Origin of the sequence: Paracraurococcus ruber (assembly GCF_004353985.1) — a bacterium.
Classification (GTDB): Bacteria; Pseudomonadota; Alphaproteobacteria; order Acetobacterales; family Acetobacteraceae; genus Paracraurococcus; species Paracraurococcus ruber.
This window is the reverse complement of the sequence record NZ_SMOA01000027.1, coordinates 1-44,346: the sequence shown is the minus strand read 5'-3', so window position 1 is coordinate 44,346 and position 44,346 is coordinate 1. Positions and strand designations below refer to the sequence as shown.

Genomic DNA, 44,346 nt, shown 5'->3' with positions numbered 1-44,346 from the left:
TCAGCGCCTGGACGAACTCGGTCGGGTAGGCGCGGTCGCGGTCCACCCGGCGCCAGTACTCCCCGGGAAAGCGGGCGCAGAGCTTCGCAACCTCCTCCCGGATCTCGGCATGCGGGTCGGCAACGAGCAGCGGCTGGTCCATGGCGTCCTCCGTCGCCCCGGCATGTGGACCGGCCTTTCCGGGCTGGCAAGCGGCGCGGCGACCCTCCGGCGGCTGGAACTGCACCGGCTGCGCGCCCATCTGGCGGGCCAGCGACGGCCCCGTAACGGTGGCGTCGCTGGCCCTTGCCGGAAGGAACCAGCCCGTGAATCGCCGCCCCCTCCTCGCCGCCCTGGCGGGAATGCCGCTTGCCATCCCCGCCCTGGCCCAGCCGCGCTGGGCGCCCAACCGGCAGATGCGGCTGGTGGTGCCCTTCCCGGCGGGCGGCAGCCCGGATGTGCTGACCCGGCTGATGGCACCCCATGCCCAGGCCGCGCTGGGCCAGCCGGTGGTGGTGGAGAACCGCACCGGCGCCGGCGCCACGGTGGGCGGCGCCTTCGTGCTGCAGCAGCCGGCGGATGGCCACACGGTGCTGACGGCGACCATCTCCTCCGTCACTGCGCCCTTCATGCTGGCGCCGCCGCCCTATGACCCGCAGCGGGACTTCCGGGCGCTGAGCCTGCTTGCCATCACGCCCACGGTGCTGGTCACGCGCCCCGGCTTTCCGGCGCGGACGGTGCAGGAATGGCACCAGGTGGTGCGGGCCAATCCCGGGCGTTTCACCTTCGGCTCCGGCGGCGTCGGCAACCCGGCGCATCTGGCCGGGGAGCTGTACCGGGCGATGACCGGCGCCGACATCACCCATATCGCCTTCCGCGGCAGCGCCCCGGCGCTGGTGGAGCTGCGGGCGGGACGGCTGGACTTCATCATCGTCGACCTGCCGGCGGCGCAGCAGATGATTGCCGAGGGGACCATCCCCGCCCTGGCGGTGGGCACGGCGGAGCGGGTGCCGGCGCTGCCCGACCTGCCGACGATCGGGGAGGCGGTGGCGCCGGGCTTCGAGGCCTATTCCTACGTCATGTGGTGGGTGCCGGCGGCGACGCCGGACGCCGCCGGCGACCGGCTGGCGGAGGTGGCGCAGGAAGCGCTGCGCCAGCCGGAGGTGCAGGCGCGCGCCAGCACGGCCGGCTTCCTGCTGCGCGGCACGGACCAGGCGGGCGCCCGCGCGCATGTCCAGGCCGAGGCCGCCAAGTGGGGACGCATCATCCGCGAGCGGAACATCCAGTTCGACGGCTGAGACAGGGGGTCTGTCGGGCCCGGCCGCCACGCGGCGGCCGGGCGCCGGCCCGGCGCCTCCCGGCGTCGGTCCTGCCGCGGCCGGGCCCGGCTATTCCGCCGCCAACCGCCGCGGCAGGACCGCCTGCAGCGAGGTGCGCACCACCACCGCCGCGGCGCCCGGCGCCCGCAGCGCCGCCGCCAGCTTCGGCAGGTCGTCCCTGTTCTCCACCACCGTCACCGGCACGCGGAAGGCGGCGCACCACTGGGCGAAATCCGGGTTCTCCAGGCTTGTGCCGGAGACACGGCCGGGATGCGCCTTCTCCTGGTGGATGCGGATGGAGGCGTAGGAGCCGTTGTCCGACAGGATGAGCTTGAGCGGCGCGCCGCGTGCCACCGCCACGGCATATTCGCCCCCCGTCATCAGCGCGCCGCCATCGCCGACCAGGGCGACCACCGTCCGGTCCGGGCAGCGCAGCGCGGCCGCGACGCCGGCCGGCACGCCGAAGCCCATGGCGCCGGACACAGGCGCCAGCAGCCGCCGCGGCGGCGTCCAGGCGACCTTGCGGTAGAAAGGCGCGCCGAAGGTGCCGGCATCCAGGGTGACGATGGCGTCGGGCGGCGCCGCCGCTTCGATCAGCTTGGCGGCCTCGGCGAAGGCGACGCCATCGGCGTAGCGGCCGGGTGCCACCTGGCAGTCCGAGACATGCAGGTCCCGCAGCCTGGCATTCCAGGCGGCACGGCCGGCCGGCGCCGCCGGCGCCTCCCCGGCCAGCGCGGCGATGGTCGCGCGGGCATCGGCGGCCAGCGCCATCTCCGCGGGGAAGAGCCAGCCGAGGAAGCGCGGATCGGCGCAGACATGCACGAGGCGCTGGCCGGGCGCCGGCCAGGTCCAGCCCTGGGTGGTGATGTCGGTCAGCCGCGTGCCCAGCGCCAGCACCAGATCGGCCTCGGCGAAGGCGGCGCGCTGGTCATCCGGGTTCCGCAGGCCGAGATCGCCGGCATAGAGCGGATGCGCATTGTCGAAGAGGTCCTGCCGGCGGAAGGAGACGGCGACGGGGATCTGCCAGGCCTCGGCGAAGGCGCGCAGCGCTTCCCGCCCGCCGGGCGCATCCAGCGCATGGCCGGCCAGCAGGATCGGGCGTTCCGCCGCGCGCAACAGGGCGGCGAGGCGTGCCGCGTCCGCCGGCGCGGGCGGCGCGGGGGCGGGCAGGGTCGCCGGCGGCAGCGGCGCGGCGCAGGGCAGGGCCAGCACATCCTCGGGCAGGGAGAGCACCACCGGCCCCGGTACGCCGCCCATCGCCATGGCGTAGGCGCGGGCGATCAGTTCCGGCACCTGCTCGGGGTCCGTCGCCTCGCCGATCCATTTGGCGATGCCACGGAACATGGTCGCGTAGTCGATCTCCTGGAAGGCGTTGCGGCGGAGGTCGCGCTTCTCCACCTGGCCCACCAGCAGGATCAGCGGCACGGCATCCTGCTCGGCCGTGTGGACGGCGATGCTGGCATTGCAGGCACCCGGCCCGCGGGAGACGAGAACGACGCCCGGCCGGCCCGTCAGCTTGGCATCGGCCACCGCCATGAACCCTGCCCCGCCTTCCGACCGGCAGGTGACCAGGTCGAGGCGGGGATGCGCGTGCAGCGCGTCGAGCAGGGCGATGTAGCTCTCGCCGGGCACGCAGAAGGCGCGGTCCACCCCCTGCGCGGCGAGAAATTCCACGAGTCGTTCGGCGGCGGAGGGCATGCGCTGGTCCGGTCGTTTCCTTGCCAACCGGACTACCGCAGGGGGAGGGGATTGCAAGCCCGCCCGGCGCGCCGCGCGGACAGGCCGCGGCAGGTTGCGCCGCCCTGCCCGCTTGGGCCGGGCGATCAGTCCCGGTTGCGACGGATCAGCCGGCCGGGCGCCTCGCCGGTCAGGCCGGCGCCGGCGCGGAACACCGGCACGCCATTGGTCCAGACCTCCTCGATCCCGTCGCTCTCCTGCTTCGGGTCCTCGAAGGTCGCGCGGTCCATGACCTTGTGCGGGTCGAACAGCACCAGGTCGGCATAGGCGCCCGGGCGCAGCACGCCGCGATCGACCATGCCGAAGAGCTGCGCGGTGCGGCCGGTCATCTTGTGCACCGCCTCCTCCATGCTCAGCAGCCCGAGCTGGCGCGAATAGAGGCCGAGGACGCGCGGGAAGGTGCCCCAGAGCCGCGGATGCGGGTGCGCGTCATGCGGAATGCCGTCCGAGCCGATGACGGAGAGCGGATGCGCCATGATCCGCCGCACATCCTCCTCGTCCATCTGGAAGGTGATGGCGCCGGCCGGCAGCAGCTTCTCGGCCGCCGTGCGGATATCGGTGTTCCAGCCGCGCGCCACCTCCGTCAGGTCCTTGCCCGCCATCTCGGGGAAGGGAATGGACCAGGTGACGATGACCCGTACATCGTCCCGCAGCCGGTCCGGCATGAGCACGGTGCTGCCGGCCGGGTAGGGGTACATGTCGTAGGCCACTTCCTGCATGGCGGAAGCGGCCTCGATCAGCGCCAGGGTCTGGGTGCTGCGGCCGTAATTCTCGGGCATCGAACATTTGTGGTGGCTGATCCAGACCGGCACGCCGACGCGCTTGCCGATCTTCAGCGTCTCCTCGATCGAGGCGCAGACCCGGTCCGCCTCGTCCCGCATATGGGTGAAGTACATCCCGCCGGCGGCGCGCAGCGGCTCGGCCACCGCGATCACCTCCTCGGTCGTCGCATGCATGTTGGGCTTGTACCAGAGCCCGGTGGAGAAGCCCGAGGCGCCCTCGGCCAGCGCCTCCGCGACCAGGCGGCGCATCTCCGCGATCTCCCGGTCATTGGCCGGGCGATAGAGGTCGTCGCCCATGACGCGGTAGCGCAGGGTCTGGTGGCCGATGATGGCGTAGGTATTGACCGCGGCGGGGGTCTTCCGCACCGCCTCGGCATAGTCGCCGAAGCTGGCGAAGGAGAAGCCGCTGTCGCCGACGAGGTCGAGCGGCGGCGGCGGCCGCTTGCCCGCCTGCTGGGTCAGCGGCGCGAGGCTGACGCCGCAATTGCCGACGACGACGGTGGTGACGCCCTGCGACGACTTGCAGCGCAGGCATTCGCAGCCCGACAGCACGGCGCGGTCGTCATGCGTGTGCGCATCGATGAAGCCGGGGGCGAGGGCGCGGCCGGTGGCGATCACCTCCCGGTCCGCGCTGGCCCCGCCCAGGTCCCCCACGCCCACGATCCGGTCGCCGGTGACGCCGACATCCCCGACCCGGCGCGGCGCGCCGGTGCCGTCGAACAGGGTGGCGTCGCGGATGATGAGGTCGCAGCGCAAGGCCATGGCGGGTCCTTCGGGAAGCCGGGTCGGCCGATGATGGCCCGCCGGCCAGGCCGGCGCCAGACCGCCCCGCCGCGCCGCGGCCCGATCTATTCCGCCTGCCGCAGCCCGCCTTCCTCGATCACCGAGGCCATCGTCCGCGCATCCGCCGCGACCGTCGCGCCGAAGTCCCGGGCGTTCTGGAAGACGATGGGCGTGGTGATGCGCTCATGCCCCACGCGCATCGCCTCGGACCGCACCGCCGTCTCGCAGGCCGCCTCGTAGCGGGCGATGACCGCGGGCGGCGTGGCGGCCGGGGCGAACAGCCCGTGCCAGATGGCGAAATTCACGTCGAAGCCCTGTTCGCGCATCGTCGGCAGGTCGGGGAAGTCCGGTACCCGCTCGGGGTTCAGCACCGCGATCGGGTGCAGGTTGTTGGCGCGGACGGAGGAGGGGTGGTCGTTGAAGATTTCCACCGCGCCCTGCTGGAACGCCACCATCACATCGCTCGGGCCGCGATAGACGATGTGGTCCATCTTCAGGCTGGCCGCGCGGGCGAAGGTGACCATGGAGAGGTGCGGCGTCGTGCCCATGCCGGTTGAGGCATAGGGCATCGGCGCCGCCGCCTGCTTCGCCCGCTTCACCACGTCGGCGACCGTGCGCAGGCCGCTGCCCTGCGGCGTCATCATGATCAGCGGGGCGCGGTTCACCATGCAGATCGGCGCCAGGTCGCTGGCCTTGTAGCCGGCATTGCGCAGGAAGCTGGGCTGGATGGCGATGGGGCCGATGGGGGTGAACAGCAGCGTCTCGCCGTCCGGCCGGGCCCGCACCACCTCATTCACCGCGATGGTACCGGCGGCACCGGTGACGTTCTTCACCGCGAAGGGCCGGCCGAGCAGCGGCTGGAATTCGGCGGCCAGCAGCCGGGCCACGATATCGGCGGCGGAGGCCGGGCCGAAGCTGGTGACGATGACCGCGGCGGATTGCGCCCGCGCCGGCCCGGCGGAGGCCAGGCCGGCGACGAGCGCGAGCAGCGCGAGGATGCGGGGCATTGGGCGTTGTCCTCCCGATGTTTGCCCCAGCATCCCCCGGCGCCAGCGCCCGCCGCAAGCGCCGGCTTCAGCGCGGCCGCACGCCCTCCACCGTGTCCAGGATGAAGGCGCGGATCTGCAGCACCTGCGCCTCGTTCAGCCGCTCATGGAAGCGCGGCATCCCCTGGTCGGCGAAGGCGCCGCCGAGGACGAGTTGCGGCAGCGCCTCCAGCGTCTCCCGCCGCGCATAGCCGAGGTTGGGGACATTGCCGCCGCTGTTCACGCCGGGCACGCCATGGCAGCCCGCGCAGTGGGAAACATAGAGGCCGGTGCCTGCCTCCACATCCGCCTTCGCATACGCGATACCGGAAACCAGCGGCCGGCGTTCCGCCGTCACCGCCGCCGGCATGGCCGCCTGGCCGCCGACCCGGAAGGTGTAGACCCGGCCGGGCGAGACCCGCTCGCTGGCCCGCTGGACGATGCCATAGACGCCGCCCCAGCCGACCGCCACCGAGACATATTGCTGCCCGTCGATCTCGTAGGTAGCCGGCGCGGCGACCACGCCGGACCCGACCGGCACCTCCCACAGCTTCTTCCCGTCGCGCGCGTCATAGGCGACGAAGCGCGCATCGGCGGTGCCCTGGAAGACCAGGTTGCCGGCGGTGGTCAGCGTGCCGCCATTCCAGGGCCCGCCGAGGTCCTGCGCCCAGGCCGCTTCCTGCCTGATGGGATCCCAGGCCACCAGCCGGCCGAAGGGCTTCGCCTTGGGCGGCTCGGCATTCAACAGGTAGCCGAGATTCCAGCCGGAGGCGCTCTGGAAGGCGCCCGGGCGGGTGGCATTGCGCTGCCAGTTCACGTCCGGCGTCAGGGAAAGCGGCACGCCATGCACCGGCATGTAGACCAGGCCGGTCTGCGGGTTGAAGGACATCGGGTGCCAGTTGCGCGCGCCATAGGCGGTCGGGATCGCCTCGAAGGTCTTCGTCGGGTCGCGCGCCGCCGGGTTCTCGATCGGCCGGCCTTCGTTGTCGTAGCCGGTCGCCCAGTTCACCTCGGTATGCGCCTTGGCCGAGATCAGCCGGCCATCGGTGCGGTCGATGACGTAGAAGAAGCCGTTCTTCGGCGCGTGCAGGATGACCTTGCGCGGCTGGCCGTCGATGGTGAGGTCGGCCAGGATCATCGGCTGGACCGCGGTGTAGTCCCAGGTCTCGCCCGGCGCGTGCTGGTAGTGCCAGACATACTGGCCGGTGTCGGGCTTCAGCGCGACGATGGAATGCAGGTACAGGTTGTCGCCGCCTGCCGGGCTGCGCAGGTTGCGGTTCCAGGGCGACCCGTTGCCGGTGCCGACATAGATCAGATCGAGCTCGGCATCATAGGTCAGCGTGTCCCACATGGTGCCGCCGCCGCCGGCTTCCCACCATTTCCCGGCCGGGTCCCAGGTCTTCATGGCGCGGGCCATGGACTCGTCCTCGGGCGGGTTGGCCGGGTTGCCCGGCACGCTGAACCAGCGCCAGGCCTGCGCCCCCGTCTCGGCGTCATAGGCCGTCAGGTAGCCGCGCACGCCGTATTCGGCGCCGCCATTGCCGATGACGACCTTGTTCTTGAAGACCCGCACCGCGCCGCTGATGGTGTAGGGGCGGCTGCGGTCGATGATCGTGTCCTTCTCCCACACCTTGGCGCCGGTCGCCGCATCCAGCGCGAAGAGGCGGCCGTCGTAGGACGCGACATAGACCTTGCCGCGATGCACCGCGACGCCGCGGTTCACCACGTCGCAGCAGCCCTTCTCGCCGTATTCGCGCGGCACCTCGGGATCGAAGGTCCAGATGCGCTCGCCGGTGCGGGCATTGAGGGCATGCACCACGGACCATGACGCCGTGACATACATGACGCCGCCGACCACCACCGGCGTCGCCTGCACGCCGCGCTTGGAGCCGAGGTCGTAGGACCAGGCGAGGCCGAGTTGCGACACGGTGTCGACATTCACGGCCCGCAGCGGGCTGAAGCGGTTCTCCGCGTGGTTCAGGCCATAGGACGGCCAGTCGCGTCCCGTCGCGGTGTTCTGCCGGATGTAGTCGCCATCCACGCGGCCGACCGCGGCGCGGATCTGCTCGGGTGTCAGGGATTGCGCGAGGGCGGTGCCGGCGGCGCAGGCCAGCACCGCGCCAATGACGGCGCGGGTCAATTTCATTGATTTCGTCCTCCCCAAACTCGGACGGCGTCTCGGACCCGGGAAGGCTACGACATCACCATGACGCTACACAACCACGGCGTGTGCGTCCAAGACCCACGCCTGCGTGAGTGGCGGGAACCTACTCGGCCGCGCGCAACCCGCCTTCCTCGATCATGGTCCGCATCCGTTCGGCGTCGCGGACAACGATGGCGGCGAAGTCGGCGCGACCGCGATGCACCAGCGGCACCTGGATCCGCTCCAGCCCCTGCCGCAGGGCCTCGCTGCGGGCGGCGCGGGCGCAGGCGGCTTCGTAGCGCGCCAGGATGGGCTCCGGCGTCGCGGCCGGGGCGAACAGGCCCTGCCAGATGGAGAAGGCGAGGTCGTGCCCGGTTTCCCCCAGCGTCGGCACGTCGGGGAATTCCGGCAGCCTCTCGGGGGAGAAGGCGGCCAGCACCTGCAGGTCATGCGCACGGACCATGGCCGGCTGGTCCGCCAGCACGGCCAGGGTGCCCTGCTGGAAGGCCAGGATGACCTCGGACGGGCCGCGGAAGGGCACATGCGTCATCGGCACGCCGGCGGCGCGCGTCCAGGCCACCATGGCGAGATGGGTGATGGTGCCGGGACCGGAGGAGCCATAGGGCATGTTGCCGCCCTGCGACTTCGCCCGCGCGATCAGGTCGTCGATCGTGCGCAGGCCGCTGGTCTTCGGCGTCTGGATCACCAGGGCGGCGTCGGTCAGCATGCAGACCGGCGCCAAGTCCGATGTGCGGTAGCCGGCATTGCGCATGTAGCTGGGCTGCACGGCGATCGGCCCGATGGGGCTGAGCAGCAGGGTCAGCCCATCCGGCCGGGCCCGCACCACTTCCTGCGCGCCGAGGGTGCCGGCGGCGCCGGCGGTGTTCTTGACGACGAAGGGGCTGCCGAATTCCGCCTGGAATTCCTGGGCGACCAGCCGGGCCGCGATGTCATTGGCGGCGCCCGGGCCGAAATTCACCACGATGACGGTGGGCGCCTGCGCCCGCGCGGCCAGCGGCGCGAGCAGCAGGGCGAACAGGGCAGCGATGGCGCGGCGCATTCCCGTGTCTCCTCCTCGTTCCGGGGAGGATGCAGGGGGCGCGCCGGCCACGCAATCAATCCTCGAGGCCGTAGAGCTCCCGCGCCGCCTGCTGCGTGATCAGCCCATCGGCGACGTCGCGCCGCACCAGGTCCGGGTCGCGCTGCTTCGGGTCGCCCATGCCGCCGCCGCCCGGCAGCTTCAGCAGCAGCCGCCGGCCCTTCGGGATCACCTGGAAGCCCTTGGTGCGCAGCGGCGTGCCATTGGCGTCGTTCAGCCCGACCCAGCCGGACGCGCCCTCGCCACCACCCTCCCGCCCCTTGGGCGGGTTGGCGACGCGGTCGAAGATGGCGTTCACCGCGAACTCGGCATCGCCCTTGGCGCCGATCTCCATCACCTGGCCGAAGCCGCCCCGGGTGCGGCCGGCGCCGGCCGAGTCCGGCCGCAACTCCTTCCGCCAAAAGATCACCGGCGCGACGTTTTCCGTCGCCTCCACCGGCATGGTCCTCACGCCGGACGGGAAGGCGATGCCGTCCAGCCCGTCCTTGCCCGGGCGCGCGCCGGTCCCACCGGAGTTGAAGGTGATGATCTCGAAATCCTCGACCTCCGCCGCCTGGCCCGACACCTGGCTGCCGCCGCGCAGCGGCGGGTTCCACAGGGCGGAGGACCCTTCGGCATTCACGCGCCCCGGCACCGCCTGGTGCAGGCAGCCCATCATCAGGTCCGGCAGCAACTGCCCGACCACATGCCGGACGGAGACGGGGTAGGGCCGCGGCGCATTCAGGATGCAGCCTTCCGGGATCACCATCTGGAAGGGCGCAAGCGAGGCCCAGTTGTTCGGGATCTCCGGCGCCACGACGCATTTGATCCCGAAGCAGGAATAGGCCCGGCAATAGGCCGGGGGCACGTTGATGCCGCGGGTCGAGAGGCCGGAGGTGCCGGCATAGTCCACCACGATGCGATCATTCTCGATGGTCATGGCGGCGTTCAGCGTCACCGGCGCCTCATAGCCGTCCGACTTGATCTGCGCGCGGAAGGTGCCCTGGGGAAGCTTGCGGATCTCCTCCAGCGTCGCGTGCAGCGAACTCTCGAAGATGAACTCGGCCAGCGGGTCGATGCTGTCCATGGCGAACTCGTCCAGCATCTCGACGAGCCGCCTGGCGCCGGCGTCGTTGCAGGCGCAGAGGGAATAGACGTCGCCCTCCAGCTCCACCGGCGTGCGGCTGCCGGCGCGGAGGAAGTCGAAGAAGGTCTCGTTCGGCTGGCCGCGGTCGAAGCATTTCACGATGGGGATGTAGAGGCCTTCCTCGAAGACGCTCCGCCCCTCCGGCCCCATGCCCAGGCCGCCAATGTCGATGATATGCGCGGTGTTGGCGAAGAGCCCGACGATCTTCCCCTTGCGGAAGGCTGGCGTGACGACGGTGAGGTCGTGCAGGTGGCCGGTGCCGAGCCAGGGGTCGTTGGTGATGTAGTGGTCGCCCGGCTGCATGGTGTGGGCAGGGAATTTCGCCAGGAAATGCCCGACGCTCTCGGCCATGGAATTCACATGGCCCGGCGTCCCGGTGACGGCCTGGGCCAGCATGCGGCCCTTCAGGTCGAAGATGCCGGCGGAGAGGTCGCCCGCCTCCCGCACCGTGGTGCTGAAGGCGGTGCGGATCATGGTCTGCGCCTGCTCCTCCACCACCGCGATCAGGCGGTTCCACTGGATCTGGCGCTGGATGGTGGCGAGGGCCCCGGTGGACTGGGTCATGTTCTTTTCCTCAGCGCGGCAGCGGCAGGGTGTAGAGGCGGGCGCCGCCCGCCTGCGGGTCCTCGAACAGCACCAGCGCGGTCAGCTTGCCGTCGGCGATGCCCAGCACCGCCACGCCTTCCGCCTTCTCGCCCGGCTTCGCCTGCAGATCGGGCAGCAGCGGCAGCGGCACCCAGCGCGGCGCCGGCCCCGGGTGGACCAGATGCAGGCCAAAGGGCAGGTCCTGGTCCTGCGCCGGGCCGGAGAGTACAAGCAGCCGCCCATCCGGCAGCGCCGCCAGGTCGCGGATGCCGGTGCCGGGGCCGAGCGGGATGCGCGCCACGGCCGCCGTCAGCGACCGATCCGCCGGCGGCGCGGGGTCGAACAGCGCAGCGGCGGCGGCGGTGACGATGAAGGCCTCGCCGTCCAGCACCGGGGCGCGCAGGCCGAAGACCAGCGTCTCGCCGATCGCGGCCATGCCCTCGATATCCAGGCCCTGCGCCGCCGCGGTCAGCGGCTGGCCGACATGCCCGCCGAGCACAGGCAGCGCCCGCAGCATGGGTGTCAGCCGCCAGGACAGCGCCGGCGCGCCGTAGCGCCCCGCCGCATCCACGCCGATGCGCGCCAGCAGATGTGTGGACGCCCGCAGCCGTGCCGGCAGCGATCGCGAGCAGGAGTGCGACCCGGCGACGAAGACACTGCCGGCGCCGCCGGCTTCCGCGCGAAAGGCCACGGCCTCGCCGTCGAACTCGCCCCAGCCGGCGGTGCCGCCCGGGCAGGTGCCGAGGGCCGTGGCGCTGCCGGCGGCCTCGGCGGGTGGGCGATCGCCGATCAGCGGCATGATCGCGCCGGCTTCCAGCGTATGGCGATGCAGGGTGGCGCGCTGGGCGAAGCCGCTCTCGTCATTCTCCAGCAGGCAGTCCAGCGGAAAGCTGCCGGGCCGGCAGGCGATGCCGCTGAGGTCGCGCGCACGCTTGCCCTCCTTGCCCTCGAAGCGACCGGTCATGTCCAGCGCCTCGCCCTCGCGCGCTGCAGCGGGCAGGGCCAGCAGGCAGAGCAGGAGCAGTGCGCGGATCATGCCTGCACCATGTCGAGATAGCCGACCGAGTCCATGCTGCACCGCCAGCCGCGGCCCACCAGCGTGCTCGTCTCCGCCTCCGCCACGATGCAGGGGCCGGCGACACTGGCGCCCGGCGCCATGGCGGCGCGGTCGAAGACCGGCCAGTCCGCCACCTCGCCGGTCACCGTGTCCCGTACCGCCTGGGTCCGGATCGGCGCCGGGGCAGGGGCCGCATGCGCCTCCGCCGCCGGTTCGACCGGCTCGACGATGGTGGCGACGGTCACGGCGAAGCTCAGCACCTCCACGTCGCTGCCGGGCACCGGGCGGTCGTAGAAGCGGGTGTATTCCTGATCGTACAGGGCGCGCACCGTGCGCACATCCTCCTCGGTCATGTCCCGCGGCGGCAGCGGCACCGCGATCTCATGCCCCTGGCCGACATAGCGCATATAGGCGATGCGGCTCTCCGTCGTCTCCGCCCCGAAGGCGCCCTGCGCCACCACCGAAGCCGCCTCCGCCGACATGCCGGCCAGCAGCGCGTTCACCGCCGCCACGTCGAATGTTGCGAAGCGCTGGTACAGGCTACGCACCACCTCATAGGCCACCGGCGCGCGCAGGAAGCCGATGGCGCTGCCGACGCCGGCGCCGCTCGGCACCAGAAGGCGCTTCACGCCGATCTTCTCCGCGACGCGGTAGCCATGCACCGGCCCGCCGCCGCCGAAGGCGATGATGGCGCGGCCCTCATAGCCCTTGCCGCTCTCGATCGCATGGACGCGGGCGGCATTGGCCATGTTCTCGTCCACCATCTCGACCACGCCGAGCGCCGCCATCTCGGCCGACAATCCCAGCCGCCCGCCGACTTCCGCCGCCAGCGCATCGCGCGCCGGGCCGGGATGCAGGCGGAGACTCCCACCCGCGAAGGCCTCCGGGTCGTAGCGGCCGAGGGCGAGGTTGGCGTCGGTGACGGCCGGCTTCGCCCCGCCGCGGCCGTAGCAGGCCGGGCCCGGATCGGCGCCGGCGCTTTCCGGCCCGACGGTGATGCGGCCCATGCTGTCCACGGCGGCGATGGACCCGCCGCCGGCGCCGATCTCCACCATCTCGATCACCGGGATGCGCAGCGGCAGGCCGGAGCCCTTCTTGAACCGCCCGACCCGCGCCACCTCGAAGGTGCGGCTGGCCTGCGGCTGGAATTCGTCGATCAGGCAGACCTTCGCCGTGGTGCCGCCCATGTCGAAGGAGAGGACCTTCGTCAGGCCGCGTTCGCGGGCAACATGCGCGGAGAAGATGGCGCCGCCGGCCGGGCCGCTCTCGACCAGGCGGATCGGGAAGCGCGACGCCGTCTCCAGCGTCGTCAGGCCGCCACCGGACAGCATGAGGAAAAGCGGGCAGCCAAGCCCCGCCTGCCGCAGACCCACTTCCAGCCGTGCCAGGTAGGACGCCATCCTCGGCTGCACATAGGCATTGGCGACGGTGGTGGAGAAGCGCTCCCACTCCCGCATCTCCGGCGAGACGTCGGAGGAAAGCGACACGGGCACCTCCGGCCACAGCCGCTTCACGACGGCAGCGGCCTGGCGCTCATGCGCCGGATTGACGAAGCTGTGCAGGAAGCCGATGGCGACGGCCTCCACCCCTTCGTCGCGCAGGAAGGCGACGTGGCGTTCCACGGCCGCCTCGTCCAGCGGCTGCAGGACCTGGCCGGCATTGTCCAGCCGCTCCGGCACCGGCAGGCGCCAGCGACGCGGCACCAGGGGCTGCGGCAATTCGATGTTCAGGTCGTACTGGTCGTAGCGGCTCTCATTGCCCAGGGCGAGGACGTCGCGGAAGCCCTCCGTCGTCAGCAGCGCGGTGCGCGCGCCCTTGCGCTCGATCACGGCATTCGTTGCCAGCGTGGTGCCGTGGATCACCAGCACGATATCGGCGGGCGACAGGCCGGCCTTGCCGAGCACGGCCTGCACGCCGTCCAGCACGCCGAGTTCGGGCGCCGCGGGGGTGGTCAGCACCTTGGCGGTCCAGCGTTGCGCGCCGCGCTCCACGGCGAGGTCGGTGAAGGTGCCGCCGATGTCTACAGCGAGGCGCGCCGTGGGCGCGACGGCGAGGCGTTCGGTCATGCGGAAGTCCTGGATCGGTCGTTGCCGCGATGGAAGCGCGGAAGCTGCGTCACCGCAACCGCTCAGCCGGCATGGTCCGCCGCGAAGCGCTGCGCCACCGCGCAGGCCTTGGCGAAATCCTCCATGCGCATGGCCTCATGCGGGTTGTGGCTGCCATTCTGGTTGCGCACGAAGAGCATGCCCGCCGGCACGCCCGCCTGCGCGAAGGCCGCCGCGTCATGCCCGCCGCCGGACGGCATCACGAGGTACTTCACCCCCAGCGCCTCCGCCGCACGCGTCAGCCCGGCCTGCACGCCGGCATCCATCAGGCTGGCGCGGCTGCCCGCCTCCGGCCCCAGGTCGAACCTGACGCCGCGCCGCGCCTCGATCGCCGCGACCTTGTCGTAGAGAACCTCGAACAGCGCGTCGCAGGAATGCAGGTTGATGCTGCGGACATCGAGCTGGAACTGCGCCTCCCCGGCGATCTTGGTGAAGCCGGCTTCCGGCGCGGTCGCCAGCACGCAGAAGGTGCAGACCATGCGATGGCCGCGCGCCTCCAGCCGGCACCAGGCCTCGTCCAGCGCCACCGCCAGGTCGGCCAGCGCGATGGCGGCGTCCTTGCGGTACCGGCGCGGCGTGCCGCCGGAGTGGTTCCATTCGCCCGTCACCTTGCCCGCGCGCAGCCGCCGGCTGCCCGGAATGCCGGTGACGATGCCGACCGGGATCTCCTCGGCATCCAGCACCGGCCCCTGTTCGATATGCACCTCCAGGAAGGCGGCGACGCTGTCGGGGCCGATCGCGCGCTCGCCGCGCTCGACGAAGCCGGGATCGAAGCCTTCGTCCCGCATGTGCTCGGCCAGCGTCCGCTGGCTGTCGAGGCGCTTCACGCCGAGCTCTTCCGGCTTCATGGTGCCCAGCGCGCCGCGGCTGCCCGGATAGCTGGTGGGGAACCAGGCGCCGGCTTCCTCGGCGCGGATCGCCATCACGGTCACGTCGCGCGCCGGGACATAGCCGGCCTGCCGCATGCCGGCGACGGCGGCCAGGCCCGCCAGCACGCCCGCCGCGCCGTCGTAATTGCCGCCGGACCGCACGCTGTCCAGGTGGCTGCCCAGGATCACCCGCTTCGCTGCCCGGTCGGCGCCCGGCAGGGTCAGGTAGAGGTTGCCGACCGGGTCCACGCGGCTTTCCAGCCCCAGCGCCTCCCCGGCGTCCTTCACCAGGGCATGCGCCATGCGTTCGCCGGGGCCGAAGGCTTCGCGCGTGATGCCGGTGCCGTCGAAGCTGCGGCTGCGCAGCGCGTCGAACAGCCGCTGGGCCAGCGCGACATCGGGGGTCAGGTTGGGCAGCATGGGTGTGTCCTTCGCAGCACCATGCGGCAGCCTAGCGATTCCCGTGCCGCCCGCCACGCCCCCAGACTCACAGAAAGCAAAGGAGGGGTCCGGGGAGGAAATGCCTTTTCCTCCCCGGCTTTTTTCACACCATCCCGCGCACCCGCCCGCCATCGACGCGGATCATGCTGCCCGTGATGTAGGCGCCCTTCTCGCTCGCCAGGAACGCCCCCATCGGGCCGTAGTCGTCCGGCGTGCCCAGCCGCCCGGCCGGGATTTCCGCCGCCGCCTCGGCCAGCGCATCGTCGAAGCTGATGTTGCGCTGCTGCGCCCGCACCGTGGTGGTCTGCGTCACCCGGTCGGTCAGGATGGTGCCGGGGGCCAGGATGTTCATCGTCACCCCGTCCTTCGCCACCTCGCCGGAGAAGGTCTTCAGCCAGCCCCAGATCGACGCGCGCAGGGTGTTGCTCAGCGCCAGGGTCGGGATCGGGTGCTGCATGCCGGTGCTGCCCACCACGATCACCCGGCCCCAGCCCCGCTCCCGCATCGGCGGGATCAGCCGGTTGGCGATCCGGATGGGGGAGGCGACGATGTGCTGGAACCACTCGGCCAGCGCCGCATCGGTGATCTGGCTGGCGGTGCAGGGCGGCGGGCCGCCATGGTTCAGCACCAGGATGTCCACCCCGCCCATGGCCTTGATGGCGGCCTCGGCCAGGCGGTCCATGTCCTCGCCCCGGGCGACATCGGCCACCACGCCGGCGGCGCTGGCGGCGCCCTTGGCCTTCAGCTCGGCGGCCGCCTGGTCCAGCCGGCCCTGGTCGCGGCCGCTGATCACCACCGCCGCGCCCTCCGCGGCCAGCGCATCGGCGATCGAGCGGCCGAGGCCCTTGGTCCCACCCATCACCAGGGCGCGGCGGCCCTTCAACCCGAGATCCATGCGTCTCCCCTCCGGAACAGGGGGCCGACCCTGCCGTTGCCGAACAACCAAGGCAAGCAGGGCAGGGGGAAGTATCCCCCTGCCACCCCTCTATTTCCGGGAGTCCGGGTCCCGCGGGGTGGCAAGGCGCGTCGGCACTGGTAAACCGCCGGCCCGAAGGAGATGTCCCCATGGCCAAGCCGATCCTGCTCGTCACCCGCAAGCTGCCCGAGGCGATCGAGGCACGCGCGGCGCGCGACTACGACGCCCGCCTCAACCCGCAGGACGAGCCCTGGTCCACCGACGGCGCCGAAATCGCCCGCCGCGCCACCGCGATCAAGGCGGACGGCATCCTGGGCGCCGCCGGCGACAAGCTGGACGCCACCTGCATCAATGCCCTGCCGGACAGCGTGAAGGTCATCGCCACCTTCTCCGTCGGCTTCGACCATGTCGACATCGCCGCCGCCAAGGCCCGCGGCATCGTGGTGGTGAACACGCCGGAGGTGCTGTCCTTCGCCACCGCCGAATGCGCCTTCACACTGCTGCTGATGGCCGCCCGCCGTGCGGTGGAGGGCGAGGCGCTCGTCCGCTCCGGCCAGTGGCATGGCTGGGCGCCGACGCAACTCATGGGCGTGACGCTGGAGAAGAAGAAGCTCGGCATCCTCGGCTTCGGCCGCATCGGCCGCGAATTGGCGAACATGGCCCGCGGCTTCCGGATGGAGATCCACTACCGCGACATGCAGCGCCTGCCGCCGGACCTGGAGCAGGGCGCCATCTTCCACGACAACGAGGACAGCTTCCTCTCCACAATCGACGTGATCTCGATGCATGTCCCGGGCGGGGAGGGGACGCGGAAATGGCTGAATGCCGAGCGCCTGGCCAAGATGAAAGCGGGCAGCATCGTCATCAACACCGGCCGCGGCCCGTCCCTGGACGACGAGGCGCTGATCGCCGCGCTCAAGTCGGGCCATATCCGCGCCGCCGGCCTTGATGTGTATGATGGCGAGCCGAAGGTGAACCCCGGCTACCTGCCGCTGCAGAATGTCGCGCTGCTGCCGCATCTCGGCTCGGCGACCATCGAGACGCGGGACGCCATGGGGCACCGCGCGCTGGAGAACCTGGACGCCGTCCTGCTGCAGGGCACTGCCCCGCCGCATCGGGTGGCATAACGGCACCGCAACAGGCATCCTCTCCGGCAAACCGCTGGGGAGGATGCAGCATGGAAACCACCCGTCGCGCGGCGCTCGCCGCCGCCCTTGCCCTGCCGGCCTTTGCCGGGCGCGCCGCAGCCCAGCCCGCGGCCGCCCCCGCCATGCAGGCGCCCGGCTGGTACCGGTTCCAGGTCGGCGGCTTCACCGTCACCACCGTGTTCGACGGCTACAACCGTCGCGCGGTGGAGGGGCTGGTGCGCAACGCGCCGCTGCCGGACGTGCAGGCGACCCTCGCCGAGAGCTTCCTGCCCACCACCAGCTATGACGGCCCCTACACCGTCACCTTCGTCGATACCGGCCGCCAGCTGATCGCCTTCGATGCCGGCACCGGCGGCCAGATGGCCGCGACCGCCGGCCTGCTGCCGCGGAACATGGCCGCCGCCGGGCTCGACCCCGCCCGGGTCGGGCTGGTGGTGATCACCCACTGCCACCAGGACCACATCCACGGCCTGACGACACGGGAGGGCGAGGCGGTCTTCCCCAACGCCCAGATCCTGGTCGCGGAGCCGGAATGGGCCTGGTGGAGCGACCCCGCCAACGAGACCCGCAGCCCGGAGGGCCAGCGGGCCAATTTCGCCAATGTCGCCCGCCGCTTCGCGCCCTACCGCGCCCGCCAGGGCCAATTCGCCCCGGGCGCCGAGATCGTGCCGGGCATCCATGCCATCGCCGCGCATGGCCACTCGCCCGGGCATTGCATCGTCCGGATCGCCGATGGCGGGGCGCAGGCGATGCTGCTGGCCGACACCACCCACCGGCCGGAGCTCTTCGCCCGCCGGCCCGGCCTGCATTCGCTGTTCGACTTCGACCCGCAGGCGGCGGAGGCGACTCGCCGCCGCGTCCTGGACATGGTGGCCACCGACCGCCTGCGCGTCATCGGCTACCACTTTCCCTTCCCGGCGGTCGGCCATGTCGCGCGGGAAGGGGCCGGGTACCGCTACATCGCGGCGGAATGGGCCTGAGGCCCGGGAGGGCGTCAGGCTGCCTTCACCGCGGACAGGAAACGGCCCAGTTCGGCTGTCATGCCGTCGGACCGGGCGGAGACTTGGCCGGACGCCCCCAGCACCTGCGCCGCCGCGCGCCCGGTCTGCTCCGCCAGGCCGCTGACCGCGCCGATGCTGCGCGTCACCTCGCCGGTGCCGCTGGCCACGCCCTGCAGGTCCCCGCTGATGGAGCGCATGGCGGTCGCCTGTTCCTCCACCGCCGCGGCGATGGCCGCGGTGATGCCATCCACCTGGCCGATGGTGCCGGCGATGCCGCGGATCGCCGCCACCGCCTCGTCCGTCGCCCGCTGCATGCCGGCGATCTGCGCGCCGATCTCCTCGGTCGCCTTCGCCGTCTGGCCGGCCAGCGCCTTCACCTCCCCGGCGACGACCGAGAAGCCCTTGCCCGCCTCGCCGGCGCGCGCCGCCTCGATCGTCGCGTTCAGCGCCAGCAGGTTGGTCTGCGCCGCGATCTGCTGGATCAGCGTCACCACGTCGCTGATGCGCTGCGCGCCCTCGGCCAGGTTGCGCACCACCGCGTCGCTTCGCTCGGCTTCCGCGACGGCGGTGCGCACCACGTCCTGCGACTGGCCGATCTGCCGGGTGATCTCGGCGACCGAGGCCGTCAGCTCCTCCACCGCCGCCGCCACTGCCTGCACGCCGCCATTGGCGCCTTCCGCCGCGCGGGCGATGCCGCCGGCCTCGGCGCTGCCATGCTCGGCCATGCGGGTCATCTCGGCGGCGCTCGCCTGCAGCGCCTGCGCCGCGTCGCCCAGGCCACCGACCAGCGCGCCGACCCGCGCCTCGAATTCCTGGGTCAGCTGCTCGAGCGTCTCGGACCGGCGCAGCCGCGCCGCCTGCTGCGACCGCGTCTCGGCCGCCAGGCGGTCGGCCTCGATGATGTTGTCCTTGAAGACCTGCACGGCGGCGGCCATGGCGCCCAGCTCGTTCCGCCGCCCGGCCATCGGCACCTCGACCGAGAGATCATGCGCGGCGAGGCGCCGCATCGCGTCCGCCAGGCGGAGCAGGGGGCGGCTGACCAGCCGTTCCGCCAGCAGCAGCCCGCCCAGGCAGGACAGCAGCGCCAGCGCCATGGCGGCGGCGCCCGCCAGAAGGCCGGTCCGGGCCTCGGCTTCCGCCCGCTGCGCCTCGGCGACCATGGCGGCGGTGGCGGCGGTGGCGACGCCCACCATCCGTCCCAGCGCCGGCACCTGCTGCGCGTGGAAATCCTGCAGCACCTCCTTCGGCAGGCGGCCGGCGGCGATCTCCGCCACGACCCGGTCGCGCTGCTGCCCGACCGGGCCGACGACGCCCGGCGTCACCGCCTCCACCGCCGCCCGCACGCCGTCCGGCACCGCGTCCAGCGCCAGCAGCGCGGTCAGCGTCGCCCAGGCTTCCTGGCCGGCGCCCTGCAGGCGCTGCAGCCGCCCGGCCTGCTCGGCGCTCGCCGGGCGGTCGCCGCCCAGGATCGCCTGGCTCTCCAGCGCGACGAGCCCGAAATTGGACCGCAGCTGCCAGCCCGCACGGCGGATGCCGGCCAGCAGGTCCACCTGCGGGTTGCGCAGCATCAGCGCCCGTTCGGTCTGATCCGTCGCCGCCAGCAGCCGTTCCACCAGGGTCATGGAGGTGCCGGCCCAGCTCCGGGCGAGGCCGGGATCGCGCTGCGCCTGCGGCAGCTTCAGCGCCGCATCCACCTGCGGCCGCAGCCTCTCGACCTCGGCCCGCGCATCGCGCAGCCCGTCGGCCTGCGCGACCTGGCCCATGGCGCGCAGGATCCGCTCGGCCCCGGCATGGTGCCGCTCCGCCGCCTCCCGCGACGGCCGGATGCGTGCCTGCGCCTGCTCGGAGGGCGGCTGGCCGAGGGCGAGCAGCGCGTCGCCGCGCTCCAGCCGGAGGGTGCTGGCGGAACTGAACAGCTCCAGCACCGCCTCGGCCCCCTGGGTCTGCCGCGCGGCTTCCCGCAGCCGCGTCTGGCTGTGCCACAGCAGGTCGATGCAGAAGCCGAGCACGATGAGGCCCGAGACGCCGAGCAGCAGGCCCAGCAATGCCTTCACCGACAGACCCTGCATCGACCGCAGCGGCATGTTCGAACCCTTTCCAAGCGTCTTCTGGGTCCCTGCCCGAATCCGGGTCAGGGTTCGGTAGGCGATGCGGGGCGTGGTCAGCCCTGGCCGGGCAGCGGTCCCGGGCGGCCGAACAGGAAGCCCTGGCCGTAGTCGATGCCCAGCGAGCGCATGACCGCCGCCTCGGCCTCGGTCTCGATCCGCTCGGCCACCACGCGGGCGCCGACCGTGCGGGCCAGATCCACCATGCCGGCGACGATGCCGCGGTCCTGGTCCCCGCGCGCCGCCGCGGCCACGTACAGCCCGTCGATCTTGACGAAATCCACCCGGAAGGCGCGCAGGTAGCGGAAGGCGGCGGCGCCGGCGCCGAAATCGTCGATGCAGAGCGGCAGGCCGCGTGCCCGCAGCGCCTCCACCGTGCGGACCGCCTCGGCCTCGTCCTCGATCTCGGCCGTCTCGGTGATCTCGAAGAGCAGGCGGTGCGGCAGCAGCGGCTCGGCGTCCAGCAGCCCCAGCAGGCGGTCGCGGAAGGCGGGGCTCTGCAGCGACAGGCCGGACAGGTTGGCGGCGATGCGGGTGTTGCGCGCCCGGCGCGCGGCGGCGCAGACGGCCGAGAGCACGGCCCAGTCCAGCTCCTCGGACAGGCCGGCGGTCTCGGCGAAGGTGACGAATTCCTGGGCGTCCTGCAGCGGCTGCGCGTGGTCCGCCGCCGGCCGCAGCAGCGCCTCGAAATGGTGGGTCTCGCCGCTGCCGAGCGCGACGATGGGCTGGAATTCCAGCCGGAAGCGCCGGTCGGCGATCGCCTGGCGCAGCCAGACGGCGCGGGCATAGGCGGCGGTGACGAAGCCGCTCAGCCCGTCGGCGAAGCCCTCGCGCTCCAGCGCATCCGTCCCGTCCCGGGTGAAGCAGGCCAGGGCATGGCGCAGCGCCCGGGTGCGCTGCAGCGGGGTGAGCCCGTCCTCCTCCAGCGCCAGGCTGCGGGTGGCGACCGTCGTCGCCTCCCCGGCGGCCTCGACGATGCGGGCGCCGAGCGCCGCGAGGTCCGTGCCGCCCTGGGAGATCAGCCCGAAGCGCCCCGCCGCCAGCTCCCCCGCCACCCCATCGGCGCCCAGCATGGCGGAAATGGTCTCGCGGATGCGTTCCGACACCTCGGGGGAGGGGGCGAGCGGGCCGCCGCCGTCGCGCAGCTCGATCAGGTCAAGCGTCCCGCCCTCCCGCGCCGCCCGCTCGGCCGCCTCGCGCAGCGCGGCCGGGCCGGGCGTGGCGGGGCCGGGCTCCGCCTCCCCGGGCAGGGCGGAGAAGGTGAGGCAGAGGCGGGACGCATCCTGCCCGAGCAGGCGCAGGCCCGCGCAGGCCATCGGCGTGCCGGCGGCATCCGCCAGGCGGAGGCGCAGCGGCGGCAGCCGGTCGCGCGCCGCCAGGCCGGAAAAGGCGATGTCGAAGGCGCCGCGGTCGGCGCGCGCCACCAGGTCCCGGACGGGGCGGCCGATCTAGGCTTCGGCCGGCTGGCCGAGGCGGGTCTGCAGCGTGCCGGCGGCGAAGCGGATGCGGCCATCGGGATCGGCCTCGACCAGGATTTCAGCCGCCGCCAGCGCGAAGGTGAGGAACCGGTCGCGGTCCGTCACCCGCCGCGGCTGCGCCTGCTCATCCATTACCAGCCCTGCCCGCTGCCTGCGCCGCAACCCTGCCGGCTACGGGTGAAGGACGGATGAACGCAGCCGGCGCCGTTACATCGTGCCGTCCGGGACAGCGGTTCGGCGTGGGGGCGGCTTGCCGGATCATCCGCAGGCGCGGACCGCGCCACGCGATGGATGGCCGGACGGCGGCACGCGGCGGGGCGGCCACGCGGCCTGGCGCAGGCCGTGCCACCAAGGGGACCGGCGATGGACCGGCAGGGGATCGCCTGGCCTGGCCAGGACGCCTGCGCAGCCGATGCTCGTTGAACCGGCAAGGCGGCGGAGGCCGCCCGGGCGCCTCCACACAAAGCGTGGCCCGCTCAGCGTCGCCCGCCCAGCGTCGGGGCCGCCAGGACGGGGGAGCGCAGCCGAAGCCGGGTACCCGACCGAATTGCGATGCTAGGCGGCTGGGACGCGACGCGTCGCAACCCATGGCGGCCGGGCCCCAGGCCCGCCGCCGGGCAGGGCGGGCGCCGCCTCACCACCGCGCCCTGGAGGGCTGGGCCATCAGGCCCGCAAGGCCGGGCCTGCCGGCACCCGGGAGTGGGCGCCGGCGGTCCCGATGCCGCGCGGCCTCAGGCGGCCAGTGCGGCCTCCGCGTCGAGCGTGACCGCGGTGGCATGGACGACGGAGGCGATGCGGACCGCGGCCTGCACCATCTCCTTCGTCATGCCGTGCTGCAGCACCACCTTCTCGTGGCTCTCCATGCACATGCCGCAGCCATTGATCGCCGAGACGGCGAGCGACCACAGCTCGAAATCCGCCTTGTCCACGCCGGGCTTGGCCATGACGTTCATGCGCAGCTTCGCCGGCATCTGGGCGTAGTCGCCATGCACCAGGTGGGTGAAGCGGTAGTAGATGTTGTTCATGCCCATGATGCTCGCCGCAGCCTTGGCCGCGGTCAGCGCCTCGGGGCTCAGCTTCGGGCCGAACTCGCCGACGATGTCGCGGATGACCATGGCGTTGCGGGTGGCGAGGGCGGAGGCGACGAAGGTGCCGGCGCGCTGCTGCTCGGTCAGCACCGGCTCGGTCGAGAGGCTGCCGAGGTTGAGCTTCTGGTCCTTGGCGTAGTCGGGCAGGGCGTTGCGCAGGGTCTCCAGCGACATCGCGGGCTCCTTCCTGAAGGTGCGGGTGGGCGGAGCGGACCCGGCGGGTCCGTTCGGCCCACTTGCCCCACGCGCGCCATTCCATTGGTCAGGCGGGCGGGGCAGGGGTCGAAGGGGGACACTCGGCCCCCCTCCGCGCCGGCGCAGGCAGGCTTGGCGCGGCGGCTACCGGCGCCGGCGCAAAAGCCTCAGGCCGCCTTGAACAGCGCCTCCGGCTTCAGGGTGTCCTTGCCCTTCTCCCAGTTGCAGGGGCAGAGCTCGTCGGTCTGCAGCGCGTCCAGGATGCGCAGCACCTCCTGCGGGTTGCGGCCGACATTCAGGCCGTTCACCCCCACCCACTGGATGGTGCCATCCGGGTCGACGATGAAGGTGGCGCGCAGCGGCACGCCGGCCTCCTTGTCGAGGATGCCGAGCGCCTCGGACAGCTCCCGCTTGATGTCCGCCAGCATCGGGATCGGCAGGTCGCGGATGTCGTCATTGTAGACGCGCCAGTTCAGGTGCACGAACTCGCTGTCGGTCGACACGCCGTAGACCACCGCGTCGCGGTCGGTGAACTCGCCGGCCAGCTTGCCGAAGGCGGCGATCTCGGTCGGGCAGACGAAGGTGAAGTCCTTCGGCCAGAAGAAGACGATCTTCCACTTGCCGGCATCGGAGTCGGACGAGATCTCGGTGAAGGACTTGCCGGGGCCGCCGAGGCCCTCCGGGCCCGCCTTCACGGCGGCCAGCTTGAAGGCCGGGAACTTGTCGCCAACGGTCAGCATGCGGTTTTTCCCTCGGTTGGTTGGCACGGCGAAGCACCCGGCTCGGGCGCAGGTCCGCCGTGCTGCAGTGCAGCGAATATGGCATCGGTGCTGCCGCTTCCAATGAATAGTTTTCCGGCTTTCCATCGATCGGATCGATGATTGCCGGCGCGGCAGGGCCCCCTGTCTGGCGCCGGCGGGTGAAGTTTGCGTTGCCGGGCGCGGCGATGGTGCCCGCCGCCGCCGCGTGCTAGCGGCGGCGGATGCCCGCGCCGCCTGGCCGTCCCCTCGGCCACCCCCTTGGCCGTCCCCTTCGCCGGCAATGACGCCGCTGCCCAGCCCGCAGCAGCTGCGCTATCTCCTCGCGCTCGCCGATCTTGGCCATTTCGGCCGCGCGGCGGCCGCCTGCGCGGTCACCCAGTCCACCCTCTCGGCCGGGATCATCGCGCTGGAACGCCAGCTGGATGCCGCCCTGCTGGAGCGCGGGGCGGGCAAGCGGCCGGTCTTCACCCCGCTCGGGCTCGAGGTGGTGGAGCGGGCGCGGCAGGCGCTGGCGGCGCTGGAAGCGGTGGCGGAAACCGCCGCTGCGGCGCGCGACCCGCTGACCGGCCCGTTGCGGCTCGGCGTCATCCCGACCATCGGGCCCTTCCTGCTGCCGCGGCTGATGCCCGCCCTCCGGCAGGCCTTCCCGCGGCTGCGGCTCTGGCTGCGGGAGGACCAGACGGAGCGGCTGGTGGCGCAACTCGAAGCCGGCCGGCTGGACCTGCTGCTGCTGGCGCTGCCCTGCGCCTGCACCGAGACGGAGACGCTGCCGCTGGCGCCCGACCCCTTCCTGGCGGTGCTGCCGCCCGGGCACCGGCTCGCGGCGCGGGAGAGGGTGCCGGTGGCGGCCCTGGCGGCCGAGCGGATGCTGCTGCTTGAGGACGGGCATTGCCTGCGGGCGCATGCGCTGGAGGCCTGCGGCCTGCCGCCGGCGGCGCTGCCGGGCGAGGAGGGCTTCGCCGCCACATCCCTGCATACGCTTGTCCAGATGGTGGCCAGCGGCCTGGGCGTGACGCTGGTGCCGCGGCTGGCGGTGGAAGGCGGCGTGCTGGCCGGCACGGCGGTGGAATTGCGGCCGCTGGAGCCGGTGGGCGAGGCGACGCCGCCCGGCCGCACCCTGGCGCTCGCCTGGCGGCCCCGCAGCCCGCGCGCGGCAGAATTCCGCGACCTGGGCCCGACCATTGCAGCGGCGGTGCGCGGGGCGTAACTCCCGGGAGCCGGGCTGGGGGAACGATCCGATGGACATGGACGGGTTGACGCCCGCGCAGCATGCGCTGCGCGCCCGGGCGCGGGACCTGGCGCGGGAGGCCGCGTCGCAGGCCGCCGAGACCGATCGCACCGAGCAGTATCCATGGCCCATGGTCCGCCGCCTGACCGAGGCCGGCTTCATGGGCATGACCATCCCGCGGGCGCTCGGCGGGCCCGGCCATTCCACCCTGGACGCCGTGCTGGTCATCGAGGAACTGGCGAAGGCCTGCGCCGTCTGCGGCCGCATCGCGGTCGAGGCCAATATGGGCGCCATCGGCGCCGTCCTGGCCTATGGCACGCCGGCGCAGCAGCGGCTGGCGGCCGACCTGGTGCTGGCCGGGGACAAGCCCGCCATCTGCATCACCGAGCCGGAGGCGGGCTCCGCCGCGACCGAGATGACCACCCGCGCCGTCCGCCACGGCGATACCTGGGTCATCGACGGGGTGAAGCACTGGATCACCGGCGGCGGCATCTCCCGCCTGCACCTCATCTTCGCCCGCGCCATCGAGAATGGGGTGGACCGGGGCATCGGCGGGTTCCTGGCGGTCCGCGGCGGGGAGGGGGATCCGCCGGGCCTCGTCGTCCATCGCCGCATCCCCTCCATGGGCCTGCGCGGCATGCCGGAGGCAGAGATCCACCTGCGCGGGCTGGAGGTGCCGGATTCGATGGTTCTGCGGCCGCCGGGCGGGTTCAGCCGCGGCTTCGGGCGGCTGATGGAGGCCTATAACGGCCAGCGGGTGGGGGCGGCGACGGTCGCGCTCGGCCTCGCCGCCGGGGCCTTCGGACATGCCCTCGACTATGCCGGCCGCCGGGAGCAGTTCGGCCGGCCGATCGCCGAGTTCCAGGGCCTTGGCTGGATGCTGGCCGACATGTCCATCCGGATCGAGGCGGCGCGCGCCCTGATCCACCGCGCCGCGCGCAGCGCCGGGCTGGGACCGGACGGCGCCGCGACCATGCCGGGCTTCCCGGACCGCCTGGCGGCGGCGCAGGCCAAGGTGCTGGCGAGCGAGATGGCGATCGACGTGACGAACCAGGCCCTGCAGGTCTGGGGCGCCGCCGGCTACAGCCGGGACAATCCCATGGAGCGCTATGTGCGGGATGCGCGGATGTTCGCCATCGCCGGCGGCACGGCGCAGGTGCTGCGCAACCAGGTGGCCGAGCAGATCCTGGGCCGCAAGCTGCCGCAGACCCGGGAGGGCATCCGCCGCCTGGCGGCGGAATGACGCCGCGGATCGCCGGCCGATCGCCCGGCGCCGCCGCAGCCCCGGATGCCGCTTCCGGTTGACAGCGGCCGCCCCGTTCCGTAAACGCGCCCGCTCTTACAGGTCCGCCCGAGATGAAGATCCGCAACAGCCTCAAGACCGCGAAGACGCGCGACAAGAACTGCGTGGTGGTGCGCCGCCGTGGCCGCCTCTACGTGCTCAACAAGAAGAACCCGCGGCTGAAGGCCCGCCAGGGCTGAGCTGCCGCGCCCGGCCTTCCGGCCGGGCCGATGACGGTTCGCGAACCCGCCGCCGGCCCTGCCGCGGCGGGTTTTCGCGTCCGGGGCCTGCGCGCCCGTCGGCGGCGCCCAGCTTCCCTTCCCCTCCCCAACGTCCCGGCCGTGTGCACCCGGCGGGCCGGCCTGGGCGGCGATGCGGCGACGGCACCGGCATGGTGCCCGCGACGGCGGCGTGCCTGCGCCTTGGCGACCGGTTCCGCTTCCAGGACCCGACCAAGGCATCGCCCTTCCTCGCCGAGTTCACGGACCTGCTCACCGATGTCCGCGCCGCCCTGACCAGCCAGACCAACGTGGTGGAGACGGTCCTGAAACGCACGCCGAGGCCTTCGGCGGCACCGTCAGGGCGGATGGCGACTTCGCCGGCGACAGCATCGGTGATGGCGTGAATTTCCCCGGTGCCAACCAGCTCCTCCAGGAGACCGGCCCGTCGATCGTCACCATCGGCGGCCAGGGAACCAGTGGGCGGTTCCAGTTCGACTTCGACGGCCCGCCGACGGCGGACCGCTTCCTCGATGTCGCACTGGTGCTGAACAGCTGGGGCGCCGACCTGTTCTGAGCCGGGGGGCCCGGGGCGCCAGGCGCGCCCCGGGCACGTCACCGCGGCGTCAGCATCTCCGTCCCCATCCCGCCGCCCGTGGTCCAGCTGCCGCGCAGCCGGCCATCCGCCTCCACCTCGAAGGCGGCGATGCCGGGGCGGTTGTTCACCACGAAGGAGACGGCGAGCACGCCGCCCTGGATCAGGCCGAGGCCGATGATCTGCTCGCCGCCGACCCGCCAGTTGATGATCCAGCTGGCCGCCGGGCCGGCCTGCAGCAGGAACTGGCCCTCATAGGTGCTGCCGTCCGGGTTGGTGCCCTCCACCTGGTAGGCGCCCTCGCGGATCTGGGCGGCGGCGGGCGGGGCGAAGGACAGGCCGAGCGCCAGCGCGGCGGCGGGCAGCCAGAGGCGGATGCGGAACAAGCGTGTCTCCGGGAGTGGCGGTCGGCGGGAAACTGCCCGCCGGGCGGCATCCCGGCAAGCGCGCCGCTTGCCCGCCTGCCCCCCGGGGGCCATTTTCCTGGGTCAACCGCCAGTCCGCAGGAGAGATGCCGGTGATCAGGCTGCCCGATCCGAAGGCCGGGGTGCTGGCCCGCCGCGAGGAGATCATCGCCGCGCTGCGCGGCTTGGTGCCAGGTGGCCCGCTGGGGGAAGGCGTGATCAGCGAACCGCTCCGCCTCAAGCCCTACGAGACCGACGGGCTGTCCGCCTATCGCCAGCCGCCGCTGGCGGTGGTGCTGCCGCAGACCACGCAGCAGGTCGCCGACGTGCTGCGCTACTGCCATGCCAACGGCATCCGGGTGGTGCCGCGCGGCGCCGGGACCTCGCTCTCCGGCGGCGCGCTGCCGCTGGAGGATGCGGTGGTCATCGGCCTGATGCGCATGAACCGCATCCTCGAGGTGGATTACGCCAACCGCCTCGCGGTGGTGGAGGCAGGCGTGACCAATCTCGGCATCACCGCCGAGGTCGCCTCCGACGGCTTCTTCTATGCCCCCGACCCGTCCAGCCAGCTTGCCTGCATGATCGGCGGCAATGTCATGATGAACTCGGGCGGCGCGCATTGCCTGAAATACGGCGTCACCGCCAACAACCTGCTCGGCCTGACCTTCGTGACGATCGAGGGCGAGGTGGTCCGCATCGGCGGCGAGCACCTGGACGCCGCCGGCTATGACTGGCTCGGCCTCATCACCGGCAGCGAGGGCCAGCTGGGCATCGTGACGGAGGTCACCGTCCGCATCCTGCGCGCGGCCGAGGGGCAGCGGGCGATGCTGGCCGCCTTCAAGGGCACCGAGATCGCCGGCCAGGCGGTGGATGCCATCATCGGCAGCGGCATCATCCCGGTCGCGCTCGAATTCATGGACCGGCCCTGCATCCATGCCTGCGAGGCCTTCGCCCATGCCGGCTACCCGCTGGATGCGGAAGCCATGCTGATCATCGAGGTCGAGGGCAGCGTCGAGGAGCAGGACCTGCTGCTGGGCAAGCTGAAGGACATCTGCGCCCGCTTCGATCCCATCAGCCTGAAGGTGGCGCAGACCGCCGAGGAGAGCCTGGCGATCTGGAAGGGCCGCAAGGGCGCCTTCGGCGCGGTCGGCCGCATCTCCCCCGACTATCTCTGCATGGACGGCACCATCCCGACCGGCGAGCTGCCCTTCGTGCTGAAGCGCATCGGCGAGATGAGCGCCGAATACGGCCTGCAGGTCGCCAATGTCTTCCATGCCGGCGACGGCAACCTGCACCCGCTGATCATGTTCGACGCCAACAACCCGGAAAGCTTCCACAAGGCGGAGGCCTTCGGCGCCGACATCCTGAAGCTCTGCGTCGAGGTCGGTGGGTGTCTCACCGGCGAGCACGGCGTCGGCGTCGAGAAGCGCGACCTGATGGGGGTGCAGTTCACCCGCGACGAGCTGCGGCTGCAGCGCGCCATCAAGTCCGCCTTCGATCCCGCCTGGCTGCTGAACCCGGCGAAGGTCTTCCCGCTGGAGGACAACCCGGTCCTGCAGCACGCGGCATGAGCGGGACGATCCTGGCGCCGGAGAGCGAGGACGCCCTCGCCGCCGCCGTGGCCGCCGCGGCCAGCGCCGGCGAGCCGCTGGCCATCGAGGGCAATGGCAGCAAGCGCGCCCTGCTGCGGCCGGTGCAGGCGGCCCGCACGCTGTCCACCCGCGGCCTCACCGGCATCACGCTGTACCGGCCGCAGGAGCTGATCCTCTCGGCCCGCGCCGGCACGCCGCTGCCGGAGGTCGAGGCGGCGCTGGCGGAGAAGGGCCAGCACCTGATCGCCGAGCCGCCGGCGCTGACCGCGCTGTTCGGGGCCGGGACGCCACCGACGATCGGCGGGCTGGTCGCCACCAACCTGTCGGGACCGCGGCGCATCAGCGGCGGCGCCATGCGCGACCATGTCATGGGCATCCGCGCCGTCTCCGGCACCGGGGAGGTGTTCCGCAGCGGCGGCCGCGTGCTCAAGAACGTCACCGGCCTCGATCTCTGCAAGCTGCTGACCGGGGCGCATGGCACGCTCGGCGTCATCGCCGAGGTGACGCTGAAGGTGCTGCCGGCGCCGGCCGCGACCGGCAGCGTCGCGGTGCGCGTGGCGGATCTGGCGGCGGGGGTGAAGGCGCTCTCGGCCGGGCTCGGCAGCCCCTATGGCGTCTCCGGCGCCGCGTTGCTGCCCGCTGGTTGGCAGGGCCGCCCAGGGCCGCTGGCGCTGCTGCGCATCGAGGAATTCTCGGAGTCCGTCGCCTACCGGACGGCGCGGCTGCAGGAGGACCTGGCGGCGCTCGGCGAGGTCTCGCTGGTCGAGGATGCGGAGAGCCGTGCCTTGTGGGCCGCGGTGCGGGAGGCCGAACCGCTCGGCGCCACGCCGGACGACGCCGTCTGGCGCGTCTCGGTCAAGCCGACCGAGGGGCCGGGCGTGGTCGCCGCGACGGGCCTCGGCAAGGCGCTGCTGGACTGGGGCGGCGGGCTGGTCTGGCTGGCCGGCCCGGCGACGCCCACCGCCCATGCCCGGGTGGTCGCCGCGGCGCAGGCGGCGGGCGGCACCTTTACCCTGTTCCGCGCGCCGGAGCCGCTGCGCGCCGCCGTCGCCGTGCTGCCGGAGGAGCCGGCGCCGCTCGCCGCCATCGGCCGGCGGGTGAAGGCCGTGCTGGACCCGAAGGGCATCCTCAATCCCGGCCGGATGCGCGCCGGCGTCTGACCCGGGCCTGTCGGGCCGCGGCAGGGGGGCGGGGCAGCGGACCGGCAGGGCCGGAGCGCCTGCCCGCTTCCTTCGCGGCACGGGAGCGAATGGCGAAGCGGAATGCCGCCGCTCATGCCCTCGGCCGAAGGGCGCCGCCGGCGGCGCATGGCGGGCATGGGACGCCGGGGCGGATCGAGGCGCGGTGGAACGGCCGCCCGGCGCGGCCCCGGGCTAGCGCCGCCCGGCGCCAGCAGCGGTGTCCATGCTCTCCAGCGCCCAGCGCAGCGGCTTCGGGTCCACCAAGATATGCCCCTCCCGCGGCCGGTTGAGGTCCGCGACCAGCAGCATCCCGCCCGTCCACATCGCCATCAGCAAGGTGCTGAGCACGCCGTGCCGCTGCGGGCCGAAGCCGAGCTGGTAGCCCACCGCCCCGACCGCCAGCAGCGACCCGGCGAGCAGCAGCCATTGGATATGCGCCGGTACCCGGCTCTCATGGGCATAGCGCTGCGCCTGGGCAGCGTCGAAGGTCTCGTTCAGCGCCGCCACCAGCGCGGCGGTCAGCGGCGTCGCGTCCTGCCGCGCCGCGGCTTCGGCCATGGTCCAGATCCGGGCCTGCGCGGCCTCCGTGGCGCGGTTCAGCGCCGCGATGCGGTCGCGGTCGGGCCTGGCGGTGGTGTAGTCCAGCCGGATTCGGGCATAGTCCGCCAAGTGCCGCCGCAGCGCCGCGGCCTCCGCGGCGTCCCGCAGCAGGCCGGCGCGGAGCCAGGCGGTGCCGATCGCATTCGCCTCTCGCACCACCAGGTCGCGCCGCGCTTCGAAGCGCTGGTCGGCGATGCTGATGGCCAGCCCCAGGGTGAAGGCCAGCAGGCCCAGCATGCCCGTGGTGAGGACGCCGACATGGCCCCCCGCATCCGCCGGCAGATGCGCGGTGCGGCGGCGGCCGAGGCGGAAGCCGACCTCGTTCGCCGCCAGCAGCAGGGCGAGCAGCAACAGGCCGAGCAGCCAGAGATCCAGGCCGGTCGCCGCCTCCATGATCCGTGCCATCCGGCGCCGCGCCCCCGCGAGTCTCGCGCACAGGTTACGGAACCGGCGAGTCTGGGCAATGCCGGGGCGTGGTCACGCCGCCGACGCCGCGCGGATGGCCGGGGAGGATGGCGGCCTGTCCCGCAGCGCGAGATCGCCTCGCGCTCGCGATTCATGGCTGGACGAAACCTTTTGCCGGCGCGCGAAAGTCATCGCGTGAGGCGTCGGGGTCGGGCAAACTGCACCGCATGGGCTAGACACGTCCTGCGGGTTGCAACCATGCCGATCAATCGCACGCCGAGTTTGCGTTCCGGTTGCCACAGCGGCGCTTTTCCGCCCTAGGCGATCCGGATTTGCTGGTTTGGTCGCCAGCATAGTGTAAATTGAACGCGATCTACCATCACGCCTCAGCGACCCCGTTTCCGGAGGGCTGACCGCCTTGCGCCTGTTCGCGCGCGCCATCGCCTGCGGCCTGCTGCTGCTCGCCACCTTCGTGCCGGTGGGTGCCGTCGCCCTGCTGCTCGCCTCCTCGGGGACGGAGGCGCTCATTGCCCTCGGCCCGGCCGGATGGGCCAGCCTCGCCGCCGGCCTCGTCCTGCCCTCCTGCGCCGGGCTGCTCGTCCTCGGCTGGATGACCCAGCGCGCGGAACTCGCCACGCTCCGCCAGGTGGTGCTCCGCCAGGGGGAGGCGGCCGATGGCCGCCACCACGCCCTGCAGGCGCTGGTCGACGAAACCCGGGAACAGACCGCCCTGCTGCAGGAGCAGTCGCGCCTGCTGCTCGGTCAGCTTTCGGTCGGCAAGCGCCAGGCGGAAACGGCCCAGGCCCTGATGGTGGAGACGCGGCTGCAGCGCCTGGTCGCGGAATGGGAGATGACGGGGAAGGAGCTGTCCGCCGTCATGGCCGCCATGTGGCGCCTGGTCTTCGGCTGGCGCACGCCGGAGGGGCCGGAGGGCAAGCCTTCGGTCGAGCTGCCGCTGCCCGCCGGCGCCGAGCTCGGCCTCGCCATCCTGCGGCTGCTGCCGGCGACGCCGGAGGAAATGGCGCAGTTCGAGGTGGATGAGCGCTTCGTCCGCCAGGCGGCGCATTACCGCGCGGTCTTCCGCCACTTCATCGAGCGGGTGCCGGAAACCGGGCCGCTGAACCGCGCCCTGTTCCGCGACATGGTGCAGGGGCGGCTGGATGCGCGGCTGGCGCTGCTGCCGCGGCCGAACCATGCCGCCATCATCCCGCCGGAGACGCTGGCGGCGGAATGACGCGGCCGGCGGCGCGACCGGGGCGGGGCGTCAGGATGCGCCGGGCGACATGACCACCGCCGCCGGTCGGCGCGGCCAAGTGGGCAGGCGATCCGCCCGGCGAACCGGGTCCCGGTGCTGTCAGCGGCGCGCCGGCCCGCGGCATGGCACAATGTCCCGCGGCGACCTGCCCCGCCGCGATGCCGGAGTGGACCCGATGCTGCGACGCCTGGCCGCCCTTGCCCTGCTGCCGGCGCTGATCCTGGCATCGCCCGGTGCGGCCCGCGCCGAGCGGGACCCGCTGGAGCCGGTGAACCGCCGCATCCACGGCTTCAACGAACAGGTGCGGGCACGCGTCCTCGGCCCCCTGGCGGAGGCCTGGCGCGACTGGACCCCGCCCGGCCTTCGCCAGGGCGTGGCGAATGCGCTGGGCACCCTGTCCGAGCCGGTGAGCGCCGCCAGCGGCCTTGCCGCCGGCGAGTTCGGCATCGCCTGGAATGCCGCGGCGCGCTTCGGCATCAATGCCACGCTCGGCTGGGGCGGGGTGCGGGACCGCGCGGCGGAGATGGGCTATCCGCCGCGGCCCTTCACCCTGGCCGACGCGCTCTGCGCCTGGCGGCTGCCGAGCGGGCCCTACCTCGTCCTGCCGCTGCTCGGCCCCTCTACTCTGCGCGATGCCGGCGGGCTGGCGGCGCAGGGGGCGGCGCTGTCGCAGCTTGTGGGGTCCGACGCCTTCCTTGCCTGGAGCACCACCGACAGCGTCATCGGCTATGCCGGGCTGCACGAGACGCTGGCGCGGGTCGCGGCGGAGTCGCTCGACCCCTATGCGGTGCTGCGCAGCGCCTATCTCCAGCGCCGCGCCGCCGCCTGCCCGGTGGATCGCGCGGCGCCGGAGGAGGACGCACCGGATCAGTAGCCGCGGCCGCGGTCCACCACCTGCCGCAGCGGCTGGCCGTCGAGGAAGCGCGCCAGGTTGTCCACGAAAAGCCGGGCGACGACCTTGTCCCGGTCCGGATGCATCCCGCCCATATGCGGCACCACCAGGATGCCGGGCGTGGTCCAGAAGGGGTGGGAGGCGGGCAGGGGTTCCTCCCGGAACACGTCCAGCACCGCGCCGGCGATCCGCTTCCGCGTCACCGCCGCCACCAGGTCGGCATCGACGATGGCATTGCCGCGGCCGAAATTCAGCAGCCAGGCGCCGGGCTTCATGCGCGCCAGCCGGGCTGCGTCCATGAAATCCTCCGTCTCGGCCGTCGAGGGCAGCAGCAGCACGACGAAATCGGCGCGCGCCAGCACCTCGTCGGTGCGGTCGGGCGGCAGCACCTCCACGCCCGGCAGCGGCGCCGGGTCGCGGCGGGTGCCGATGACCTCCATCCGCAGCGCCATGGCCAGCCGCGCCACCTCCTGCCCGATGGCGCCGAGGCCGAGGATGCCGAGCACCTTGCCGTTCAGCGGCATCGCCACCTGGCGCGCCCAGCGGCTGCTCTTCTGCGCCTCGGCGATCGCCGCATAGGGCTTGGCGATGTGGAACAGCGCGCCGAGGATGTTCTCCGGCATGCTCTCGCCATGCGTGCCGCGGGCGCAGGTGAGCGTGAGGCCGGGCGGCAGGTCGGGCAGGGCCAGCCAGCCCTCCACCCCGGCGGTCAGCGACTGGGCCCAGCGCAGCCTGGGCATGCGCGGCAGCAGGCCGGCCGGCACGCCCCAGCCCAGCAGCGCCTCGGTCCCCGCCATCTGCCCGGCGCTTGGGCTCTCCTTGCGCGGCAGCGCTTCCGCCCGCACCCGCTCCGACAGGCCCGCCGCGGCGATGGCGTCGAGATAGGGCGCGGCATTGTCGTGCCAGAGCAGCAGGCGGGTGGGGCTGGGCATGCGGGGCGTCCTCTTGCGTCGGGCCGAGCCTACCGCCGCGCCGCGATCCGCTCTACCCGGCCGCATCCTCCAGGATCATCGCCGCCGCCTTCTCGCCGATCATGATGGAGGGCGCATTGGTGTTGCCCGCCACCACCGCCGGCATGATGGAGGCATCGGCGACGCGCAGCCCCGCCACGCCATGCACCCGCAGCCGCGGATCCACCACGCTGTTGCTGCCGGTGCCCATGGCGCAGCTGCCGGCCGGATGGTGGTTGGAACAGCCGCTCTCCCGCACGAAGCGCTCGAGATCGGCATCTGTCGCGTAGCCCGGGCCGGGGAAGACCTCCTCCGCCACCAGCGACTGCATCGCCGGCTGCGCCGCGATGGCGCGGGCGAGGCGCGCCGCCGCGACCATGGCGCGCATGTCGTAGTCGCTGTGCAGGAAGCCGAAGCTGATGGCGGGATCGGCGAGCGGGTCGGGGCTCGCCAGCCGCACCGTGCCGCGGCCATCCGGCGCCAGATGCACCGGGCCGAGCGTGAAGCCCGGGAAATCATGCGGGATGACCCGATCGCGGGACCGTTCCTTGGTGCTCCATTCCAGCAGGTTGATCTGGATGTCCGGGCGTTCCAGCCGCGCGTCGCTGCGGGTGAAGAGCCCGGCGCGGATGCCGTTCACCGCCATCGGCCCGCTGCGGAACAGGGCATAGCGCGCCGCCGCCGCGATCTTGCGCGGCCAGCTGTTCTCCAGGTCGTTCATGGTGATGGCGCGGGTGCAGCGCCACATCAGGTAGGTGCCGAAATGGTCGTGCAGGTTGGCGCCGACCGCCGGCAGGTCGTGCAGCACCGTGATGCCCATCGCCTGCAGGTGCTCCCCGGGCCCGATGCCCGACAGCAGCAGCAATTGCGGCGAGCCATAGGCGCCGCCGGAAACCACCACCTCCCGCCGCGCCCGGGCCACCCGGCGGCCCTGCGGCCCCTGGTATTCCACGCCGGTGGCGCGCCCGGCCTCCACCACCACCCGCGTCGCTTGGCAGCGCGTGCGGATCTCGAGATTGCGGCGACCCTTCGCCGGCGCGAGATAGGCCCGCGCGCTGCTCCAGCGCCGCCGGCCGGCGGTGGTGGTCTGGTAGTAGCCGGTCCCTTCCTGCCGCGCGCCGTTGAAATCGGGGTTGCGCGGGATGCCGAGGCCCTCGGCGGCGGCGATCATCGCTTCCGCCAGGTCCGATCCCGCCGCCTGGTCCGAGACATGCAGCGGCCCGCCGGTGCCGTGGAACGCGTCCGCGCCATGCTGCTGGTGCTCCGCCTTGCGGAAGAAGGGCAGCACGGAGTCCCAGTCCCAGCCGGTGCAGCCGCGCTGGCGCCAGCCATCGTAGTCGCGCGGGTGCCCGCGCATGTAGACCATGCCGTTGATGGAGGAGGTGCCGCCCAGCGTCTTGCCGCGCGGGGCGTAGAGCCGCCGGTCGTTCAGCTTCGGCTGCGGCACGCTCTCGAATTTCCAGTTCACCCGCGTATCCACGAAGGTGCGGGCGAAGCCGAGCGGGATATGGATCCAGGGATTGGTGTCGGGCGGGCCGGCCTCCAGCAGCAGCACGCTGTGCCGCCCATCCTCGGACAGCCGGGCGGCGATTGCGGCGCCGGCCGAACCCGCGCCAGTGACGATGAAGTCGAAGCTGCCGGCTTCCTCCGCCATGCGCCGTTTCCTCCGTTTCCGGGCAGCCTAACAGCCATGGCCCGCCGCGCCAGGGCGGCGATGCGGGGCGGGCTTCCCGGTGGGGGATTCCGCGCTAGGCTCCAGGGCGCCGCAGGAGGGCATGCGCATGACCAGCCGCTTCAGCATCACCGGCCCGCTGGACGGGGCCAGCTTCGGCGCCGTGGTCCGGCTGCGGGACGGCGCGGGCGCCGCCGGATTCACCGCCGCGGCGGAGGCCGAGGCCGCGACGCTCCGGCGTGCCCTGGCCGAGGCGCATGGCGTGCTGCTGGTGCCCGGCATGGGCGCCATGGCGGATGACCCCGGCCTGCTGCTGCGCGCCAGCCATGTCTTCGGGCCGGAGGTGGAGAATTACCGCCAGACCGGCATGGCGCCGAACATGGTGCATCCGGAGGTGCCGGAGATCTTCGTCGTCTCCAACATCCCGCCCGTGCTGCGCGCCCCGCCCGCCCTGCCGGACCCGCCGCTGACCGCGGACGGACATCTGCCCGTGCAGTACCCGCACCGCCGCGGCTGGCATACCGACCAGAGCTACCGACGCCCGCCGCCCGATGTCTCGCTGTTCCTGGGCGTCGAGCCGGTGCCGCGCGGCCAGGGCCAGACGCTGTTCGCCGACGGCATCGCCGCCTACGAGACCCTGCCGGCCGAGGTGAAGGCGCGGATCGAGGGGCTGGACGGCATCCATGTCTCCTCCTCCGCCGGGCGGCGGCGGGAAGCGGTGCGGGCCGGCACGCCGCCCCGCGCGCTGGGCCCGCTGGAACAGCCGCAGCGCCAGCCGCTGGTCCGCACCCATCCGGAAACCGGCCAGCGCGCCCTCTACATGTGCGAATACGGCCAGATGGACTGGCTGGACGGCCCGATCGCCGGCCTGGAGCCGGGCGCCGATGGCGAGGGCGGCAGGCTGCTGGACCTGCTGATGGCGCATATGACCCAGCCGCGCTTCGTCTATGTCCATGAATGGACCGCGGGCGACCTGGTGATCTGGGACAACCGCTGCACCGTCCATGCCGCGACCTGGTTCGACGCGGAAAACCTCCGCCGGGTGATGTGGCGGACGACCGTCAGCGGGAATCCGGGGGCGGTGTACCGGGGCGAGGCGAAAAGCTGGCTCGCCGCGTAGCGAGGGGGCGCTGCCCCCTCGCGCTCCCCCGCCAGGGGTCAGACGAGCCCTGGACCGGCCTGAGTCAGACCTCCACCCCGTATTCCGCCAACTCGGGCCGCATGGCCTCGATGACGAAGTCCACGAAGGCCTCCGGCAGGTCCAGCCAGAACTCGCGGTCGGAATAGGCGCCGACCACCGCCTGCATCCCGCGGCTGCGGGCCCAGTCCGCCAGCGCCTCCAGCGCCTCCCGCGGCGTGTCGCTGAGGAAGGAGACCTGCGAGCGCAGCTTGTCCGCATCGCGGTTCGCCGTCTTGCTGTGGCTGAATTGCAGGTCCACATCGGTGCCGGGCTGCCGCAGCCAGATCGCCCGCTCGGTCCGTCGCAGCACGACGAAGCCGAACTGCCCCGGCAGCATCTCCACCACCGTTTCGAACCGCGCGGGATGGAGCCGGTTGGCGACATGGTTGAAGCGCATGCCGCGCATCCTCGGGCCGCCGGCGGCCCGAGGCAAGGCCTACCGCCGCGCCAGCCGCTGGGCCTGCTGCGCATGCTCCTGCAGCACGGGCAGGTACCTTTCCGCGAAGGCCTTCACCTCCGGGTCGGTGCCGTCGCGGACCTGCGCCTGGAATTCCCGCACATCGTCTTGGTGGTCCTCCAGCATGGTCCGGACATAGGCGCGGTCGAAGGCGGCGCCGCGCAGGTTGGCCAGCCGGTCATGCGTCTGCTGGTGGGCGACGCCCATGGTCTCGGGCGGCGTGATGTCCTTCCGCCGCGCCAGCGCCAGCATCTCCTGGTTGGCGCGCCCGTGGTCCTCGATCATGTGCCGGGCGAAGCGCTTCACCGCGGGGGATCGGCCGTATTTCTCCGCCAGCCGCGCCATCGCCACCTCCGCCAGGCCGTCGCGCGTCGCCTCGGTCATGAAGGTCGCGTCCTGGGTGGACAGCGTCGGGTTCACCTGCGCCTTGGCGGCGGCCACGGTGGTGTCGGCGGCCTGCTGCGTCGCCGCGCAACCGGCCAGCCCGAGCGCGAGCGCCGCGCCGAGAGCAATCCGTCGCATCCTGTTCCTCCTCCACCAAAGAACCCCGTGGCGCCAACGCCCGGGCGGCGGGTCGGTTGACGCCCGGCGCACGCCGCTGCCAGCATCCGCAGGGGACAAGGGGAGACGCCGGGATGTGTGTGCCTTCGCCGTCGCGCGGCACCGGCTGGCGTGGCTGGATCGATGTGCCGGAGGCGGCGCAGGTGCGGCCGGCCGGTCCCTGGCACGACCTCTCCCACCCGGTGTCGGAGGCGATGCCGCGCGTGCCGATGTTCGGCCCGCCGACCATCCGGCGGCTGATGTGCCAACCGGCCGACCCCATCAACGTCACCGAATTCGGGATGGTGGTGCATACCGGCACGCATTGCGACGCGCCCTTCCACTTCTTCTCTGACGGGCCGGCGATGGACGCCATCCCGCCCGGGCGCCTCACCGGCCCCGGCGTGGTGTGGCGGCTGGACCTGCCGGACGACGCGCTGATCGAACCGGCGCATCTGGACGCGGCGCGGCCGCTGCTGCGGCCGGGCGACATCCTGGCGCTGGATACCGGCTGGTCCGCCTTCGTCGGCACGCCGCGCTACGAGCATCACCCCTGCCTTTCCGCCGCGGCGGCGGCCTGGCTGCTGGACCGGCGGATCAAGCTGCTGGCGGTGGATTTCGCCACGCCCGACCTGCCGGTGCATCGCCGCCCGCCCGCGGGCTTCGACTGGCCGGTGCATCGCGCCCTGCTCAGCCAGGGCGTGCTGATCGCCGAGCATGTGCGCCCACCGCGGCTGCTGGCCGGCGGCCGGGCGGAATTCGCCTTCGGCGCCCTGGCCATCGCCGGCAGCGACGGCGCGCCGGCCCGCATCCTGGCACGCGCCATCGAGGAGCACGCCGCATGAGCAATGCCGGCACCCTGCTGGTGGTCGGCGCCACCGGCGCCGCCGCGACCCGCGTGACGGAGCGGGCGCGCGGCACCGGCGCGTTCAACCTGGTCGGCCTGTCGCGCCGCGTGCCGGCGGGCGCCGGCGACTGGCTGGCCGCCGACCTGACGGACCCGGAGGCGATGCGCCGCGCGCTGGCGACGCGGCCGGACATCACCCACATCGTCTACGCGTCCCGCGCGCCCTTCGGGGAAGGCGGTGTGGAGGATGTGCCGGCCAACCTGGCGATGCTGCGCAGCCTGCTGGACGCGGCGGAGGCGAGCCTGCCGCGCTTCGCGCATCTCCACATGATCCATGGCGGCAAGTGGTACGGGCTGCATATCGGCCCCTTCCGCACCCCGGCGCGGGAGGACGACCCGCGCCACCTGCCGCCCAATTTCTACTACGACCAGCAGGACCTGGTCGCAGCGCGGCAGCAGGGGAAGGCGTGGTCCTGGAGCGCGAGCCGCCCCGGCTTCGTGCTGGATGTCGCGCCGGGGCGGGCGCGCAACATGGTCTCGACGCTGGGCGCCTATGCCGCCATCTGCCGGGAGCTCGGCGTGCCCTTCGACTTTCCCGGCAAGCCCGGCGCCTGGACCGCGCTGCACGAGCTGACCGACGCCTCGCTGCTGGCGGAGGGCGTGCTCTGGATGCTGACCGAGCCGCGCGCCGCCAACCGCGCCTTCAACGTCACGAATGGCGACGCCTTCCGCTGGTGCGACCTGTGGCCGCACCTCGCGGCGCTGTTCGGCCTGCCCTGCGGCGTGCCGCGGCCGATGTCCATGCCGCGCTGGATGGCCGACAAGGGCCCGGTCTGGGAGGCCATCCGCGCCCGCCACGACCTGGCCCTGCCGCTGGAGCAGGTCGCGAGTTGGGAATTCGCCGATTTCTTCCTCGGGATGGATTACGACGTGGTCTTCTCCATGACCGCGGCGCGCAAGGCGGGGTTCACCGGCTTCGTCGACAGCTGGGAGATGGTCGCGCGGCAGGTCGCGGGCTATCGCGCGGCGAAGGTGCTGCCGCCGGCCTGAGGTCGAGGACCCCAAGGGAGCCAGGGGCCCTGCGGCCCTTGACCGGAGGCGCGCGAGGGGGAGGGCGTCCGCCCCCCTACCCGGTCGGTGCCAGCGCCTCGACGGACGAAAGCCCCGGCAGCCCGAGGATCGCGTCGCGCAACGCCGCCGCGGCGCTGTCGGGGATCACGCCGGCGCAGTTGCCGAAGAACTTCGCCTCCAGCTCCGCATCGCTCAGCGGCGCGCCGGGATCGCCCTTGGGCAGCATCACCGTCTCGGTCAGCCGCGTCCCGTCCTCCAGCTCGATGGTCACGCGGGCCGGGAAATTCGCCGGGTAGAGCCGGTCCAGCGCGTCATCCGCCACCACCTCGGTCCGCGCCAGCACCTGGCGCACCAGCGGGTCGTCGATCCGCGCGGCGGCGAATTGCGCCTGCCCCAGTTCGCCATCCACCGCGGCGACGGCGATGCAGTAGGGGACGGACACGCGCGCCGCCATGGCCGAGCCGATCTCCTTCGCGGAGAAATGGGTCGTCACCGTCCGGTAGGTCTCGTTGGTGATGCGGGCGATGCGGCGCGGGTCCACGGCGTGCCGCCGCACGATTGCCAGCGTCGCCTGGATGGGCGAGTGGCTGGCGAGGATGGAGGGGAAGAACTTGAACCCGTTCTGCAGGATCTCCCATTCCGTCCCGAGGCCGGCCGTCAGCGCCTCGGCCTTCGGCTCCAGCGAGAAGGCGGCGAGGTAGCCCTTGGGGTGCTCCAGGATGCCTGGGGGGCTGGTCATGCCGAGGCGCGCCAGCTGCGCCGAGAGCACGCCGTTCAGCGCCGCCTTGCCGGGGTGCAGGCTCTTCGTCATGTCGCCGGATTCGAAGAAGGTGTTCAGCCCGGCGGCCTGGGTGCCGGCCAGCCCCAGCGCGCGCAGCGTGCCGTCGGCGTCCAGGCCCAGCGCCTTCGCCGCCGTGGCGGCGGCGCCGAAGGTGCCGTTGGTCGCGGTGGAATGCCAGAAGCGGTAATGCGTCGGCATCACCGCCATGCCGACGCGCACCGCCACCTCGTAGCCCGCGACCAGGGAGAGGATGAGGTCGCGGCCGGACAGGCGCCCGGACTGCGCCAGGGCCAGCGCCGCCGGCACCACCACGCTGCCGACATGCAGCAGCGCGCGCTTGTGCGTGTCGTCGTTGTCGGCGGCATTCACCAGGATGCCGTTGGCCAGCGCCGCGAAGGCCGGCTGCGCCGCAAGGCCCGGCGCACCGATCACGCCCGCCCCCGGCCGGGCCGGATACAGCGCCGCGATGTCGCGGGCGATGCGGGCCTTGTCCCTGTCCTCCGTCCAGGCGGCCAGGGCGCAGCCGACCGCGTCCAGCACCACGCGGCAGGCCTGGGCGACGACCGGCTGCGGCAGGTCTTCCCACCGCAGGCCGGCGACGAAGGCGGCGAGGGCGCGCGAGCTCATGCCAGGCGGAAGGGCTTGGCCGCCGCGTCGTAGTCGGGGTAGCCGAGCAGGGTGCGCAGCTCGGCCGACGGCAGGGCGCTGGCGGCTTCCGCCTCGCCGGCCTGCAGCGCGGCGATGCCGGCCTTCAGCCCGGCCGCGGCGGGCGACAGCATGCCGGTCGGATAGGTGCCGATCTTGAAGCCCAGCGCCTCGGCCTTCCGCCGGTCGGGCGTCGCGCGCGGGGCGCCGGGCGACAGGACGGCGAAGCTCGGCCGCCCCTTGGCGGCGGCCACGGCGCGGCGGATCTCGTCATCATCGGCCGGGCTGTCGAGGAAGAGGATGTCGGCGCCCTCCTCGACATACATCTCGATGCGCGCCACCGCCTCATCGATCCCCTGGGTCGGGCGGCAATCGGTCCGCGCCAGGACGCAGATGCCGCTCTCCTTCGCCGCCTGGACCGCAGCGCGGATCTTCATCCGTGCCTCCTCCCGCGGCAGGCAGGGCTTGCCGGCGGCGGTCAGCTCGCGCGGGGTGATCTTGTCCTCGATCAGGATGGCGGCGGCCCCGGCGCGGCCATAGGCGCGGACGGTGCGCTGCACGTTCATGGCATTGCCATAGCCATGGTCGCCATCGGCCAGGATCAACGTCTCGGGCGCGGCGTTGCGCACCATCTGGAAGCTGTCGAACATCTCGGCGAAGGAGATCAGGTCGAGGTCGGGGCCGCCGAGCCGGCTGGCGGCGACGCAGGAGCCGGAGAGGAAGGCGGTGCGGAACCCGGCCTGCGCCGCGACCTTGGCCGAAAGCCCGTCCCAGACCGCGGGCATGGTGACGAAGGCAGGTTCGGCCAGCAATGCGCGCAGGCGCTCGGGCGGGGTCATGGCAATCGTCTCCTGGTCGTTTCCGGGCGGCAGCATACTGCCGTAGCGCTGGCCGACCAGGGGGCGCGGCGGTAGGCTGGCGGCAAGACCAAGCAGGGGGAACCGGCCATGGATGTCGGCATGATGATGATCTTCTCCAGCTATGGCTGGGACGGCGTCCCGGACCGCCAGGTCTGGGAGGAGGAGTTGCGGCTCGCCGCCATCGCCGCCGACAGCGGCTTCGACTGCCTGTGGTCGGCCGAGCACCATTTCGCCGACTATTCCTTCGTGCCGGACAACCTGCACCTGATGACCTGGCTGGCGGCGAAGCATCCGCATGTCGATGTCGGCACCGCGGCGGTTATCCTGCCCTGGCACGACCCGCTGCGGGTCGCGGAGAATGCCGCGGTGCTCGACCTGCTGAGCGGCGGCCGCTTGCGCTTCGGCATGGGCCGCGGCCTGGCGCGGCGGGAGTTCGCCGCCTTCCGGGTCAGCATGGATGAATCGCGCGAACGCTTCGACGAAGCCGCGCCCATGATCATCCAGGCGCTGCGCACCGGCGTCATGGAAGGCGACGGCAAATTCTACAAGCAGCCCCGGGTGGAGCTGCGCCCGCGGCCCGAGCACGGCTTCGACGGGCGGATCTATGCCGTCGCCTCGTCCGAGGATTCGGTGAACTCCGCCGCCAAGCTCGGCGCCCATATGGTGATGTTCGCCGACCGGCCCTGGGAGATGCGCTTCCCGGTGATCGAGCGCGGGCGGCAGCTGCACCGCCAATACCACGGGACCGAGCCGCCGACCCTGATGATGACGGAGTTCGTCATCTGCGGCGAGGACGATGCGGCCTGCGAGGACGAGGCCTTCCGGTACCAGGGGAAATTCGTCGAGAGCAACTTCCACCACTACGAATTCCTCGGCGAGCATTTCGCCAGCGTGAAAGGCTACGATTCCTACCAGCAGAAGGCCGATCTCGCGCGGAAGGCCGGTGGGCTCGAGGGCGCGGTCAAGGGCTTCATGCAGGCGGCCAGCTGGGGCACGCCGGAGAAGATTTTGCGCGGCCTGGAGAAGCGCCGCGACCTGCTCGGCAGCTTCGAGCTGAACGTTGCCTTCCGCTTCGGCGGCACGCCGCTGGCGGTGGCGGAGCGCGGGCTGCGCCTGTTCGCCAAGGAAGTGCTGCCGGTGCTGAAGTCCTGGGGCCCGCAGCCGGCGCGGCAGGCGGCGGAATAGCCGGCGCCCCGCGGCATGGCGCCGCGCGTGCTGGTGGTGGCGGATGATCTCTCCGGCGCGGCGGATTGCGCCATCGCCTGGGCCGCATCCGGCCTGCCGGCGGTGGTGGCGCTGGACGCCGCGGCGGCGGAGCCGTCGCCGGTCCTGGCGGTGGACACCGACAGCCGCCGCCTGGCGCCGGATCGGGCCGCCGCGGCGGTGCGCGCCGCCGTCGCGCGCCATGCCGGGCCGGGCTGCGGGCTGCTCTACAAGAAGATCGACAGCACCCTGCGCGGGCCGGTCGGCGCCGAGGTGGCGGCCGCCGCCGGCGCCGAGCGGCTGGTGATCGCCGCCCCGGCCTTCCCCGCCGCCGGGCGGGCGCTGCGCAACGGCCGGCTGCTGGTGCATGGCACGCCGCTGGAAGCGACGCCGCTCTGGCGGGCCGAGGGGGCGGGGCAGGATCCCGACCTGGCGGCCATGCTGGAACTGGCGGGCCTGCCCGCCGCGGTGGCGTCGCTGGAGGCCGTGCGCGGCGACCTGCCGAGCTGGATCGTGGCGCGGCGGCGGGACGGGATGCGCGCCCTGGTCTGCGATGCGGCCGAGGAAGCCGACCTTGCCGCCATCGCCCGGGCGGGGTTGGGGGTGGCGGCGCCGCTGCTCTGGGTGGGCTCGGCCGGCCTGGCGCGGCACCTGCGGCCCGGGGCGGCGGCGCGGGGCGCCGCGGCCGAACCTCCGTGCCGGCGGGCTGGGCGGCCCATGCTGGTGGTGGTCGGCAGCGTCGCCGG

Annotated in this window: 40 protein-coding genes; 17 read left to right on the top strand and 23 right to left on the bottom strand. The window is 72.8% G+C overall.

Going from position 1 to position 44,346, the window contains the following annotated elements; translation table 11 throughout:
* The first annotated feature begins 305 nt into the window (after positions 1–305).
* On the top strand, positions 306–1,277 hold the full coding sequence (locus E2C05_RS07995) for a Bug family tripartite tricarboxylate transporter substrate binding protein (protein ID WP_158292008.1): 972 nt from the start codon (positions 306–308) through the stop codon (positions 1,275–1,277).
* Positions 1,278–1,367: 90 nt separating this feature from the next.
* On the opposite strand, the gene E2C05_RS07990 is transcribed toward E2C05_RS07995, so the two are convergent.
* From E2C05_RS07990 to E2C05_RS07945, 10 genes are all read right to left on the bottom strand, one after another.
* Positions 1,368–2,996: a thiamine pyrophosphate-binding protein gene (locus E2C05_RS07990; RefSeq protein ID WP_133219089.1), complete on the bottom strand. Its 1,629-nt coding sequence runs from the start codon at positions 2,994–2,996 to the stop codon at positions 1,368–1,370.
* Between the two features lie 125 nt (positions 2,997–3,121).
* Entirely contained in the window at positions 3,122–4,579 is a 1,458-nt protein-coding gene (locus E2C05_RS07985; protein WP_133219088.1) for an N-acyl-D-amino-acid deacylase family protein, read from the bottom strand.
* Positions 4,580–4,665: 86 nt separating this feature from the next.
* On the bottom strand, positions 4,666–5,607 hold the full coding sequence (locus E2C05_RS07980; RefSeq protein ID WP_158292007.1) for a Bug family tripartite tricarboxylate transporter substrate binding protein: 942 nt from the start codon (positions 5,605–5,607) through the stop codon (positions 4,666–4,668).
* A 67-nt stretch (positions 5,608–5,674) separates the two neighbouring features.
* On the bottom strand, positions 5,675–7,771 hold the full coding sequence (locus E2C05_RS07975; RefSeq protein WP_133219086.1) for a PQQ-dependent dehydrogenase, methanol/ethanol family: 2,097 nt from the start codon (positions 7,769–7,771) through the stop codon (positions 5,675–5,677).
* 121 nt (positions 7,772–7,892) lie between these two features.
* Entirely contained in the window at positions 7,893–8,828 is a 936-nt protein-coding gene (locus tag E2C05_RS07970) for a tripartite tricarboxylate transporter substrate binding protein (protein ID WP_133219085.1), read from the bottom strand.
* 55 nt (positions 8,829–8,883) lie between these two features.
* A complete protein-coding gene (locus E2C05_RS07965) occupies positions 8,884–10,557 on the bottom strand; it encodes a hydantoinase B/oxoprolinase family protein (protein ID WP_133219084.1) in 1,674 nt (557 codons plus the stop codon).
* Between the two features lie 10 nt (positions 10,558–10,567).
* A complete protein-coding gene (locus E2C05_RS07960; protein ID WP_133219083.1) occupies positions 10,568–11,614 on the bottom strand; it encodes a DUF3616 domain-containing protein in 1,047 nt (348 codons plus the stop codon).
* Positions 11,611–13,701 carry a hydantoinase/oxoprolinase family protein gene (locus tag E2C05_RS07955; RefSeq protein ID WP_133219082.1) on the bottom strand — a complete coding sequence of 697 codons (2,091 nt, stop codon included), beginning with the start codon at positions 13,699–13,701 and terminating at the stop codon, positions 11,611–11,613. Before E2C05_RS07955 ends, E2C05_RS07960 begins: the two co-directional genes overlap by 4 nt.
* A 62-nt stretch (positions 13,702–13,763) precedes the next feature.
* On the bottom strand, positions 13,764–15,029 hold the full coding sequence (locus E2C05_RS07950; RefSeq protein ID WP_133219081.1) for a hydantoinase/carbamoylase family amidase: 1,266 nt from the start codon (positions 15,027–15,029) through the stop codon (positions 13,764–13,766).
* Positions 15,030–15,153: 124 nt separating this feature from the next.
* Entirely contained in the window at positions 15,154–15,945 is a 792-nt protein-coding gene (locus E2C05_RS07945) for an SDR family oxidoreductase (protein ID WP_133219080.1), read from the bottom strand.
* A 170-nt stretch (positions 15,946–16,115) separates the two neighbouring features.
* On the opposite strand from E2C05_RS07945, the gene E2C05_RS07940 reads away from it, so the two are divergent.
* Complete coding sequence (locus tag E2C05_RS07940; RefSeq protein WP_133219079.1) at positions 16,116–17,093, top strand: 2-hydroxyacid dehydrogenase; 978 nt, start codon at positions 16,116–16,118, stop codon at positions 17,091–17,093.
* Positions 17,094–17,143: 50 nt separating this feature from the next.
* Positions 17,144–18,094: an MBL fold metallo-hydrolase gene (locus tag E2C05_RS07935; protein ID WP_133219078.1), complete on the top strand. Its 951-nt coding sequence runs from the start codon at positions 17,144–17,146 to the stop codon at positions 18,092–18,094.
* A 14-nt stretch (positions 18,095–18,108) separates the two neighbouring features.
* On the opposite strand, the gene E2C05_RS07930 is transcribed toward E2C05_RS07935, so the two are convergent.
* From E2C05_RS07930 to E2C05_RS07915, 5 genes are all read right to left on the bottom strand, one after another.
* The gene (locus E2C05_RS07930; RefSeq protein WP_133219077.1) at positions 18,109–20,199 is read right to left on the bottom strand and encodes a methyl-accepting chemotaxis protein; all 2,091 of its coding nucleotides are present in this window, start codon (positions 20,197–20,199) and stop codon (positions 18,109–18,111) included.
* Positions 20,200–20,276: 77 nt separating this feature from the next.
* Positions 20,277–21,644: an EAL domain-containing protein gene (locus tag E2C05_RS07925; RefSeq protein WP_133219076.1), complete on the bottom strand. Its 1,368-nt coding sequence runs from the start codon at positions 21,642–21,644 to the stop codon at positions 20,277–20,279.
* 24 nt (positions 21,645–21,668) lie between these two features.
* Complete coding sequence (locus E2C05_RS32875; protein WP_158292006.1) at positions 21,669–21,830, bottom strand: hypothetical protein; 162 nt, start codon at positions 21,828–21,830, stop codon at positions 21,669–21,671.
* A 599-nt stretch (positions 21,831–22,429) separates the two neighbouring features.
* Positions 22,430–22,960, bottom strand: coding sequence for a carboxymuconolactone decarboxylase family protein (locus E2C05_RS07920; protein WP_133219075.1), 531 nt, complete (start codon positions 22,958–22,960; stop codon positions 22,430–22,432).
* Positions 22,961–23,148: 188 nt separating this feature from the next.
* Entirely contained in the window at positions 23,149–23,721 is a 573-nt protein-coding gene (locus E2C05_RS07915) for a peroxiredoxin (protein ID WP_133219074.1), read from the bottom strand.
* A 301-nt stretch (positions 23,722–24,022) separates the two neighbouring features.
* On the opposite strand from E2C05_RS07915, the gene E2C05_RS07910 reads away from it, so the two are divergent.
* From E2C05_RS07910 to E2C05_RS32870, 5 genes are all read left to right on the top strand, one after another.
* Positions 24,023–24,949, top strand: coding sequence for a hydrogen peroxide-inducible genes activator (locus tag E2C05_RS07910; protein WP_133219073.1), 927 nt, complete (start codon positions 24,023–24,025; stop codon positions 24,947–24,949).
* A gap of 31 nt (positions 24,950–24,980) precedes the next feature.
* Complete coding sequence (acdA, locus tag E2C05_RS07905) at positions 24,981–26,213, top strand: 3-sulfinopropanoyl-CoA desulfinase (RefSeq protein WP_240046648.1); 1,233 nt, start codon at positions 24,981–24,983, stop codon at positions 26,211–26,213.
* Between the two features lie 113 nt (positions 26,214–26,326).
* A complete protein-coding gene (gene ykgO, locus E2C05_RS07900; RefSeq protein ID WP_043337704.1) occupies positions 26,327–26,452 on the top strand; it encodes a type B 50S ribosomal protein L36 in 126 nt (41 codons plus the stop codon).
* Between the two features lie 191 nt (positions 26,453–26,643).
* Complete coding sequence (locus E2C05_RS07895; RefSeq protein WP_133219072.1) at positions 26,644–26,877, top strand: hypothetical protein; 234 nt, start codon at positions 26,644–26,646, stop codon at positions 26,875–26,877.
* The gene (locus tag E2C05_RS32870) at positions 26,874–27,047 is read left to right on the top strand and encodes a hypothetical protein (RefSeq protein WP_158292005.1); all 174 of its coding nucleotides are present in this window, start codon (positions 26,874–26,876) and stop codon (positions 27,045–27,047) included. The genes E2C05_RS07895 and E2C05_RS32870 overlap by 4 nt, the downstream gene beginning before the upstream one ends.
* 38 nt (positions 27,048–27,085) lie before the next feature.
* On the opposite strand, the gene E2C05_RS07890 is transcribed toward E2C05_RS32870, so the two are convergent.
* Positions 27,086–27,451 carry a hypothetical protein gene (locus E2C05_RS07890; protein WP_133219071.1) on the bottom strand — a complete coding sequence of 122 codons (366 nt, stop codon included), beginning with the start codon at positions 27,449–27,451 and terminating at the stop codon, positions 27,086–27,088.
* Positions 27,452–27,582: 131 nt separating this feature from the next.
* Here E2C05_RS07890 and E2C05_RS07885 point away from each other — a divergent pair, with 131 nt between their 5' ends.
* Entirely contained in the window at positions 27,583–29,040 is a 1,458-nt protein-coding gene (locus E2C05_RS07885) for an FAD-linked oxidase C-terminal domain-containing protein (protein ID WP_133219070.1), read from the top strand.
* Entirely contained in the window at positions 29,037–30,221 is a 1,185-nt protein-coding gene (gene glcE, locus E2C05_RS07880; protein WP_192912432.1) for a glycolate oxidase subunit GlcE, read from the top strand. Before E2C05_RS07885 ends, glcE begins: the two co-directional genes overlap by 4 nt.
* Before the next feature lie 213 nt (positions 30,222–30,434).
* On the opposite strand, the gene E2C05_RS07875 is transcribed toward glcE, so the two are convergent.
* Entirely contained in the window at positions 30,435–31,247 is an 813-nt protein-coding gene (locus E2C05_RS07875; protein WP_133219069.1) for a bestrophin-like domain, read from the bottom strand.
* Positions 31,248–31,665: 418 nt separating this feature from the next.
* Here E2C05_RS07875 and E2C05_RS07870 point away from each other — a divergent pair, with 418 nt between their 5' ends.
* Positions 31,666–32,481: a hypothetical protein gene (locus tag E2C05_RS07870; protein WP_133219068.1), complete on the top strand. Its 816-nt coding sequence runs from the start codon at positions 31,666–31,668 to the stop codon at positions 32,479–32,481.
* A gap of 196 nt (positions 32,482–32,677) precedes the next feature.
* The gene (locus E2C05_RS07865; protein ID WP_158292004.1) at positions 32,678–33,376 is read left to right on the top strand and encodes an MlaA family lipoprotein; all 699 of its coding nucleotides are present in this window, start codon (positions 32,678–32,680) and stop codon (positions 33,374–33,376) included.
* Here E2C05_RS07865 and E2C05_RS07860 read toward each other — a convergent pair.
* A complete protein-coding gene (locus tag E2C05_RS07860) occupies positions 33,370–34,326 on the bottom strand; it encodes a D-2-hydroxyacid dehydrogenase (protein WP_158292003.1) in 957 nt (318 codons plus the stop codon). The two genes, E2C05_RS07865 and E2C05_RS07860, sit on opposite strands and share 7 nt — an antisense overlap.
* A gap of 52 nt (positions 34,327–34,378) precedes the next feature.
* Positions 34,379–35,998 (bottom strand): GMC family oxidoreductase, encoded by a 1,620-nt coding sequence (locus E2C05_RS07855; RefSeq protein ID WP_133219065.1) that lies wholly within the window; start codon positions 35,996–35,998, stop codon positions 34,379–34,381.
* A gap of 127 nt (positions 35,999–36,125) precedes the next feature.
* Between E2C05_RS07855 and E2C05_RS07850 the strand changes: the two genes are divergently transcribed.
* Positions 36,126–37,136 carry a TauD/TfdA dioxygenase family protein gene (locus tag E2C05_RS07850; RefSeq protein ID WP_158292002.1) on the top strand — a complete coding sequence of 337 codons (1,011 nt, stop codon included), beginning with the start codon at positions 36,126–36,128 and terminating at the stop codon, positions 37,134–37,136.
* A 64-nt stretch (positions 37,137–37,200) separates the two neighbouring features.
* On the opposite strand, the gene E2C05_RS07845 is transcribed toward E2C05_RS07850, so the two are convergent.
* Both E2C05_RS07845 and E2C05_RS07840 read right to left on the bottom strand, forming a co-directional pair.
* Positions 37,201–37,593, bottom strand: coding sequence for a hypothetical protein (locus tag E2C05_RS07845; RefSeq protein WP_133219063.1), 393 nt, complete (start codon positions 37,591–37,593; stop codon positions 37,201–37,203).
* 39 nt (positions 37,594–37,632) lie between these two features.
* Positions 37,633–38,175: a DUF4142 domain-containing protein gene (locus E2C05_RS07840; protein WP_133219062.1), complete on the bottom strand. Its 543-nt coding sequence runs from the start codon at positions 38,173–38,175 to the stop codon at positions 37,633–37,635.
* Between the two features lie 113 nt (positions 38,176–38,288).
* Here E2C05_RS07840 and E2C05_RS07835 point away from each other — a divergent pair, with 113 nt between their 5' ends.
* Entirely contained in the window at positions 38,289–39,038 is a 750-nt protein-coding gene (locus E2C05_RS07835) for a cyclase family protein (protein ID WP_133219061.1), read from the top strand.
* Positions 39,035–40,090, top strand: coding sequence for an SDR family oxidoreductase (locus E2C05_RS07830; RefSeq protein WP_133219060.1), 1,056 nt, complete (start codon positions 39,035–39,037; stop codon positions 40,088–40,090). The genes E2C05_RS07835 and E2C05_RS07830 overlap by 4 nt, the downstream gene beginning before the upstream one ends.
* A gap of 76 nt (positions 40,091–40,166) precedes the next feature.
* Here the strand turns inward: E2C05_RS07830 and E2C05_RS07825 are convergent, their stop codons facing one another.
* Positions 40,167–41,519: an MmgE/PrpD family protein gene (locus E2C05_RS07825; RefSeq protein ID WP_133219059.1), complete on the bottom strand. Its 1,353-nt coding sequence runs from the start codon at positions 41,517–41,519 to the stop codon at positions 40,167–40,169.
* Entirely contained in the window at positions 41,516–42,376 is an 861-nt protein-coding gene (locus E2C05_RS07820; RefSeq protein ID WP_133219058.1) for an isocitrate lyase/PEP mutase family protein, read from the bottom strand. The genes E2C05_RS07825 and E2C05_RS07820 overlap by 4 nt, the downstream gene beginning before the upstream one ends.
* A 108-nt stretch (positions 42,377–42,484) precedes the next feature.
* Here E2C05_RS07820 and E2C05_RS07815 point away from each other — a divergent pair, with 108 nt between their 5' ends.
* Complete coding sequence (locus E2C05_RS07815; RefSeq protein WP_133219057.1) at positions 42,485–43,582, top strand: LLM class flavin-dependent oxidoreductase; 1,098 nt, start codon at positions 42,485–42,487, stop codon at positions 43,580–43,582.
* Between the two features lie 15 nt (positions 43,583–43,597).
* A partial coding sequence (locus E2C05_RS07810; protein WP_240046647.1) for a four-carbon acid sugar kinase family protein occupies positions 43,598–44,346 on the top strand: 749 nt, incomplete at its 3' end.

Bases quoted from the DNA above. Each gene is read 5' to 3' on its own strand.
- E2C05_RS07990 (WP_133219089.1), bottom strand. From the start codon at position 2,996: ATGCCCTCCGCCGCCGAACGACTCGTGGAATTTCTCGCCGCGCAGGGG.
- E2C05_RS07985 (WP_133219088.1), bottom strand. From the start codon at position 4,579: ATGGCCTTGCGCTGCGACCTCATCATCCGCGACGCCACCCTGTTCGAC.
- E2C05_RS07980 (WP_158292007.1), bottom strand. From the start codon at position 5,607: ATGCCCCGCATCCTCGCGCTGCTCGCGCTCGTCGCCGGCCTGGCCTCC.
- E2C05_RS07975 (WP_133219086.1), bottom strand. From the start codon at position 7,771: ATGAAATTGACCCGCGCCGTCATTGGCGCGGTGCTGGCCTGCGCCGCC.
- E2C05_RS07970 (WP_133219085.1), bottom strand. From the start codon at position 8,828: ATGCGCCGCGCCATCGCTGCCCTGTTCGCCCTGCTGCTCGCGCCGCTG.
- E2C05_RS07965 (WP_133219084.1), bottom strand. From the start codon at position 10,557: ATGACCCAGTCCACCGGGGCCCTCGCCACCATCCAGCGCCAGATCCAG.
- E2C05_RS07960 (WP_133219083.1), bottom strand. From the start codon at position 11,614: ATGATCCGCGCACTGCTCCTGCTCTGCCTGCTGGCCCTGCCCGCTGCA.
- E2C05_RS07955 (WP_133219082.1), bottom strand. From the start codon at position 13,701: ATGACCGAACGCCTCGCCGTCGCGCCCACGGCGCGCCTCGCTGTAGAC.
- E2C05_RS07950 (WP_133219081.1), bottom strand. From the start codon at position 15,029: ATGCTGCCCAACCTGACCCCCGATGTCGCGCTGGCCCAGCGGCTGTTC.
- E2C05_RS07945 (WP_133219080.1), bottom strand. From the start codon at position 15,945: ATGGATCTCGGGTTGAAGGGCCGCCGCGCCCTGGTGATGGGTGGGACC.
- E2C05_RS07940 (WP_133219079.1), top strand. From the start codon at position 16,116: ATGGCCAAGCCGATCCTGCTCGTCACCCGCAAGCTGCCCGAGGCGATC.
- E2C05_RS07935 (WP_133219078.1), top strand. From the start codon at position 17,144: ATGGAAACCACCCGTCGCGCGGCGCTCGCCGCCGCCCTTGCCCTGCCG.
- E2C05_RS07930 (WP_133219077.1), bottom strand. From the start codon at position 20,199: ATGCCGCTGCGGTCGATGCAGGGTCTGTCGGTGAAGGCATTGCTGGGC.
- E2C05_RS32875 (WP_158292006.1), bottom strand. From the start codon at position 21,830: ATGGATGAGCAGGCGCAGCCGCGGCGGGTGACGGACCGCGACCGGTTC.
- E2C05_RS07920 (WP_133219075.1), bottom strand. From the start codon at position 22,960: ATGTCGCTGGAGACCCTGCGCAACGCCCTGCCCGACTACGCCAAGGAC.
- E2C05_RS07915 (WP_133219074.1), bottom strand. From the start codon at position 23,721: ATGCTGACCGTTGGCGACAAGTTCCCGGCCTTCAAGCTGGCCGCCGTG.
- E2C05_RS07910 (WP_133219073.1), top strand. From the start codon at position 24,023: ATGACGCCGCTGCCCAGCCCGCAGCAGCTGCGCTATCTCCTCGCGCTC.
- acdA (WP_240046648.1), top strand. From the start codon at position 24,981: ATGGACATGGACGGGTTGACGCCCGCGCAGCATGCGCTGCGCGCCCGG.
- ykgO (WP_043337704.1), top strand. From the start codon at position 26,327: ATGAAGATCCGCAACAGCCTCAAGACCGCGAAGACGCGCGACAAGAAC.
- E2C05_RS07895 (WP_133219072.1), top strand. From the start codon at position 26,644: ATGGTGCCCGCGACGGCGGCGTGCCTGCGCCTTGGCGACCGGTTCCGC.
- glcE (WP_192912432.1), top strand. From the start codon at position 29,037: ATGAGCGGGACGATCCTGGCGCCGGAGAGCGAGGACGCCCTCGCCGCC.
- E2C05_RS07875 (WP_133219069.1), bottom strand. From the start codon at position 31,247: ATGGCACGGATCATGGAGGCGGCGACCGGCCTGGATCTCTGGCTGCTC.
- E2C05_RS07865 (WP_158292004.1), top strand. From the start codon at position 32,678: ATGCTGCGACGCCTGGCCGCCCTTGCCCTGCTGCCGGCGCTGATCCTG.
- E2C05_RS07860 (WP_158292003.1), bottom strand. From the start codon at position 34,326: ATGCCCAGCCCCACCCGCCTGCTGCTCTGGCACGACAATGCCGCGCCC.
- E2C05_RS07855 (WP_133219065.1), bottom strand. From the start codon at position 35,998: ATGGCGGAGGAAGCCGGCAGCTTCGACTTCATCGTCACTGGCGCGGGT.
- E2C05_RS07850 (WP_158292002.1), top strand. From the start codon at position 36,126: ATGACCAGCCGCTTCAGCATCACCGGCCCGCTGGACGGGGCCAGCTTC.
- E2C05_RS07845 (WP_133219063.1), bottom strand. From the start codon at position 37,593: ATGCGCTTCAACCATGTCGCCAACCGGCTCCATCCCGCGCGGTTCGAA.
- E2C05_RS07840 (WP_133219062.1), bottom strand. From the start codon at position 38,175: ATGCGACGGATTGCTCTCGGCGCGGCGCTCGCGCTCGGGCTGGCCGGT.
- E2C05_RS07835 (WP_133219061.1), top strand. From the start codon at position 38,289: ATGTGTGTGCCTTCGCCGTCGCGCGGCACCGGCTGGCGTGGCTGGATC.
- E2C05_RS07830 (WP_133219060.1), top strand. From the start codon at position 39,035: ATGAGCAATGCCGGCACCCTGCTGGTGGTCGGCGCCACCGGCGCCGCC.
- E2C05_RS07825 (WP_133219059.1), bottom strand. From the start codon at position 41,519: ATGAGCTCGCGCGCCCTCGCCGCCTTCGTCGCCGGCCTGCGGTGGGAA.
- E2C05_RS07820 (WP_133219058.1), bottom strand. From the start codon at position 42,376: ATGACCCCGCCCGAGCGCCTGCGCGCATTGCTGGCCGAACCTGCCTTC.
- E2C05_RS07815 (WP_133219057.1), top strand. From the start codon at position 42,485: ATGGATGTCGGCATGATGATGATCTTCTCCAGCTATGGCTGGGACGGC.